This window comes from Aestuariivivens marinum, from assembly GCF_022662175.1.
Classification (GTDB): Bacteria; Bacteroidota; Bacteroidia; order Flavobacteriales; family Flavobacteriaceae; genus Aestuariivivens; species Aestuariivivens marinum.
In genome coordinates this window covers 807,401-865,071 of sequence record NZ_JAKMCR010000001.1, presented here as the reverse complement: position 1 = coordinate 865,071, position 57,671 = coordinate 807,401, and the positions used below count along the sequence as shown (strand labels likewise).

The following is a 57,671-nucleotide window of genomic DNA, read 5'->3' as shown; positions in this document are numbered from 1 at the left end:
AGTAGCCAACCACTTTATTTGAACACTATTTAATAAATCGGTTACTTGTGGTGGCAATGCTCCAAATCGATCCGTCAAAGACGCTTCAAAAGTATGCAATTCTTCTTCGGTTTTAATATTATTAAGCTGAGTGTACAGATTTAATCGTTCAGTTATGTTATTCACGTAACTATCTGGAAATAACAACTCAAAATCGGAATCGATAGTAACATCCTTTACAAAAACTTTATCTTCTTTTTGGTCTTGATATAGGTCTTTAAATTCATTTTCCTTAAGTTCTTCAATGGCTTCATTTAATATTTTCTGATAAGTATCAAAACCTATTTCATTGATAAAACCACTTTGCTCGCCTCCCAACAAATCCCCTGCCCCACGTATTTCCAAATCCTTCATGGCTATATTGAAGCCACTGCCCAATTCTGTAAACTGCTCTAAGGCCGTAATACGTTTTCTGGCATCTTCGGTCATCGCCGAATACTCTGGTGTGATGAAATAGCAAAACGCTTTTTTGTTGCTTCGCCCAACCCGACCTCGCATTTGGTGCAGATCACTCAACCCAAAATTATTAGCATTATTAATAAAAATGGTATTAGCGTTGGGGACATCAAGTCCACTTTCCACTATAGTTGTGCTTACCAGCACATCGAAGACACCATCCATAAACGCCAGCATCAACTGTTCCAATTTTTTGCCTTCCATTTGTCCATGACCAATACCAATTTTGGCATCTGGAACTAAACGCTGAATCATCCCAGCGACCTCCTTTATGTTTTCAATCCGGTTATGGATGAAAAAAATCTGTCCGCCACGCTGAATTTCATAACTTATTGCATCCCTAATGGTTTCTTCATTAAAGCGAACAACATGGCTTTCTATGGGATAACGGTTTGGTGGTGGTGTAGTAATCACCGATAAATCACGAGCCGCCATTAAGCTAAACTGAAGTGTTCTTGGTATAGGCGTTGCTGTTAAGGTTAATACATCTACATTTTCCTTTAAGGTTTTTAACTTCTCTTTTACAGCGACACCAAACTTTTGCTCTTCGTCCACAATTAATAATCCCAGATCCTTAAAATTCACATTTTTATTCACCAGTTGGTGTGTGCCAATAATAATGTCTACACCGCCTTTTTCAAGGCCCTCTAAAGTCAATCTTTTTTCTTTAGCCGTTCTAAATCGATTAAGATAGTCTACATTTACAGGAAAATCTTTTAACCGCTGTGAAAAGGTTCGGTAATGTTGATACGCCAAAATAGTTGTGGGGACTAAAACGGCAACTTGTTTGCCATTATCAACTGCTTTAAATGCCGCCCGAATGGCCACTTCTGTTTTACCAAAACCTACATCGCCACATACCAACCGATCCATTGGGCGTTCACTTTCCATATCAGCTTTAATATCGGCTGTCGCCGTACTTTGGTCGGGCGTGTCTTCATAAATAAACGAGGCTTCCAACTCGTGTTGCATATAGCTGTCTGGATGGTATTGAAATCCTTTTTCGGTCTTACGTTTAGCATACAGCTTAATTAAATTGAATGCAATATGTTTGACTCGTGTCTTGGTCTTTTCTTTTAGGGTTTTCCAAGCATTGCTTCCCAACTTGTAAATTTTGGGAGGTTTGCCATCCTTGCCATTAAACTTCGTGATTTTATGTAGTGAATGGATGCTTAAATACAAAATATCACGCTCTCCATAAATAAGTTTTATAGCTTCTTGTTTTTTCCCTTCTACGTCAATTTTTTGAAGCCCTCCAAAACGGCCAATCCCGTGATCGATATGGGTTACATAATCGCCTATATCTAAATTGGTAAGTTCCTTTAATGTAATGGCCTGCTTTTTGGCATAACTGTTTTTTATATGAAACTTATGGTAACGCTCAAAGATTTCATGATCGGTATAACACACTATTTTATTATCGTGGTCTATAAACCCTTGGTGTAAGGATAAAATAACGGTTTTGTATTGCTTGACATCTAAATGAGCATCGTCAAAAATATCATGAAATCGCTTGGCTTGTTGTTCGCTTATACAAGCAATATAATTGGTATAGCCTTTATCGTTATTAGCATTTAAGTCCTCAATAAGTAAATTAAACTGTTTGTTGAAGGACGGTTGGGGGGTGCTGTTGAATACTATTATATTCTCATTACGAGGAGCTTGCGACGTGGTAATCCCATCTTTTGACAAAGATTGCTTCATTTCATTCGCAATGACGCTCCTGCTAAAAAAAGAAGTGCCCCCAAACTCAATAATCGAAAAACCCAATAACTGTTTCTTAAGTTCCTGAGAATCGCAAAACAGTTCATGGGGTTCTACATGTTTTATATAAGAAGTCAACTTTTTAAAGGCCTTTTCGGCTTTGGTATAAAAATCGTCTATTCTCGAAAAGAGTAAATCGGCATTTTTTAGACCTATTACCGTTTTTTGGGCAATGTAGCTTAAAAAACTTTGTCGTTTTTCCTCCAAAAATTTGTTGGCCACATTGGGAATAATATTAATCTTTTTAATCTGGTTTAAGGAAAGCTGTGTTTCCACATTAAAAGTCCTTATACTATCAACCTCATCACCAAAAAACTCAATGCGATAGGGTTCATCATGTGAAAACGAAAAGACATCAACAATACCTCCCCTAACGGAAAACTCGCCAGGTTCGGTTACAAAATCCACACGCTTAAACCGATATTCAAACAGGACTTCATTAATAAAATCGATGGACAAGCTTTCTCCAACCGAAATATTTAAGGTATTACGTTCCAACTCTCTTCGGGTTACTACTTTTTCAAAAAGAGCATCGGGATAGGTAACAATTATAGCTGGTTTTTTTTGGGAGTTGATGCGGTTTAACACCTCAGCACGTAATAGCACATTGGCATTATCGGTTTCCTCTATTTCGTAAGGCCTGCGGTAACTCCCAGGATAAAACAACACATCCTTATCATTAAGCAGTTGTTCTAGATCATTCAGGTAGTGGGCCGCTTCTTCCTTATCGTTGAAAATGAGCAGAAAAGGCTTTTGAGCATCCTTAAAAACACTTGATATTACGAAAGAAAATAACGAACCAACTAAGCCTTTTGCATGTGTTTTTTGTTTGGGATGGACAATAGCAGTCTGCAGATTTTGCGTTTGCAAAGCCTGTGCAAAAGTTTGGGAGAGGGTAATTTTACTCACCTAATGTTGTTTTGGGTTGCAAAGATAATATTTCAAACCGATTATATAATGCTTAAAAAGAACCCTATCAACCTAGAAACAAAATTTATTAAAAAAGCGAACCTTTTGAGTTCGCTTTTTTATGCTACTTTTTTTAGCAAATCGAAACACGGACATTTTTTACAACGCTTCATGTCACACTTCTTATATTTTTTACAGCAACTCGTTTTTACATTACATGAAGTAATAAGCCCCAATTGCTGCAGTTTTTTAATCTTTTTCTTTTGCTTCTTTTTTCCCAAACCTTATAGGTAATAAGAGACTGTCCAAATTTCAAAACAGCTTCTAGAGATTTATTACAAAAGTATGTTATTTTTATTAAATCTAAATAAGATTACGTGTTAAATTTATTCTGGATTATCCATTGAAGCAGAATTCACTGTTAGATTCACAATATCCCTGTCAAATAAGTATAAACCTCCTTTATCGTTTCCAATAAGGTTTATTTTATCCAAAATGGTTCTAGCCATGGCTTCTTCTTCAATTTGTTCAGACACATACCATTGCAAGAAATTATGTGTGGCATAATCTTTTTCCTGAAGGGTAATATGTACCAAATTGTTAATACTTTCGGAAACAAAAACTTCATGCTCGAAAAGCTTTTCAAACATTTCCTTAAAGGATTCGAACGTAACATTAGGAGCCTTTAATTCCGAAATATGGGCATGTCCACCACGTTCGTTCACGAACTTAACCAATTTAAGCATGTGATCACGTTCTTCATTGGACTGATCGTACATAAATCCTGCAACGCCTTCCAAACCTTTTACCTCGGCCCAACATGCCATAGCTAAATAAATTTGCGAAGATTCTGCCTCAATACGAATTTGATCGTTTAGTGCCTTTTCTATAGATTTTGATAACATGATATTGTTTTTTTCAAAGTTACGGAAATATTTAGCTTATGTAAAATCTTTCGGTCATTACCTTTACCTAAAAATGTGTTAAAATTCTAGTTGTTTTTTAATCTATTAATTTCAAAAAAACAATGAAAAAAGCCTTGGAGTATCGACCAAAAAATTAAAAATTCAGCTTAGTTTGTTAAAAAAAATATGTAGGTTTGCAGCATTAATAAAGAATAAAAATATGTCTATTTCAGATTTATTTGATAGTGGATTTAAAAAGCGTAATGAGGATCATTTTGCTGCAATTGTGCGTGTAGCTATGGACGATGGTGTGATTACCGATGAAGAAAAAGCGTTTTTGGATCGTTTGGCTCGCAATTTAGATATTAGTGATACAGAATATAAAACTATCTTAAAGGATTATCAATCGCATCCCATCAATCCGCCTGTATCTTACGACAGTCGTTTGGAACGCTTATATGATTTAGCTCGAATGGTATATGCTGACCATATTAGGGATGAGCATGAAGAAGCCTTACTTAGAAAGATTGCAGTTGGGCTAGGGTTTCATGCAGTAAATGCAAAATACATAGTGGATAAGGCACTAACATTAGTGCATAATGGTGCAGACCTAGATACTTTTATGGACCAAATAAAAAATATGAATAGATAATAATAGTAGAACTATCATACAATTAAAAGCGTCCAACACCATTGGACGCTTTTTTTATGGGAAAATTTGAATGTTTTTTGAGAACCAATTTTAAAAAGTAAAGATAGAGCCGTTGAAAAGTAAAAAATTGATTAAAAGATTTTTGACATAACACTCGAAGTATCCTTAAGGCGGAGAAGATTTCTTTTTGAATTAATTTTTGAGCTAAAACAGTTGTATTATATAATGAATAGGTTCAAATTCTGCAATTTCAGCAATGAATGTGTCACTGTTTTGAAACCTATTTATGCAACTTCAACTGAATTCTCTTTCGTGGCACATCGATTTCCAATACTTTTGCAATAATTTGTTGGTGTAAATGTACATGGTCGTTCACATCTTTTACAAAGCTATCCGAGAGGTTGGACACATGGATCAAACCACTTTCTTTAATACCAATATCGACAAAAGCACCAAAATTGGTAATGTTGTTTACAATACCGGGCAGTAATTGGCCTGCATGTAAATCGGTAATCGTCTTGATGTTTTGATTAAAGGTAAACACCTTGACCTGCTCCCGAATGTCCAATCCGGGTTTTTCAAGTTCCTTGGCAATATCTTCCAATGTAAGTAGACCAATGGTTTTGGCACAATAGGCTTTTAAATCGATTTGTTTGATGAGGCTTGCGTTACCGATTAAGTCCTTTACTGTTTTACCCAAATCCTTGGCCATTTGCGCAACTAAACCATAACTTTCGGGATGTACCGCCGAATCATCCAACGGATTGTCGGCCTCCTTAATTCGTAAAAAGGCTGCACCCTGTTCAAAGGCTTTATCGCCCAAACGGGGCACTTGTTTGATTGCTTCACGGGATGCAAATGCTCCATGTTCGCTTCTATAGTTTACGATATTTTCAGCCAGTTTAGGCCCTATTCCCGAAACATAACTTAATAAGCTTTTGCTAGCAGTATTAAGGTTTACGCCAACGGCATTTACACAGTGCTCTACGACGGTATCTAGCGATTTTTGCAGCTTGGTTTGGTCGACATCGTGTTGGTATTGCCCCACCCCAATGGATTTGGGGTCTATTTTCACCAATTCGGCCAAAGGGTCTTGTAAGCGCCTTCCAATGGACACCGAACCACGAACAGTAACATCATAGTTGGGAAACTCCTCACGGGCTATTTTTGAAGCAGAATAAATACTCGCTCCAGCCTCTCTCACCACAAACACCTGGATATCATTTTTAAATCTAATCTTTCTAATGAGTGCTTCGGTTTCCCGTGATGCTGTACCATTACCAATGGCAATGGCTTCTATTTTATAGGCATCACTAAGCGAACTGATTTTTTTCATCGCCCCCACACTATCATTCTTTGGTGGATGTGGATAAATGGTTTCATTATACAACAATCCGCCTTGGGCATCTAAACACACCACTTTACAGCCCGTGCGATACCCTGGATCGATAGCCAATACCCGCTTTTCTCCTAAAGGGGAACCCAACAGTAATTGTTTTAAGTTTTTCGCAAATACGGCAATGGCTTCATCATCGGCTTTAGTTTTGGAATTTTGGAGGGCTTCATTACCCAGAGATGGCAATAACAAGCGTTTATAGGCATCTTTAATGGCTAATTGAATCTGTTCTGCACAAGCGTTATTCGAGCGTATTAATCGGCTTTCCATGTTGTCCAACACCCGCTCATCATCAATTTCAATTTTGGTCTTGATGAACCCTTCGGTTTCGGCTCGTAAAATAGCCAACAAACGGTGTGAAGAGATGCGGCTTAAGGATTCGTTCCGATCGAAATAATCCTTAAACTTTTGAGCCTCCACCAAAGACTCCTTAACTTTAACAACCTTGGTGGAAATGCTTGCAAAACGTTCCAGTTGGTAACGGATGTTGTTCCTTATATCGGTACGCTCGTTAATCCATTCGGAAATGATATGGCGTGCACCTTCTAAAGCATCACCAGCAGAACTTACTTCGCCTTTTACATATCTATATGCCGCCGACTCCAAATCGTTAGCATTCTGCGCCATAATGATTTTTGCCAAAGGTTCTAACCCATTTTGTCGTGCCTTTTCAGCTTTGGTCTTGCGGCTTTTTTTATAAGGTAGATAGAGATCTTCCAGTGCTGTTAAATCTGTTGTCGCTTTAATTTTTTGCTCCAATTCTGGAGTCAATACCTCTTGTTCAGTCAAAGCTTTCAATATGGTGTCCTTGCGCTTTTCTAAAGCTTCAAATTGCTCCTTGAATTTTACAATTTCACCAATTTGAACCTCATCTAAATTGCCTGTGCGTTCTTTTCGGTAACGGGAAATAAACGGAATGGTACAAGCTTCATCAAGTAAGTCAACAGTATTTTTAACCGACTTTTCTGGAAGTTGGCTATGGGAAACGATATAAGAAATAAGGGCTGTCATGGGTATAAACTAATAAAGAGCGAAAATAACAAAAACCAAAAAGGCTATCCAAAAACAGATAACCTTTCTTTCATCATCAATCAAACAATCTACTCGCCTGCTTGTTTTTTAGCGTCTTCAATCATTTTTTCGTTTGGCAAAATGGCCACATTAACACGTCTGTTTTTTGCCCTTCCTTCAACGGTTGCGTTATCGTGCATAGGTTGTGTTTCTCCAAACCAATTGGTAACCAAACGATCTGAACTCACACCATTATTTTTGAAATAATTCGTTACGGCATAGGCCCTGTTTTTAGACAAGGTCATGTTGTAATCGGCATCACCTGTACTATCGGTGTGTCCAACAACCAATATGTTGGTATCTGGAAATTCCTTAAACACGCCTGTTAGTTTATTCAATGTGGTTTGTGAGGCACTATTAATATTATATTTATTGGTGTCAAAATACACCCCACTACCTTCATCGAAGGTCACGACTATACCATCATCGACACGTTCCACTTGAGCACCAGGTATTTCTTCTTCAATTTTTTGAGCCTGTTTATCCATTTTAGCACCAATGAGCACACCAGCCGTACCACCAACAACACCACCTATTACAGCGCCTAATTCGCCATTACCACCTTTACCTACATTATTTCCTATAATGGCTCCGATCACAGCACCTCCTGTAGCACCAATAACCGCTCCTTTTTGTTTATTATTGGCATTTTGTACTGCCTTACAATTGGTAAAACTAATAGCTAAAACGACTGCAAGCATCAAGATTTCTATTTTTTTTATAATTGTTCCCATATTTTAAGTCTTATTGTTTAGTGAAATTCATGTTGATCATAAATGGCTTGTCATCTATATAGACAGTTTGCTGCCATTGCATTTTTGCATCGGACAAACTGGTGAGTTTTAAACGAAAGCCTTGATTGGTTTCGGACTTGCCTTTTTCATTTGTTGGCTTCAACAAGAAATCGTAAAGTCCAGTTTGCTCATCTATTTCTTGAATTGTAAAATTGAAATAGCGTATTCCTGTTGAGCAGCCAGCATTAACAATATTATAAGTACCTGTATTGTTATTAGGCACAAAGCTCCACGAACTACCCTCAAAACAATCTTTTGAAACATCATTTAACAAGGTCACATTATAAGTTCCTAAAAGACTATAATTTATAGTATTTAGCACCCAATCACCTTTTATTACTTTTTTAGATTCACGTACCGTTTTTGATGTTCCGCAAGAAAACAATCCCACAGAAATTATGAGTATCAATAATTTTTTCATAAAGTTGATTTTAATATCAAGAATAACCTTATTGGTATTCTACAATGGTTAATCATACATATTTACGAAGACGAGAAATTCTATAGATGTTAAAAAAGTTATAAATATTTTAAAATATTCATAATCAATTAATTGAAGTATTAAAAACTTTAATACAAACTATTATACTAAAGCTACAGAAGACTTAATCAAAATAAATTCGGTAGATAAATTCAACTTTAGCAAATAAAGTGCCATTCATTTTTGGATTCAATCGTGTCCTATCATCTCCAAAGGCAAAAGCTATAAATTTAAAATTAACTTTATCTCCATTTTCAAAGACTTTATGTTCGTTGTGTGCATATCCCAGTTTAAGTCTAAGTAAAACATTTTTATATAATTTATTGAATTGAAGATAACCAGCAAACTCCCAGCGGTTTTGTTCTACATAGGTATTTAAACTGTTTTCAGGTTCCAAATTGTAACTTCTTTCAATCCCAAAGTAGTCAAAACCCAAAGAAACCTTGCCATAATTATAATTTAAATTGGCTGCCACTGGCAAGGATATATCTGCTTCAAATTTGTCATTAGGCGAAACAAAATAAAATCCCAATATGGGCGTAAAAGTCATCCCAAATGCTTCACTGGAAGTATAAAGTCCATATCGGTAAAATAGATTATTGCTTTTTTTCTTTTTAAGAATTGCAAATCCTCCAATGTAAAAGTCATCAGAGGTTATGGAGGAATAATCTGAAGCTACTTTTGGCAACAAAACTATGGTACAACTCCATTTTTCAGAAAAATTGCTAACAATTCCTACCCTTAAAGTCGTACTGTAAAGATTCGTTCTAACAGTATCAGAATAAAGCATTAAATTGTTGAAATCAAAATTTAAACCACTAATGAATGTGTATTTTTGATTAATCACTTTTGGAAATATTAATCCTGCTTCCAACGTATTTACAGTAGTACTTTCTGAAGTATTTTCAAACTTAGAATCAAAAGAATAAGCATAGCTTAGCTTGACTAAATCAGCATAGTTTTGAGAGCATGCTGCGATAGGTAATAATAGAAATAATAAAACCTTCATCAATATTATTTTACTTTTAAAGGTAAAATAATTAATTGAAAATCAGCTTATTTTCAATCCATTAGATGCAGTAGTATCATCAGGATTAACAAAAATGAGTTTTCCTTCTGGTGTTTCGGTCATTAAAATCATCCCTTGGCTTTCCACACCTCGTAACGCTCTTGGGGCAAGGTTAACTAAAACCGTCACCCTTTTTCCAATAACTTCTTCGGCAGTAAAGCTTTCTGCTATTCCAGACACTATGGTACGGACATCAATACCTGTATCGACTTTAAGTTTGAGTAACTTTTTGGTTTTCGGCATTTTTTCGGCTTCCAAAATGGTCCCTACTCGAATATCCAACTTGGTAAAGTCCTCAAAAGTAATGGTGTCTTTTTGAGGCTCTACCGTTTTATTAGCAGCCTCGTTAGCTTTTTTACTAGCTTCTAATTTATCGAGCTGCTTTTGGATGGTTTCGTCTTCAATTTTAGAGAACAATAATTCTGCTTTGCCTATTTGGTGTCCTGCAGATAATAGTACTTCTTTGGTTGAAATATCGTTCCAAGTTAAACCGTCATTGCGAAACTCATTTTTATGAGTTGAAGCAATCTCTTTACTTGATGAGATAACTACGTCGCTTTGCTCCTCATTATGATGCATTCTTAATATTGCTTTTAATTTTTCGGAAGTGAACGGTAAAAATGGTTCGCTTAAGGTTGCCAAGGCCGAAGCAATTTGAAGGGCAACATACATAATAGTCTTGGTACGCACCTCATCTTCTTTAATCTTTTTCCAAGGCTCTTCGTCGGCTAAATATTTGTTCCCCAAACGCGCCAAGTTCATCAATTCCTGCCCTGCTTCCCTAAAACGGTAACGCTCAATGGAACTTTCTATTACATCGGGATACGCCCTTACGGCTGCCAAGGTTTCTTCATCAATCTGAGAAAACGCAGCTGGTTCTGGCACCACACCATTATAATATTTATTGGTCAATACCACCACACGATTTATAAAGTTTCCAAATATAGCTACCAATTCGTTATTGTTCCTTGCTTGAAAATCTTTCCAAGTAAAATCGTTATCCTTAGTTTCTGGTGCATTTGCATTTAAGGCATAACGTAATACATCTTGTTGTCCAGGAAATTCTTCCAAATATTCTGGTAACCAAACCGCCCAATTTTTAGAGGTTGATAACTTATTGCCTTCTAAGTTTAAAAATTCATTCGCTGGAACATTATCTGGTAATATGTAACTACCTTCAGCTTTTAACATCGCTGGAAAAATAATGCAATGAAATACAATGTTATCCTTTCCTATAAAATGTACTAGTTTGGTGTTTTTGTCTTTCCAATACGGTTCCCAATCCTTACCTTCTCGTTCTGCCCATTCTATGGTTGACGAGATATAGCCTATTGGTGCATCGAACCACACATACAACACCTTACCCTCACCTCCTTTTACGGGGACTGGAATGCCCCAATCAAGGTCACGTGTCACAGCACGAGGGCGCAAACCGTCATCAATCCACGATTTTACTTGTCCATATACATTAGGTTTCCAATCTTTTTTATGGCCCTCTAAAATCCACTCTTTTAAAAAATCTTCATGCTTATCTAAAGGTAAAAACCAGTGTTTGGTTTGTTTTAAAGTTGGTGTATTACCTGTTAATGTCGATTTCGGATTAATTAAATCGGTAGCATTATGGCTGGTACCACAGTTCTCACATTGGTCGCCATAACTTTCTTCGTTTCCGCATTTTGGACAGGTACCAATAACAAATCGATCTGCCAAAAACTGATTGGCCTGTTCATCGTATAACTGTTCGGTAGTTTCCTCGATAAATTCACCTTTATCATATAATGTCTTAAAAAAATCTGATGCTGTTTTATGATGAATCGGTGCAGATGTACGGGAATAATTGTCGTATGTAATGCCAAAATCCTCGAACGATTTTTTAATAATGGCATGATATTTATCGACAATATCCTGTGGTGATACGCCTTCATTTTTGGCCTTAATGGTAATAGGGACACCATGTTCATCACTACCTCCAATAAAAGCTACATCATGGCCTGTTAAACGCAAATAGCGTGCATAAATATCAGCAGGTACATATACTCCTGCCAAATGTCCTATATGAATGGGGCCATTGGTATAAGGCAATGCGGTGGTAATGGTATATCGTTTTGGTTGACTCATCAATACTAAATTTTCAAGCCGTAAAAGTACACATTTTAAGAGCCATTTAGAAAAAAAATGTACATTTACAATATGTCTAAAATCTCATTAACAATCCTGCTGTGTTGCACGTTCTTTTTATTCAAAAAAGAATCTGTTGTAGCACAAGAACTGCTAAATAAAACAACAACCTTGAAACGACCACCATATCTTAAAATAGGAGATACAGTTGCTATTGTAGCTCCTTCTGGGATTTTAAAAAATCGAAATAATGAAATTGAACAAGCTAAACAACTGCTTAAAAGCTGGGGGTTGAATGTGGTTGTAGGAAAACATTTGTTTAACCAAGCTAATCACTTTGCAGGTACTGATGATGAACGTTGTGATGATCTACAAAAGGCCATGGATGATCCAAAAACCAAAGCCATTTGGTGTGCTCGCGGAGGTTATGGTACTGTTAGGATTTTAGATAAGCTCAACTGGACCAAATTTAAAGAAACCCCAAAATGGGTTATTGGATATTCCGATATTACAGTACTGCACAACCAAATCCATAATGAGGGTATCGAAAGTATTCACGCTATAATGTGTGCCAGTTTACAAGATGATTTAACGGAAATTGAACAATCTATTTCAACCTTCAAGGAGGCTGTTTTTGGAAAACCATTAAGCTATACCTTAGAAGGTTCGAAATACAATAAATCAGGCTCTAGTTCTGGACAATTAGTTGGTGGCAACCTAACCTTGTTACATACTATGTTAGGTTCTAAAACCAGTATTGATACATCAGGAAAAGTTCTGTTTATTGAAGAACTAGGGGAATATAAATACCATATCGACCGCATGCTACAAAGTTTAAAGCGTGCGGGATATTTTGATAATTGCAACGGACTTATTGTAGGTGATATGACTAAGCTTCGAAGAAACACCACCCTTTGGGGAACTTCCATCCAACAGCTTATTTTAGATACTTTGTCCAGTTTTAACTTCCCAATAGCTTTTAACATGCCTGCTGGACATGAAAAAGATAACAGAGCACTAATTTTAGGAAGAACAGTTAAGTTAACAGTAAGTGATCAACAGGCTACTGTGACTTTTGAAGAATAAAATTGCTCTCGCCAGATACAACCCCTTAATTTACAGCGTTTTTCGTCCTTTAAAAGTTACACTTCGTAGAATAATCGTTGATTGAACGGTAAAATACTGAAAATCAACTATTTTTTTTAGGACTTAAATCGTTATGCCATAATCTTGTAGTGTAATAATTTTATAAAACCCCAAATTATCATGAAAACATTACAATCTTTATTCGCAGCTATTTTGCTTTTATTGTCATTTAACGTAAAAGCAGATGACATGACTTTAAATACCAACTTAAACCTTTTTAATCCAGATGTTCGTAAATGTTTAGTAGAAGCCTCAAAAGCTGAAGGTTGGGAATTAAAATCTGTTTACCTTAATGCAAACCATGAAATCGTTATGATTTTTGACAAAGGAGAAGAAACTAAAATTTATAAAAGCAGGTAATTACTAAAGTATTTCAAGGAACCGGATACAGATAGGTGTAAAAATGAAGCTGTTAACTTAAAATCTGATTTTTCTAGATTTCGGTTGAGTATAATCTGGGCTTCATGACACATATTGGAAGCATCTTGTTTACTTCCTCCTTGAGACAGGATAAGAGTTTCTATTTTGGAAAAAAGATTATAAAGCTTGCTGATTTATCGTCACTCATGATTAAAAGTTTCAGGATTTTTTGTAATGTTCCTAAAACGGGTTTATTTCTTAATGATCAAAACCTTAATAGGTTCTCCATACTAAGCAACAAAATTTATGCCTGATAAAATTTTAAGATAATAATAAGTCTGTTCTTATTCCTAAAAAATGGATTCCCACCTTCGCGGGAATGACAAAAACTAAAATTCCCGCTCCTTCTGCAACTGCTCGTAGGCGTCTTGGACTTGCCTAAATTTTTCTTCGGCACCTTTGCGGTGTTCTTCTCCAAGGTGGATTATCCTATCTGGATGGTACTTTTTAGCCATCTTACGATACGCTTTTTTAATATCTTCGTTCGTGGCGGTTTTATCGATTTCCAAAATCTTATAGGCATTGTCACTACTGTTATAGAACATCGCTTTAATACTTTCATAATCTGCAGGGCTAATCCCCAAATACCCAGACATGACGTGGATTTGTTGCTCTTCGCCTTGGGTAACCACCCCATCGGCTTTGGCTATACCAAATAAAAAATGGACCAATTGCAATCGCGATGGATGTTGCATCATTTGACGAATTTGCATGCATACCTGTCGCGTAGAAATATTTTGTTGTCTATTAATTTCCTTAAATAATCGAAACGCATGGTTTGCTCGTTCCTTTCCATACATACTTACAAACTGCTGACGCACAAAATCCAATTCGCGTTGGTCTTGCTTACCATCGGCCTTAATAATTATAGAGGCTAAAATAAGTAAACTCACTTCAAAGTCCCCTGGTTGTGTTACTGGTTGCTGTCTGTAAATGCGTTTTGGTTGTTGCTCAAAACCCATTTCCTTCCCCAGGGAGTCTACCATACCGCCTACAGCCAATCCAATAATAGCACCTATAGGGCCTCCAAATGACCACCCCAAAGCGGCACCAATCCATTTTGAAAAACTCATGTAATTATCAATTTTATTTATCGTCAAACCTACATATAAATTAACAATCCAAAAAGTAAATCAATCAATTTGGTAGGTTCACTCAGACCTATATTGACAAAATGTTAAATGTCTGAGTAAATATAATATTAGTTAGTAGATTACCTCCTGTTTTTGTTACACAATTGGTATCTTTGCACACCTAAAACGTTTTTTATTAAAATTTAAAAATATGTACCCAGCAGAATTAGTAAAACCAATGCGTGAAGACTTAACACGTGTTGGATTTGAAGAATTACAAACCGCCGATCAAGTTGATGTGGCTTTGGCAAAAGAAGGTACCACGCTTGTGGTTGTAAACTCAGTATGCGGTTGTGCCGCTGCCAATGCGCGCCCTGGAGCTAGAATGAGCCTACAAAACGCCAAACGTCCAGACCATATTGTTACCGTTTTTGCCGGTGTTGATAAGGAAGCCGTGGAAAAAGCACGAGAATATATGATCCCGTTTCCACCTAGCTCACCTAGTATGGCCTTGTTTAAAGATGGTGAGTTGGTGCACATGTTGGAGCGTCATCATATTGAAGGACGTCCTGCAGAATTGATTGCCGAAAATTTAATGGATGCTTATAACGAACATTGTTAGAAGCCTCTCTCCCTATCCCTCTCTCCAAAAGACAAAGGGAATACTCAATTGAAAAAGTTAAACCACATTGGTTCACGAGCGTAGTCGAAGGACAATGTGGTTTTTTTATATCCTTACGCAACCTTTTCTTTATATGAACATCTATTAGGTAAAAAATTGCTATGAAAAATTCTTTTTTTGCTGCTATTTTGCTTCTTCTTTGTTTAAGTTTTACTGCTTTTCAATGCGATGATGATGCTCCGTTAACCCAAGAACAAGAACTTGCCCAATTACAAGATTTTAAATCTGAGATTGAAGCTATGGTCAACTTATCGATTTGTAATGAAACTACAGAATGTAAATTTATTGCCTTTGGAAGTAAACCTTGTGGTGGACCTTGGTCCTATCTTATTTATTCAACATCAATTGATGTGAGTGCTCTAGAAGCTATGGTGCAAGATTATAATGCTAAGGAACAAGCCTATAATCAAAGATGGAACGTTGCTTCAGACTGTGCTTTAGTTCAACAACCTTCTAGTATAACTTGCGAAAACAACACCTGTGTTGCTGTGTACTAATATTTAGTTTACTTTTGGGACATGTTAAAACTTTTATCATATCCCTTAACCAGTATTTATTATCTATTATTTGGGTTGACCCTTGTTTTTTTTCATCCTATTCAATGGTTTTGTTTTAACATTTTTGGTTACAAAGCCCACAAAGTTAGTGTCGATATTTTACAATTTTGTCTCTTAAAATGCACTCATATATTAGGTACACGGTTTACGTTTAATAATCCTCATAAGATTAGCACAGGGCAACCACTTATTATTGTGGCCAACCACCAAAGTTTATACGATATATCACCAATTATGTGGTATATGCGAAAGCACCATACCAAATTTATAAGCAAAGAGGAATTAGGTAAAGGCATCCCCAGTGTATCCTACAACTTGCGTCACGGGGGGTCGGTGTTGATCGATAGACAAAACCCAAGACAATCCCTTCCTGCTATAATGAAATTTGCCGAATATATTGAAACCACCAAACGTGCAGCCGTTATTTTTCCCGAAGGTACCCGAAGTAAAAATGGTATTCCCAAACCCTTTCAAACTAAAGGACTGGAAATGTTGTTTAAAAAAGTACCATCGGCCTTGGTTGTGCCTATTTCAATTAATAACTCTTGGAAAATGCAACGTTACGGATGGTTTCCTATGGGATTGGGAACACACATCAAGCATACGGCACACAAACCATTAAAGGTATCGGATTTTGAAAATAAATTAGATTTAATTTCCCAAATAGAAACCACCATCAAAGACCATATCTACATTGAGCACTAATAAAGAACACCATAAAACCCTTATTAGCAAAACTAAAACCTTTGTAAAACAAACTCTGGCCAATGCCGAAGGTGGACACGATTGGTTTCATACGTTGCGGGTGTACCATAATGCCTTGCTCATTTCAAAAACAGAAACAGTGGATATTTTCGTTGTTGAATTGGCTGCCTTATTACATGATATTGCCGATAGTAAATTTCACGAAGGTGATGATACCATCGGCCCTAAAATGGCACGAGAATTTTTATTTCAATTGAATGTGGATTCCCAAACCATTGAACATGTGGTAAAGATTATCGAAAATATATCATTCAATAAATCTCTCGGTAACGACATGTTATTTGTTTCCGAAGAACTAAAAGTAGTTCAAGATGCAGACAGGCTTGATGCGATTGGTGCGATTGGTATTGCTCGCGCCTTTAATTATGGTGGGTTTAAAAACAGGCCACTTTTTAACCCAGAGACCAAGCCCAATCTTAATATGAGCGAAGCTGAATACAAAACCTCAACAGCGCCCACCATTAATCATTTTTATGAAAAATTGTTACTTCTTAAGGACAAAATGAACACCAAAACGGGCAAGCAAATTGCTAAAAAACGGCATGCTTATATGGAACAGTTTTTAGAGCAGTTTTACGATGAATGGGGTGGTATAAAGTAGGTTTTTCTAAAAGCTTACCTGTTAAATAGCTTCACAACATCCTTAGCAAAATACGAAGCGATAATGTCGGCTCCCGCACGTTTAATGGCAGTAACCTGCTCCAACATAACAGCATCGTGATCTAACCAACCTCTTTCGGCAGCAGCTTTAAGCATGGCATACTCACCAGACACCTGATAAACAGCTACCGGCACATCCACTTCGTTTCTAATTTCTCTAACAATATCCAAATAACACAGCCCGGGTTTTACCATAACAATATCGGCGCCTTCGTCAATATCCATTTCAGTTTCCCGAATGGCCTCAAACCGATTGGCAGGATCCATCTGGTATGTTTTTTTGTCCTTTGGAACATCAACTAAATCTACAGGCGCGGAGTCCAAAGCATCACGAAATGGCCCATAAAAAGCTGAAGCATATTTGGCAGAATAGCTCATAATACCAGTATTGATAAAGCCTTCGTCATCTAACGCCTCACGGATGGTTAAAATACGTCCGTCCATCATATCACTTGGAGCTACAAAATTGGCTCCGGCTTGCGCATGTGATATGCTCATTTCTGCTAACACTTCAGTAGTTTCGTCATTTAGTACTTGTCCGTTTTCAATAATGCCATCATGACCGTAAGCAGAATAGGGGTCTAGAGCGACATCAGTCATCACCAACATATCAGGGCAAGCGTTTTTTACTGTTTTAATGGCGCGTTGCATCAATCCGTTTGGATTTAAGGCTTCTTTACCAGCATTGTCTTTTAAATTGTCAGGAACTTTTACGAATAGTAATACCGATTTTAACCCTAATTTCCATAGTTCTTTTACTTCGTTTTCAAGCAAATCTAAACTATAACGAAAATAATTAGGCATCGATGGAATTTCGTCTTTTACACCTTTACCCTCGACAACAAATAATGGTACTAAAAAGTCGTTTGGAGTTATAATTGTTTCTCGAACTAAAGAACGAATGGCTTGGTTGGTTCTTAATCTGCGATTTCTTCTAAGTGGATACATCCTATTAAGTTAAAGTTATAAGTACAAAGTTAAAAGTTTACACCCAGTCTATAGGTGTTTTTAAAACGTTAATTAGTTTTTCCTCTTCACTACCAGCTTTTGGGTGATGGTTATAAACCCATTGCACATGTGGCGGTAAGCTCATTAAAATGCTTTCTATGCGTCCGTTAGTTTTTAGCCCGAACAAGGTCCCTTTATCATGGACCAAATTAAATTCTACGTAACGCCCTCTACGAATTTCCTGCCAATCCCGATTGGCTTTTGTATAAGGTAACTCCTTACGTCTTTCTACAATAGGCACATAAGCCGCCAAAAAACTGTTGCCTACTTCGGTTACAAAATCATACCAATGACTCATTGACATGGTTTCCGAAGCCTTACAGTAATCGAAAAACAAACCTCCTATGCCACGGGCCTCATCACGGTGATTATTAAAAAAGTACTCATCACAACGTGCTTTATAATTAGGATAAAATTCTGGATTATGCTTATCACAAGCCATTTTACAAACTTTATGAAAATGCTTGGCATCAGCTTCAAATAAATAATAAGGCGTTAAATCCTGTCCGCCACCAAACCATTGATCAACAATATTTCCATCTTCATCGTACATCTCAAAATAACGCCAGTTCGCATGCACTGTAGGCACCATAGGGCTTTTAGGATGGATAACCAAACTTAGCCCACATGCAAAAAAATCGACATCGCCCACTTTAAAATAGGCCTGCATAGATTTAGGTAATTTACCATGTACGGCCGATATGTTAACCCCGCCTTTTTCAAACAGCTCTCCATTTTCAATCACACGGGTTCGTCCACCACCACCTTCTTTTCTCTCCCAGATATCCTCTATGAATTTTGCTTTACCATCAACTGCTTCCAACTTTGAGGTTATGCTTTCTTGTAAATCCTGTATGTATTGGTAGAATTTAGTTTTCATTTTTAATGTTGAATGGTTTTATAAAGCTCATATAATTCCATATCGAGAGGTTTTTCTCCTGGCGGTGTATGCTCATTTTTTAATGTTTTAATCCAAGTAAAATGACAGTTTTTAGCAACTAGTATACTCGGTAAATTTGTTTTATGGACTATAATCTTAAGGGTTCTTAAATCGAATTTTGAAAATATATAATTAGTTAAAACCGTTATTGCTTTTGTTGTAATACCTTTACCTTCAAATTGATGACCAATACAGTAGGCCAGTTCACCATGTTTATTCTTCCAATCTAGTGCTTTTAAATAAATTAGCCCTAACAATTCTTTGATGTTATTTTCATTTATGGTAAATAAAAACTCCTTGTTTTTCTGAAACTTCCTTACTTTTTTTTTAACAAAAATCTTTGATAGTTCAGGTGTTAAATTTTTCTTTAATGTTAAAGGGAAATACCTTTTTAGTCGGTCTTCATTATCTATAACAAAATCATAAATGGGATATGCATCCTTAATTTGAATAGGTACTATATAGTAGTTTTCAAAACGAAGTAGCATTGGGATTGTGTTTTAGTTCTAATGCCTCAACTGTTTTTAACGAAGCTGCTGTAACCGAAAGGGGCAATACCAAAATAACCCCAATTAAAGGTATTATTAATAGTGATATAAATACAATGCCATTGCCTATGGCTAGACCTCTATGCTGTCGAACAAATTTCAAACTTTCTCCATACCTAAAATGACGTTCTAAAGTGTAATCCATATTACCAAAACCAGCATAATAGGACTGCACCAAAAACAAGAGAACCGTTGAAAAAATATTAACCACAGGAATAAACTTCAATAATAAAATAGGAATGGTTAACAGCAACTCCATGAACAAATTCCTGCCGTTAATACGAATACCTCGCCATAACTGTTGCAAAAACGTCGTATTTCTGTGTGAAAGTGATGTGCTTCCTGTTAAATAAGCTTCTATTTTTTCAGATACCGGGCTCATAAATGGTGCTGATAATGCCATAATAATGTGTTTAAAGAGGATTAAGCCAATAACAATTATGATCAATGCCCCAAGAATATTACTAATGGTTATAAAAGTGTTTTTTCCCCATTCCCATATCCAAATTTTTGAAATTAAAATGCCCATATTATCGGATAGTCCATAGGCCACTCCAAAAATAGCTACTGCCGTTACAAAACTTATTAGCATAGGAACTGCAAAATATTTCCAGAGCTTGAGTTTCGAAATCAACCCAAAGACACCAAAATAGGCTTTAATTCCTATAACTATGTTTTTAAGCATGGTATTCTTTTACAGCATCAATAAAGGCTTTGGCGTTTTCCAATGGTACATTGGGTAAAATCCCGTGACCTAAATTCACAATGTATTTATCCTTTCCAAACTCATTTATCATTTGATGTACCATACGCTTTATTTCAGAAGGCGGGGACAATAACCGAGCTGGATCAAAATTACCTTGTAACGTAATCTTTCCTCCTGTTAAATAACGTGCATTACGTGCAGAGCATGTCCAATCAATGCCCAATGCCGAAGCGTTGGATTTAGCCATATCGTTCAAAGCAAACCAACACCCTTTACCAAAGGCAATTACGGGTGCCTCATCTTTTAAGGCTTCAATAATTTGATTAATGTATTGCCAAGAAAACTCTTGATAATCTGCAGGGCTTAGCATACCTCCCCATGAATCGAAAACCTGAACGGCATTACAGCCAGCTTTTACTTTCTCCTTTAAATAAGCGATGGTGGTGTCAGTTATTTTTTGAAGCAATTGATGGGCAGCTATGGGATTAGTAAAACAAAACTCCTTAGCTTTATCGAAGGTCTTACTACCCTGTCCTTGCACACAATAGCATAGGATGGTCCACGGTGAACCAGCAAAACCAATCAATGGAATTTCATCTTTTAATAATTCCTTGGTTGCTTTTATAGCTTGGTAAACATAATCCAATTCTTCGGTTACGTCTGGAACAATAACCTCATTTACATCTTTAGAAGTACGTATAGGATTTGGTAAATAAGGACCAAAGTTAGGTTTCATTTGTACCTCAATATTCATCGCTTGGGGAATGACCAAAATATCACTAAACAATATGGCAGCATCCATACCATAACGACGAATAGGTTGTACCGTAATTTCACTAGCTAATTCTGGTGTTCGACATCTAGTAAAAAAGTCGTATTTTTCACGAATAGCCATAAATTCAGGTAAATATCGTCCTGCTTGACGCATCATCCAAACAGGAGGGCGATTGACAGTTTCTCCTTTTAATGCTCTTAAAAATAAATCGTTTTTTATCATATTTTATTTTAAAGTCATTGCAAAGCAAAAAAAATTTGCTTTGGCAATCGGTTTATTTGTATAGTTTAGCTTGTCGCTATGTTACTAGTAATGATAATTATATATAATGTTCGTTCACTAACTCAATCACACTTTCTACAGTAGGAACTTTAGCAATCCTTACATCACTGAAATGTTTTTGTGCTTCTTTGGCGGTTGTTTCCCCTATGCAAAACGCAATAATCTCTTTAGGGTTTTTTTTCACATAACTTTCAACTGTAGATGGGCTATAAAACATAACGCCTTCAACAGTATCATCTACTTTAGCACCATCATATTTGGTCTGGTAGGCTTCAACTTCGTTAACCTTAATATGGTTTTGTTCCAGAATATTGGGCAAATCATCCAACCTTAAATCACTACAGAAATAGGTTACTTCGGTACCATCTATAAACTCAACCAAATATTCGGCTAGCTTTTTGGCATTTTTTTCTGCATGTTTTACTGCGCCTATTCTATTTTCAACTAATCTTTTCGTCCTACGACCCACACAATAAATATTTTTGAACTGCAATTCGGTAACAGAAAAATTGTTCAATAGTGCTTCTACAGCATTTTTACTCGTAATGATAACATTTTGTATTTCATTTTTTATTACCTGTGGATGAATGCGGTTTAAGCTTATTTTTATGAAATCACTACTTTCGACCACCACTTTTTCATGCAGTAACACCCTTTGTTCTTCACTAAGCGATTTTGTAGAATATAAATTTACGGTTTTATTGGATTGCTTTATTGAATCCATTAAACGCTTGCCCCCACGTTCTATAATATAATTGGCACAAAAGGAGGCCAAATCTTTATGTTTACCCAATTTTTCAACTCGTGAGACTTCTATTTTCTTAGAACCATCGATACTTAGTAGAACGCCTTTAAAGGACACTTCATCATTTTTTATTTGTGCCAAGGCTCCAATGGGTGCTGTACAACCACCTTCCAATTTGTTTAAAAACTCACGTTCAATAGTGGTACAAATTTCGGTTTCCTCATGATTTAATTCCGCACAAGCAGATCTTACAAATTCATCTTCTGCCAAAGCCGTTATCATAATAGCGCCTTGTGCAGGTGCTGGTACCATCCAGTTAAGGTTAATAGATTGCTCTGGACGAATACCTATTCTACCAATACCCGCTGCAGCAAAAATAGCAGCGTCCCAGTGGGTATTTTTCTTTAGTTTTTGCAATCTGGAGTTTACATTCCCCCTTAAGTCTTCAACAGTATGTGTAGGGTATCGGTTAAGCCATTGGGCTCTACGACGTAAACTTCCTGTAGCAATAACCGCATGTTTGGCACCTAAAAATTCTTCATTGGTTTTAAAAACCAAAGTGTCGTTAACATTTCCTCGTTTCAAAACAGCCACCTGAGCAATACCCTTTGGTAAAACAGTAGGAACATCTTTAAGGGAATGTACTGCAATATCAATATCGTGGTTGAGCATTGCGATATCTAAAGTACGTGTAAAAATACCTGTAATACCTAAGTCGTAAAGAGGCTTATCCAAAACAATATCTCCGGTAGACTTTACAGGAACTAATTTAGTTTTATATCCTAAATGCTCGAGTTGTTGCTGTACAGTTTTGGCTTGCCATAATGCCAATTCACTATCGCGTGTGCCGATTCTTATAATTTTAGACATTGGTTTTTGAAAGTTCTTCTAACTGAAACACTTTTTTAATAAGTTCGAGACTTTCGTCTGTAGAAACACCATCTTCCTTTAAATGATGGGCAAAGTGATTGGTTATTTTTTGAATAATATTGTTACTGATCAATTCAGCTTGAGTCTCATTAAAATCATTAAGTTTTTTACGCTGTATCTCCAACTCTGCAGCAGCAAAATCGCTTAACTTATGCTTTAATGCTTTAATGGTAGGTACAAATTTTCGTGTTTCCAACCAACAGTTAAATTCTGCTTTAACCTCTTCTATGATAGACTCTGCTAAAGGAATATGTTCACGACGCTTTTCCAAGGTTTCATCTGTAATTTGTGATAAATGATCGAGATGAACTAGTGAAACATGTTCTAGTTCCTTTACATTTTCATTAACGTTTTTTGGTATTGATAAATCTAAAATCAACAAAGGCTTTTTTAATTGAAGGAGATGTTTGTCAATGGTAGGGCGTTGAGCTCCAGTAGCCACAATTAAAATATCAGCATAACTTATTTCCTCCTGTAAATTAGCATAATCCTTAACCAATAAGTTGAATTTACCAGCAATTTTTTCGGCTTTATCCTTAGTACGGTTAATAAGGGTAATGTGTTCATTTTTGGTGTGCTTTACCAAATTTTCACAGGTGTTTCTTCCAATTTTACCAGTACCAAACAAAAGTATATTTTTATTGGTAACATCTTCCATGGTATTAAAGATGTATTGTACCGAAGCAAAAGACACCGATGTAGCTCCAGAAGAAATATCAGTTTCTGTTTTAATGCGTTTACTGGCTTGTATCACTGCATTCACCAAACGCTCAGTAAAATGGTTTAATAAACTAAATTTTTTTGATATACGGGCACTTGTCTTTAACTGACTTATAATTTCGAAATCACCCAATATTTGGCTATCTAAACCTGAACCTACACGAAACATATGAGCAATAGCTTCTTGGTTTTTATGGATGTAGGCAACCCTTTGAAATTCCTCTACAGTTCCTTCTGTGTTATCGCAAAGCAATTTTATAAGTTGATAGGGGTGTTGCGCAAATCCGTAAATTTCAGTACGGTTACATGTGGAAGTTACTATAAGACTTTCGATACCATTCTCATTAGCTTGGTGAAGTAATTTTTCTTTGCCATCTTCGTTTAAACTAAAACGACCTCTTATATGTGCATCGGCCTTTTTGTAACTTAATCCAATGGCATAAAAGTAATTACTACGTGAAATATTGTACTTATCCATGATATAATACCTGATAATCAAAAACAAATGTAGAATGATAGTTTAAAAAAAAATAACGATGAAAGAACTTTTAATGTCGCTTGTTGTTTTTTAAACATTTTTTTTAAAATAATATGATAAATGTCATACTTTTGTAGTGAATTCAATGGTTTTGAAGTCTTATATTTAGAATCAATCTAAATAAATTTCGAAAATGGATAAAAAAATTAACTTAGAAAATATCGCTGAAAGTTCTTTTGAAGAGACTAAAGTAGATGTTGGCTTTTTAATTTTAACTCATAAAAACGAAAAAAATGTCGCTCAAAATCTTACAAAAGAAATAGATAGCGATTTTATTCAGTTTCACTTTTGTATAAAAGGCACAACCAAGTTTGTTTTTAACCAAGGAAGTTATGTTTTGGATATTCCTGAAGAAAACTCCTTATTATTATACAATCCGCAACGAAATTTACCCATTGACCTACAATTGGATCCCAATTCATGGATTGTTTCCATCCTAATTACCATTAAAAAATTTCATAGTTTGTTCTCAGAAGAAGCCGATTATATTTCATTTTTAAATGCTGATAATAAGGACAAAAAATATTATAAGGACGGTATTATTTCACCATCAATGTCCATAGTATTAAACCAAATGATTAACTACAGCCTTAATTCATCAATTAAAAGCCTATATTTTAAAGGAAAAGCATACGAATTACTAAGTCTGTATTTTAACAGAAGCGAAGAGGCTGATGTGGAGCAGTGTCCGTTTTTGGTCGATGAGACTAATGTTATTAAAATAAGGAAAGCCAAGGATATAATTGTAGCGCGAATGGCCGAACCTCCTACATTACAGGATTTGGCTGATGAAATTGGTTTAAACATTAAAAAATTAAAAGAAGGATTCAAACAGATTTATGGGGATTCAGTATTTAGTTTTTTGTTTGATTATAAAATGGAAGTTGCCCGTAAGTTACTGGAGTCTGGTGAGCACAACGTTAATGAAGTAGGACATAAAGTGGGCTATAGTACAGCGAGCCATTTTATAGCTGCTTTTAAAAAGAAATATGGTACAACACCAAAAAAATATTTGCAATCTATAAGTTAATCTATGAGAATACTAATGTTGAGCTTACTTGTTGTTTTAACGAGTTTTACAGAAGTTCCAAAAGACACACAGGTTTTAGTGTTCACAAAAACAGCAGGTTTCAGACATAAATCTATAGAAACGGGTGTTCAGACATTAAAAGAATTAGGAAGTAAAAATCATTTTAAAATCACACAAACCGAAGATACCGACAACTTTACCTATAAAAAGTTAAAGCATTACGATTTGGTGATTTTTTTAAATACAACCGGAGATATTTTAAACACCGAACAAGAGCAGGCCTTTAAAAAGTACATTAATAAAGGCGGAAGTTTTATGGGTATACATGCAGCAACCGATACCGAGTTTGATTGGCCTTGGTACAATAAATTGGTTGGAGCTTATTTTTTAAATCACCCAAAACCCGCTCAAGCAACAGTAAACCGAATTATTAGGTCGCATGAGTCTACAAAACATTTGCCCGATAAATGGGTTCATTTTGATGAATGGTATAATTTTAAGTCGATAAATAAAAAGGTAAATGTGCTTTTAATGCTAGATGAAACAACATATGAAGGCGGAAAAAATGGGGCGTTTCATCCTATCGCCTGGTATCATGAATTCGACGGTGGAAAATCGTTTTACACCGCTATGGGGCATACGGTAGAATCGTATAGTGAGCCAGAATTTCAAAATCATTTATTAGGGGGTATTTTATATTGTTTAAAGCGGTAGTTTTAGTGTTTTAGTTTAATCAAAATTCTGAAAATGAAATATTTAACACCTAAAATAGAAGCCCTTACTAAAAGAGTGATTACTAAATCGTTAGTGCGCCCTTCGGTATCATTCGGAATCTTTCAAGATTGCGATTACAATGAAGAGCGACCAAAGTTGTATCATCGCAAAAAAATATGAAGCGGAATAGTTGTAGTGTTTTTAAAATATGAGATATCAATTTGATTTAATTCTTAATAATAAAATACTATAATAGCAAAGTATTGTTATTATAATTACTATTGTATTTTTACACTATGAAGAAAGGAATTTTACTCGTAAACCTAGGTTCACCCGATAGCCCTGAACCAAAGGATGTAAAAAAATATTTGGGCGAATTTTTAATGGACGAACGGGTTATAGATATCCCCTACACTGCCAGAGCTTTACTGGTAAGGGGCATTATTTTAAAAACAAGACCTAAAGCCTCTGCTGCAGCCTATAAAAAAATATGGTGGGAAGAAGGGAGTCCGCTTATAGTCATCTCTGAAAGACTTAAAAAGAAAGTACAAAAAGAAGTTGATGTACCAGTAGCTTTGGCGATGCGTTATGGCAGTATGACCATTGAAAAAGGGTTCCGGGAGTTGGTCGATAAAGGGGTAGATGAAGTGTTGTTGTTTCCTCTTTATCCGCAATTTGCAATGGCGACTACCGAAACCATCCTAGTTTTAGCTGAAAAAATAAGGCAAACTCATTTCCCGCAGTTAAAAATAGAAACTGTTCCTGCATTTTACAACAATCCCGATTACATTAAAGTACTCTCAAACTCCATTAAGACACATTTAGAAAATAAACCATACGAGCATTTACTCTTTTCTTACCATGGTGTTCCAGAACGCCATATTCGAAAAAGTGATATCACCAAATCACATTGCAGAATTGATGGCAAATGCTGTGTTACTCCAAGTAATGCCCATGAGTTTTGTTATAGACACCAATGTTTGGAAGTTACCAGATTGGTCGCAAAAAAGCTTGATTTAAAAGAAGGTTCTTACTCAACCTCATTTCAATCGCGATTAGGCTTCGATCCGTGGTTGCAACCTTATACAGATCGCACCATTGAGCGCTTGGCAAAACAAGGTGTTAAAAACATGGCCATTGTTACTCCTGCTTTTGTTAGTGATTGTTTAGAAACTCTAGAAGAAATTGCTATGGAAGGTCAGGAGATTTTTCATGAAATGGGAGGCAATACATATACCACAATCCCTTGTCTAAATGACGACCAAGAGTTTGTTGATTTATTGGCTAATTGGATAAACAAATGGTCCAATATCAATGTTTAAACTATATGATTTATGGATGAATTTTTAGAATATTACCAATACATCAAAGCCTTTCATCTCATTTTTGTTATTACTTGGTTTGCAGGTTTATTTTATATTCCAAGATTGTTTGTGTATCAAATTGAAGCCTATTACAAACCTTTACCAGAAAAGGAAATCCTTGGAAAACAATTGAAACTCATGGCCAAACGTTTATGGTATATTATCACTTGGCCTTCAGCTATTTTGGCTACTTTTTTTGCAGTTATATTGCTCATTTTAAATCATCCACTATTATACAGTGGTTGGATGAAAGTTAAGCTAGTCTTTGTGGTAATGCTCTTTATTTATCACTTAAAAACGCATCAGTATTTTAAGCAACTACAGCAAGATGTAATAAATAAATCATCTAGCTTTATGCGTATTTGGAATGAAGGTGCCACCTTTATCTTATTTGCCGTAGTGTTTTTGGCGATTTTAAAAAGTACAATAAATTGGATTTGGGGCATTATTGGCCTTATGGTTTTAGGCGTTCTTATTATGTTAGGTTTTAAAGTTTATAAAAATATCAGGGAACGAAACCCTGAAGCCTAGGGGGAATTTTAAATTCCATATCCTAAACAAATAAATTGTTGGTTTTTGGTTTTATCTTTTTAGAATTTCTTGGAAAAGAGTTGGTGTGATTATTGTTATATTTATGCCAATGAAACTTAAAAGCCTGTCTTTACGTACCCGCATTTTTATTGCTATGATTTTATTAGTGCTTGTGGCATCAATAATTATAGCGCTTGTGGCTATTTATCAATATAACGAAGAGACCAAAGACTACCACAAACAACGTTTACAGCGTAAGGAAAGAGCCATACAAAGGCATTTAGGAAATGTTATCAAGGAAACTTCATATCCAGTTTTAACAGAAAAAATACCTCTTATCTTTAAAGATGAACTTAATAAAATAGCCGACATCCACTCCTTACAGATTAATCTTTACGATTTAGAAGGCACACTTTTGAAATCCTCAAAGGCCATATTAGCACAGGACACATTGCACCATTGCTTAAGAGCCGAAATTTTAAATGCTGTTTCCAATACTGCTGACCATAGGTTTGTAGATAAACATGAAGAAAATGGAGAAGCTTATCTGTCGTCCTACACCTATATCACCGATAGAAAATTTAAACCCTTAGCTATTTTAAATCTTCCTTATTTAGAGCGAGACGACTTTTTAGCAAGAGAACTTAACGAATTTCTAACACGTTTAAGCTTTGTCTATTTGTTTGTATTAATTATGGCCATAGTAATTTCCTTTTGGTTGTCTAGATACATTACAAAATCCTTAAAGGCCATTAGTGACAAAATAAATGCTACCCGACTGGAAAAAAGGAATGAAAAGATTGTTATAGACGATACCAGCGAAGAAATATCCACTTTGGTAAACTCCTATAATAGTATGATTGACGAGTTGGAGGAGAGCGCTGTTAAGTTGGCGACCAGTGAGCGTGAACAGGCCTGGCGAGAAATGGCCAAACAGGTGGCACACGAGATTAAAAATCCGTTAACTCCCATGCGCTTGACCGTTCAAAACTTTCAACGAAAATTTGATCCAAAAGACTCAACTATCATCTCTAAAGTAGATGAATACAGCAAAACCTTAATCCAACAAATCGATACAATGAGCTCCATTGCATCGGCATTCTCTACTTTTGCCAAAATGCCCGCACAGCAAAACGAAACCTTAAACGTGGTTAATATTGTTAAATTAGCATTAGATATATTTAACGAAGAATATATTATATTTACTAGGGATGCCGAAGAAATTATTGCTAAGTTCGACAGAACTCAGCTCATCCGAGTGGTTACTAATTTGGTTAAAAATGCAATACAAGCCATTTCAAAAATTGACACTCCACAAATTATAGTCCACGTAAGCGAACTGGACAACAATGTGATTATAACTGTTACCGATAATGGTTCTGGTGTTCCAGAAGAAAACAAGGACAAGGTATTTGAACCTAAGTTTACTACAAAATCAAGCGGTATGGGGCTTGGCTTGGCAATGGTTAAAAACATTGTTGAAACCTATAACGGTTCCATTTCTTTTGAATCTCAGAAAGACAAAGGCACTATGTTTAAAGTAGTATTCCCAAAAGCTTAACATCATGAACTACCAAAATATTATTTCCAAAAACCATAACAGCACCTCTATTATCACCGTTAACCGTCCCAATAAATTAAACGCTTTAAACAAGGATACGATACAAGAACTACATGATGCGTTTGATACAGCCAATAAGGATAAAAATATCAAGGTCATAATTGTTACTGGCGGTGGCGACAAGGCTTTTGTTGCTGGTGCTGATATTAGTGAATTTGCCCATTTTAATGCTGAAGAAGGTAAGCTATTAGCTGCTAATGGGCAACAACTTTTATTCGATTTTGTTGAAAATTTAAGCACCCCTGTTATTGCAGCAATTAATGGATTTGCATTAGGTGGTGGACTTGAATTGGCAATGGCCTGTCATTTTAGGGTAGCTAGCGATAATGCTAAAATGGGCTTACCTGAGGTGTCTTTAGGGGTTATCCCAGGTTATGGTGGTACACAGCGCTTACCACAACTCATTGGCAAAGGTCGTGCTATGGAACTTATAATGACTGCTGGAATGATTGATGCCAACCAAGCGCTAAGTTATGGCTTGGTAAACCATGTTGCATCTCAAGAAGATCTTTTACCTCTATGCGAAAAACTCGCTATTAAAATTTCCCGAAACTCACCAGTTGCTATTGCAGCAGCCATTAAATCCATTAATGCCAATTATAAAGATGGTGTTGATGGCTACAATGTCGAAATCAATGCCTTTGGAAATGCATTTGGTACTAAAGATTTTAAGGAAGGTACCTCTGCTTTTTTAGAAAAACGAAAGGCTGATTTTAGTGGTGAATAATACTTAACTCCTGTTCCAGTTATAAAAATCAAAAATCTAAAAATTAAATAACCAATGTTAGATAATTAGGCCATTAATATGAAACCCTTTCTTAAGAGATGTATAATCCATCTCCGAGTGAACGATTCATCAACATTAACAAATATCTACAGTTATAACCCAAAAATAACCTCCGATCCCGTTTCTTTCGCAAAAACCTTCATTTTTGATTTTAACTTTAGCACTTTATCTGGAAATGAAGCAGCACGATTGTATTGTTCACTTGGGTCTTCATTTAAGTTAAAGAGTTGTACACTATCGGTTTCGGTGATTCGTAGTTTCCATTCCTGCTCACGAATGGCTTCAATGGTCTTGCCCGAGCAATACATCAATGCCGTACGCGGTGAATGCTGTTGTTCCTTAATCAACCCCAATAGATTTTCCCCATCTATAGGATATTGATTGGGTATTTCGCCTTCCGCCAAGGCTACAAATGTTGGGAACAAATCCAACCCCGATACGATATCTCTATTCACTTGATTTTCTTTAATGGTATTGGGCCAATACATAATGGCAGGTACTCTGGAGCCACCTTCATAAGTTGTCATTTTGGCGCCCCTAAAAAACCCTGCTGATCCTGTATGCCAGCGTTCCACGCCATCGGCCAACATACGGTCGGGCAAGTTATGCCAAGGGCCATTATCGCTAGTAAATACAACAAGGGTATTTTCTTCTAAATTATTTTCCTTTAAGGTTTTAAGAAGCTCGCCAATAGTCCAATCTATAGTTTCAATAACATCGCCGTACAAGCCTGCTTGCGAAGTACTTTTAAATTCTTCCGGTGCACTAATGGGCAAATGGGGCATGGCATGGGCCAAATACAGGAAAAAAGGTTCGTTTTTGTGTTCTTTAATAAAGTTTATTGCCTTTTCGGAATAATCGAGCATCAAACGATCCTGCTGCTTTCCAATTTCCTTAATCGGTTTATCATTTTCATACATATACAACCTGTCATCTTCGGTTAGCCAAGGGCACCAAGGTAAAATCATGTCGTTACTATAGGGCAGACCATAAAAATAATCGAACCCGCGAGCAGTGGGAAGGTATTGTGGCAAGTGTCCCAAGTGCCATTTGCCAATCGCTCCCGTTACATATCCCGCTTCTTTTAAAACATTGGCAATAGTGACCTCGGTTAGAGGCAAACCCGTGGTAGATTCTGGACCAAAATTGTTGGGTGCATTCCTAATAGGATATCTCCCAGTAAGCAACCCTGCACGGGAGGGTGTACACACCGAACTAGGCGCATAAAACGAGGTAAACTTTAGGCCTTCCTGAGCCATTTTGTTGATGTTAGGGGTCTTTATAAGTGGATTTCCATAGCATTCCAAATCGCCATAACCCATATCGTCCATGTACACCAAAATAATATTTGGCCGTTTTACTTCTTTGGGGCTTTCCTCTGACTTCGTTTTATTACAGGATAAAAAAACAAAAGCAAAAAGTATTAAAAAAATGGATGGTTTATTCATAACAGAAACTATTTCAAAATTTGTAAAATACACTACATATCTGGTGCAGACTAAGTTCGACATTTTTTACGGCAACACAAAACCACATTTGTTGATAACCCGTTTTTGTTTTAACAGTTTACCATTCAAATTATATCTAATTTTAAAGTGTTCGCCATTAAGTATTCAACCCATAATTTTACTACAATGAACCAAAAAAATGCCATAAAAGGACGTGGTGCACAACTTAACGTCCCTAATCGTTTCTTCGAACTGAACCATGAAATACGTAGCGACTTTTTGGAATTTTGTAGAAAGGAAAGCGAACCGACCGATAAAAACAAAACACTTTATCTGCCAGTTTTCCCAAAGACTATAGTGAACAAGGTTAAAAGTCCAGATTTGGGTTTAATGTACAGTATGAATCCTTACCAAGGCTGCGAACATGGCTGTATTTATTGCTACGCCAGAAACAGTCATGAATATTGGGGTTATAGTGCCGGATTGGATTTTGAGCGACGTATTTTAGTTAAAAAAGAAGCTCCAAAATTATTAGAAACTTTACTTAAAAAGAAAAGCTGGAAAGTCCATCCTATTGTTTTATCGGGCAACACCGATTGTTATCAGCCTGCTGAACAGAAATTTGAAATCACCAGACAATGTTTGGAAGTATTTTTAAAGTACAGACACCCTGTAGCCATTATTACAAAAAACGCATTGATATTAAGGGATTTGGATGTTTTAAAAGCCCTTAATGAAGACCTGTTGATAGCGGTTAATGTATCCATTACCTCTCTTTCCGAGGACACAAGGCGTGTTCTTGAACCTAGAACGGCAACCATTAATAAACGTTTGGAAACGGTTAAAACATTAAGCGACCATGGCATTCCTGTAAATGTCATGCTAGCACCACTAATCCCCTCCATTAACAGCCATGAGGTTTTACCCTTGGCTAAAGCTGCTTCAGAACACGGCGCATCATCTATTGCTCATACTATAGTACGATTGAATGGTGGTATTGGCGAGATTTTTACAGATTGGGTAAAAAAGACCATGCCCGATCGATCTGAAAAAATACTGAACCAAATTAAAAGTTGCCACGGTGGCTCGTTAAATGACAGTCGTTACGGTAAACGAATGCGTGGTGAAGGTCAAATAGCAGAACAGATAAACAATCTGGTGAAATTGGCTAGGCAGAAATATTTTAATGATAAAGGGATGCCCAAGCTCAACACTACACTTCATAACAGTTACAAACATGGGCAACTAAAGTTGTTTTAGACATTGATTAATACAATCAAAACAAAATACTTTTGTAGCTTCAAAACCTTATTTGTTAATTTATGTGATTTATTGTTCTACTTTTTTAATCAGCTTCTGGTTTACCCAACTTTACAACAAGTGTTCTAAACAGCCAATACAATTAAAAATAATTAGTATTTTAGTCCTTTAAAACAAGCTATGAGCGCATTAATTTTTTGGGCAACTATTTCCATTTTCTTTTCGTTTTTATGTTCCATTCTCGAAGCCGTTTTACTTAGTGTAACTCCTACCTTTATAAACATTAAAAAACAGGAAGGCAAAGATTATGCTTTAATGTTGGAAACCTTAAAAAAAGATGTCGACAAACCTTTAATTGCCATTCTTACCCTAAACACCATTGCTCATACATTGGGTGCCATGATGGTGGGTATTCAAGCCGAAAGCCTACATAATATTGAATTTTTAGGAATTAACACTGTAGGCATTGTTTCGGCTATTATGACCTTTTTAATTTTAGTGGCTTCCGAAATTATTCCGAAAACCATTGGTGCCACTTACTGGAAAGGCCTAGCTAATTTTACCTCAAAAACCCTTACCGTTTTAATCTTCCCTTTAAAATGGACCGGATTACTTTGGTTGCTTCAACTCACTACAAAACTAATTGGAGGAAAGGGACACCATGGTAGTGTACTGAGCAGGGAAAGTTTTATGGCAATGACCGATATGGCACATAAAGAAGGGGTATTTCAGGAAAACGAAAGCCTTATTATTAAAAACCTGCTCAACTTTAAACAAGTTTTTGCTAAGGATGTGATGACTCCTAGAACAGTAATGAAAACGGAAGACGAAACCTCAACTGTTGAAGTATTTTTTAATAAAAATCTAAACCTGAGATTCTCTAGAATTCCTGTTTACAGGGACAATTCGGATAACATTACCGGACTTGTTTTAAAAGACGACGTGTTCAAGGAAATGGCTCTGGATAATAGCTCCAAAAAACTATCTGATATCAAACGGGATATTATTGTAGTAAACAGAAATTTGCCTATTCCTACTCTTTTTGAAAAGTTGGTGGAAAGCAGAAACCATATGGCTTTAGTAGTCGATGAATATGGTAGTGTTAGCGGCTTGGTAACCATGGAAGATGTTATTGAAACTCTATTGGGTCTTGAGATTATGGACGAAAGCGACAATGTGTCCGATTTGCAGCTTTTAGCTCGAAAAAGCTGGGAAACCCGAGCCAAAAAATTGGGTATCTATATAGATAATACTTCAGAAAACTAATGGAAAGCTGCATTATAACATCGCCTTTGGGATTTACCAAAATTATTGGCAGCGAAGATGGTATTACTGAAATAACAGTGCTTAATTCAGTAGAAGAAGTAACTGATGTTATTCCAGAGACATTAGAAGATTGTGTTATGCAACTTAACGAATATTTTGAGGGTACAAGACATGAATTTAACCTAAAACTAAATCCACAAGGCTCCGATTTCCAAAAACAGGTCTGGAAACAATTGGAGTGTATTCCCTATGGTAAAACCACATCTTATTTTGAGCTGTCCAAACAACTGGGTGATATAAAGGCCATTCGTGCTGTGGCCAATGCCAATGCTAAAAACCGACTTTGGATTGTCGTTCCCTGCCATCGGGTAATTGGGAGCGATGGCAGTTTAACAGGGTATGCTGGAGGACTTCATAGAAAACAGTGGCTGCTAGAGCATGAAAGCCCCTATAAACAGCAAAGCTTGTTTTAATTTAAGAATGTTGTACACGTATAGGGTAAATTAATTTTTCTATATTTATTACAATATAAAACCTCATATGAAACCAATAAAAAAAGCTCTAAAATGGTTGGCTGTTCTATTAGTATTGCTTGTAATTGCTCTCTATGTAACCGATACCGATTACCTTATAAAAGCCGTTAAGAACATTTATTTAAATGGCCATACCACTGCATTTTTGGAAGACTACAAAAATTTCGATAATCAAGTTATTAAAAACGGAACACCCCAACCTTGGCCTAATCACAAAAACTATAATAAAGTTAAAGAAACAGATATCCTTACTCATGCCAATAACACTTATAGCACTATTGCTTTTGTTATTATAAAAAATGACAGCATTTGGTTTGAAAAGTATTATGATGGTTTTAATGAAAACTCCAAATCCAATTCCTTTTCCATGGCCAAGAGTTATGTAACTGGTCTTTTAGGCAAGGCCATTATGGATGGTTACATTAAAAGTTTAAACCAACCCGTTTGTGATTTTTTACCAGAATACTGTGATGGTTTGGCTGCAACATTAACGGTAGGGGATTTATCGAGTATGGCCTCCGGTTCTAATTGGGATGAAGCTTATTATTCTCCATTTTCCATTACCACAAGAGCATATTTTGATGACGATTTAAACACCATGATATTGGATAAAGTAAAAGTTGTTGAACAGCCTGGACAATACTTTAAATACGCTAGTGGTGATACGCAAATGCTGGGCATGGTTATAGAAAAGGCGACTGGCAAAAAATTATATGAGTATTTAGAGGATAGTTTCTGGAAACCGTTGGGTTGTGAAAATGAAACCTTATGGCAGGTAGATAGCAAAGCTAACGATATGGTAAAAGCCTATTGTTGTATTGCCAGCAATGCCAAGGATTTTGCCAGATTTGGCAAACTTTACAAAGACTATGGCAAATGGAATGGTAAGCAAATTTTGGATTCTACGTTTGTTTCCAAAGCGATTACACCTCGCTTTGCTGAAAGTCCACAGTACGGTTATGGTTGGTGGCTTTATGAAAAAGACAGCAAATCATTTTTTATTATGCGAGGTCATTTAGGTCAAATGGTTATTGTAGATAGGCTCAACAACATCATTGTCGTTAGACTGGGACATAAACGCACGCCTCAAACATTTATTGGTGAATTTGCCGAAGATGTAGATGTATATATTGAAGAAGCTTATAATATGTTAGCCCATGATCAATAAACTCAACCTCGAAAACATTCTGTTTCTAGATATAGAAACTGTTCCCGAAACCCAAGACTTTTCAGAGTTGGATGATACAAAAAAGGTACTTTGGGAAGCAAAATCACAATACCAACGTAAAGACGACTTTACCGCCGAAGAGTTTTACGAACGTGCCGGTATTTGGGCAGAGTTTGGGAAAATAGTTTGTATTTCGGTGGGATATTTTACGTTCCAAAGTGAACATAGACGATTTCGTGTTACCTCATTTTATGGTGATGAAGTCATTATATTAAAAGATTTTAAAACCCTACTCATTTCACATTTCAGTCAAGCAAAACATTTATTGTGCGCCCACAATGGCAAGGAATTCGACTTTCCCTATATTGCACGCCGTATGATTATTCATAACATAGAGTTGCCTTATAAATTAAATCTATTTGGCAAAAAGCCTTGGGAAGTACCACACTTGGACACCTTAGAGCTTTGGAAATTTGGGGATTATAAAACCTACACCTCCCTTAAACTGTTAACCAATGTTTTAGGTATCCCATCGCCAAAAGATGACATTGATGGTAGTGAAGTGTACCGTGTTTATTATGAAGACAAGAATATAGATCGTATTATTACCTATTGCGAAAAAGATACCATAGCCGTAGCCCAAATCTTTTTAAGGTTACGAGGAGAGGACCTTTTAAGTGATGATGAAGTTATACATGTTTAAAAAGACGCAATTACAATAATTTATAATGACCACTAAAGATATTGAAATTGGTTTTTGGAGATTTAATGATGGCTTTTGGCCACAAAGTTTGCCAGTTGAAGATACAGGTATTTTCGAAACAGACCGATTGATTGTTGCTTTATCAACTTTAAATCAAGATGTCAGAAATCTTTCAGCTTCAAAAAGAAAAGAACTTAGAAGAGTTTGGTCTGAAACCCTTCCAAAATTGGATAACGTGAAATATCTTATGACAACTCACCAAATTGACCAGTCTTTCTTTGAATCAATTTGCTGTATGCAAAACCTTGAAGGATTATATGTGAAATGGGGGAAGGTTGAATCTTTAGACAGTATTTCTCAATTAACTAACCTTAAACACCTTTATTTTGGAAGCAATCCGAGATTACAGTCTATTGAAGGAATATCTAAATTGATAAAATTAGAAACTTTAGAATTAGAGAACTTTCAAAAGGTAGGTGATTTTAATAAATTATCTAGCCTAATAAATCTTCAAAGTTTAGTCATCTCAACATCCATTGATGGTCCAAGAATTAAAATTAATGATTTGGAGTTTTTAAAAGGATTAACCGGCCTTAAAGTCTTATGTTTAGGAATTACTTTAAAAAGTAAAGATATTAATCCAATACTACATCTGGAAAAACTAGTAAAACTATGGATACCTGAGAACTTAATTAAACCCTATGATAAAAAAGATTTGAGGAAAATTTTAAAAAACATAAAATATGGAAGCCTAATAAATTCATAATCAAGTTGTTATAAAATAGAAAATGTAACTACTTGCATGTCGAGCACAGTTGAAGCCTTACCGAATAACCTCAAAAGCAAACCTCTCGACTTAAACCTTTATAAAGCTTTACTAGATACTTAAGATGACATTTAAATAAAATTGAATTTTAAAAATTCGTGAATTCGTGGCAACAAAAAAACCTTTATTACAAATAGAAAACCTTTCCATCACCTTTGGAGAGAATAAGGTCATCCATAATATCTCATATCAATTATACGGTAATGAAATACTTGGTATTGTTGGTGAATCGGGTTCGGGGAAGTCAGTGTCGTCCTTGGCTATTTTAGGCTTGCTTCCCAAGCGTATTTCAAATATAACTTCAGGTTCTATTATTTATAACAATAAAGATTTAACGCAACTTTCAAACAAAGATTTTCAACATATTAGGGGTAAAAAGATAGCTATGATCTTTCAGGAACCCATGAGTTCCTTAAATCAGTCCATGTCCTGTGGAAAACAAGTTCAGGAGATATTGTTACAACATACCAACTTATCAAAATCAGCTTCAAAGGAAAAAACCATTGCACTATTCGAAAAAGTAAAGTTGCCAACGCCTTCCCGTATTTTTGATGCTTATCCACATGAAATTTCTGGCGGACAAAAACAACGGGTCATGATAGCCATGTCCATTGCATGTAAACCCGATATTTTAATAGCAGACGAACCTACTACAGCACTAGATGTAACAGTACAAAAGGAAATTATAAATCTTTTAAAAGCCTTACAAGAAGATACTAAAATGAGCATCATTTTCATTACCCACGATTTGGCTTTAATTTCCGAAATCGCGAATCGGGTGTTAGTGATGTACAAAGGCGATATTGTTGAACAGGGTGACGTAACATCCATATTTAAAAATCCGCAGCACAATTACACCAAAGCCCTAATAAACTCAAGGCCTTCATTAGATGCTCGGTTTAAAACACTACCTACCATACAGGATTATCTAAATAATACCTTTTCAAAAGATATTATAACGCCTCAACAGCGTAAAGCCTTTCACAAAAAGTTGTACAGCAAACCGCCATTATTGGAAGTTGTTAATGTTGAAAAGGAATATATCTCAAAATCGGGGTGGTTTACCAAACCATCGGCATTCAAGGCCGTAAATCAAGTGAGCTTCAAACTCTACAAAGGAGAAACTTTAGGCTTGGTAGGTGAATCGGGATGTGGAAAATCAACTTTGGGTAATGCCATTTTACAACTCGATAAGGCAACGGCAGGTACTATTTTGTATAAGGGAACAGACATTACCAAACTATCAAGAGCCAACATTCGAACCCTGAGAAAGGAAATCCAAATCATCTTTCAAGACCCTTTTTCATCCTTAAATCCCAGAATTCCAGTAGGCGAAGCGATAATGGAGCCTATGAAAGTACATGGTATAGGCACTACCGATGCAGAGCGTAAAGCAAAAGTATTGGATATTTTAAATCGGGTTGGTTTGTTAGAAGGTTATTTTAACCGTTATCCGCATGAATTTTCGGGAGGACAACGCCAACGTATAGGTATTGCCAGAACCATTGCATTACAACCCAAATTAATCGTATGTGACGAATCGGTTTCGGCATTAGACATATCAGTACAAGCACAAGTACTAAATCTGTTGAATGAACTAAAAGAAGATTTTGGCTTTACCTATATTTTTATTTCACACGATTTAGCCGTAGTAAAGTATATGAGCGACCAACTGTTAGTGATGAATAAAGGTAAAATCGAAGAGTTGGATGATGCCGATGTAATTTACAACAACCCTAAAACGGAGTACACAAAAAAGTTAATTCATGCTATACCAAAAGGATTATAGCATGAATACTTTTTTTGTAATATACAGTAAACCTTTTAAAAATTGTAAATGTTCTTGAAGTGTTTCCTTCAATTTACTGTCTTTAATTTCTATTTGCTCAGGTAGATTTGGTTCCATCGATAAGTAGGTTAAAATTTATGGTAGACTTGAGACAAATCTAAAAATTGATTAGGTTTATTTGGGGACTGTAAATATGAAACTTTTTTTAATAAAAATAGATTAAAAACATAATAAATCGTTGAAATGCATAAATTTTTAACACTTTAGCTATAACAGCTTTAATTTCTGCGGTATCTTAACCTGTTTTTTTCTTTGAATTATCATTATCTTTAAACCTCTTAAAAAAGGATAAATGCATCATAAAAAATTATGGGAAGGTTCAATTACCTTCAAAGAAAACAGTCATTTATATAAATATAAAACATGGTTAGCCAATAACAAGAAGTTACAACTTAATACCTATAACGAGCTATGGCAATGGTCTGTAAACCATATTGAAGATTTCTGGATAAGCATTTGGGATTATTTTGGTGTTATTTCACATCAACCCTACTACTCTGTTTTAACAAAAGGAACTATGCCCGATGTTGAATGGTTTTTAGGTGCAACATTAAACTATTCCGAACATATTTTTAGACATTCCCATTTAAGTGAAGAAACGGCCATAATATTTAACAATGAACAAGGCGTTTACCTTGAGATATCTTGGAATGAATTACGGGAAAAGGTCGCATCTATGGTTACTTATTTAAAATCTATCGGCCTTACCAAAGGTGATAGAGTGGTTGCCTTTCTACCCAATGTCCCCGAAGCGACAATTTCATTTTTAGCAGCTAATTCCATAGGAGCTATTTGGTCCAGTACATCACCAGACTTTGGTAGCGAAAGTGTTATAGACCGATTTGCACAAATTAAACCTAAGGTTTTTATAACGGTTGATGGATATTACTATAATGGAAAACCTTATGATAAAACTGGGGCTTCTATAGCCATCGCCAATGCTCTACCTTCTTTAGAAAAGGTTGTTGTATTGCCATACCTCAACAAAAATGCTATTGAAAATTTCCCAAAGGATTTTATAGACATTAACGACATATTTAAAAAACAAGGTGAACCATTGACGTTCGAACCTGTAGATTTTAATCACCCTATCTGGGTATTGTATTCTTCAGGAACAACTGGCTTACCTAAAGCCATAGTACATTCTCATGGCGGCATTTTATTGGAACACTTAAAATATTTAGCATTTCAAAATGACGTACATGAGGGTGAGCGCTATTTTTGGTTTACCACTACGGGCTGGATGATGTGGAACTTCCTTCAATCTCCTTTATTACTGGGTGCAACTATTGTATTATATGATGGGTCCCCAACTTCCCCAGATTTCTACAAGCTATGGGAGTTTTCGGAAGACGTTAAAATTAACCACTTTGGCACAAGCGCACCATTTTTAGTGGCAAGTATGAAAAGAAATATTTCTCTAAAAGAAAAATACAGTTTAGCATCAATCCGTTCCATTAGTTCTACAGGGGCACCATTGCCCTATGAAGCTTTTGAATATGTCTACGAAAACATTAAACAAAACGTTTGGCTATGTTCAATGGCTGGAGGCACCGATGTATGTACAGCCTTTGTGGGTGGTACACCCTTTTATGCCGTTCATGCTGGTGAAATTCAATGTCGTGCCCTAGGTGTCTCTCTATATGCTTATGATGATAATGGGCATCCCATAGAAGATGAACTAGGTGAAATGACAATAGACCAACCTATGCCTTCCATGCCCATATATTTTTGGAACGATCCTAATAAAGCAAACTACAAAGCCAGTTATTTTGAACATTATCCAGGGAAATGGCGACACGGTGATTTTATAAAGATAAATTCCCAAACCCACGGACTCGTTATTTATGGACGATCGGATGCTACCTTAAACCGACATGGCATTCGTATTGGCACAAGTGAAATTTACAGAAGTATTAATAAAATAGAAACTATAGAAGATGCCCTCATTGTGAATTTAGAATTAAATGGTGGTAAACATTTTATGCCATTGTTTGTAAAAATGAAATCTGGTTTTGATTTAACAGACGATACAAAAACCCAAATAAATGAACAGCTTAAAAAAGAATACTCGCCAAGGCACGTTCCTGACACTATTATTGAAGTCCTAGACATTCCCTATACTATAAGTGGCAAAAAAATGGAAGCTCCGGTCAAAAAAATCTTGTTAAAAATGCCTTTGGAAAAATCCATTAATATAGATTCTATGAAAAACCCAGAATCGATAGGTTTTTTTATAGCCTTTGCTAAAACCATATAGACTTCCTCGCCTTAACAAGAGAAAGATTTAAAATAAAATACAAACCTAATTCCTTCCCTGAAATGGGAAAGGACTGTAGGACGGAAGACTTAATTAAAATCCAATCCCTCGGGAACAGCCTCTTCTTGGATATCATCAATAATAGTGCTCTTCCCTTCCTCTGAACAATCTACAATTATAGAAAGGGCTGCAGGTGGTTCAAATTCATCCTTAGAGATGTTTAGCTCCTCATCGGCATAACAACTTTTCATATACAAACCCCATATTGGTAAGGCCATAGCTGCTCCTTGACCATAAGTAATAGATGAAAAATGAACAGCTCGATCTTCTCCTCCTACCCATACACCAGTTACTAAATTAGGTACCATACCCATAAACCAACCATCACTTTGGTTTTGTGTGGTTCCCGTCTTTCCAGCTATAGGATTGGTAAATTCATAAGGATATCCGGTTGCAATTTCCTTATAATCTGGCCTATAAGCATCTGCTCCTTTGGTTCTTAAACGAACCCCTGATCCATATTGTGTAACCCCCTCTAACAGCTTTACGGTTACATAGGCTGTTTCCTCACTTAACACGTCACGGGTATTGGGTTTAAATTGATACAAAATGGTTCCGTTTTTATCTTCAATCTGCATGACCATAACAGGTTTGGTGTACACACCTTTATTGGCAAAAGCAGCATAAGCCCCTACCATTTCGTAAACACTTAAATCTGGAGTTCCTAGCGCAATGGATGGCACAGGTGGAATATTAGATTCGACACCCAACTTTTCTGCTAATTCTTTTACTGGCAATGGACCTACTTTATCTATCAATCGAGCAGTAACCGTATTTACAGAATTCGCCAAAGCATTTTTTAAAGTGCGTACCCCACCATAATCGTCATCAGAATTTTTAGGACACCATTCTTCTGGGTTTCCATACTTGTTCTTTTCTATACAAAACGGCGTATCAGGTATTTCATCGCAAGGTGACAAATGCAATTGATCTATCGCCGCTGTATATACAAACGGTTTAAAAGTTGATCCTATTTGGCGTTTCCCTTGCTTGACCATATCGTATTGAAAGTGTCTGTAATTAATGCCTCCAACCCAAGCTTTTACATGGCCTGTTTGCGGATCCATGGACATCATACCTGTTCTTAAAAACGATTTATAATAACGCATGGAGTCAATGGGTTTCATAATGGTGTCTTTTTCTGAAGCTTTTCCATCCTTCCATTCAAAAACCGTCATCTGTACAGGCTTAAAAAAAGATTGTTCTATTTCTTCATTGCTCTTTTTTAAATCGTATTTCATCCTATTCCAACGCTTGGTTTGTCGCATAGCACGCAACAATAAAGTATCTATAGCTCCTGTCGTCAACTCTAAAAATGGTGCTGTGGGGTTACGCTTTGGTGTGTTTTGGTGGAAAAATTCGGCCTGTAACCTTGGCATGTGTTGTTGAACTGCATCTTCGGCATGTTGCTGCATACGTGAATCGATAGTAGTATATATTTTTAATCCATCATTGTACAAACTCCATTTAGTTCCATCGGGCTTAGGATTTTTTTCAATCCAATCTTTCATAAAGGTTTTTAAGTACTCCCTAAAATAAGTCGCTATACCTTCTCTATGTGATTCTGGTGTATAGTTTAAATCCAACTCCGTTTTCTGTAAAGAATCTTTTACCTGTACAGTAATGTACCCATACTTTTCCATTTGGGCCAATACCACATTGCGTCTATCCTTTGTAATTTCAGGTCTAACACGAGGATTATAAAGTGCCGAGTTTTTAAACATCCCTACCAACATAGCAGATTCTTTTAACTCCAAATCCCAAGGTTCCTTGCCAAAATAGATACGGGCTGCACTGCGAATACCATCTGCATTATTAAGAAAATCGTAAATATTAAAGTATTGAGCGATGATTTCCTCTTTGGTGTATTGACGTTCCAAACGGGTAGCGATAACCCATTCCCTTACTTTTTGAAAAGCACGCTCCAGTTTACTTTTTGAAACTTGTTTGGTAAATAACTGTTTTGCCAATTGTTGAGATATAGTACTAGCTCCACCACCACTGCCCAACATAACAGCCGCACGTAAGGTACCTCGAGCATCTATTCCAGAATGGTCATGAAACCGAGCGTCTTCGGTAGCTATTAAGGCTTCAACTAAATGTTTGGGCAACTCATCAAAACCTACAGGTGTTCTATTATCATCATAATAAAATTTTCCAAGTGTTTCTCCATCTGAAGAAATAATTTCTGTCGCCAAATTAGTTTTAGGGTTTTCTAAAACAGTATGGTCTGGCAGTTCCCCTAACCATCCCCATGAAGCAACCAAGAATAATACTACTATTGAAACTATTCCAGCTAAAAACAACATCCAAAACCAACGAATGTATTTTGAAAAGTCCTGGTTCTTTGAGGTTTGTTTTTTTATTTTCGCCATAACTAAAGTGCCTAAAATTATAAGTGCCTTAAGTATTTTAAAGTTAATTGGTGTTTTATGGCTTTTCTATTCTAAAACCTACATCTGTAACACCTTCCAGTTCTACAACACCATTTACTTTTCCATTTTCGCGCATGGCGTGCTGTATGTTAACGGTATACTCACCAACTTCTTTAAACACCACCCCTTCCTTATACCACAATTTATTTTCTTTAATATCGGTTAATCCTGTTCCCAATAATTTACCGCTTGGGTCTGCCATTTTGTATTCCAACGTATCTGCTATGGTCTTACCGTGTGGGAATACCATCTCAACAATTAAGAACAAATTATTGTATTTATAGACATTGGTATTTCTTAAATTAACAAACAGATTATATGGGTTTATTGAATCTGGCGGGTTTATTTTAAAACTGGCTATAGAATCCTTATGCCAGACGTTGGGTACTGATTTATACTCATCAAAAACACGATTGGAATCGCAAGAAACCATCATTAAAGCAAAAGAAAACAAAATAAGGTATACTCTACTTAGACGCATCTTTACTGTTTAGGGGTTTCTTTCTTCTATTTTTATTTCTATTGTTTCTGTTCCTACTATTTTTACGTTTTCTATTCCGTTTTGGATTATCAAAACGCGTTAAACTATCTTGACCTACAACGTTTTCAAATTCGGTTTTAGTATCTTCAATAACATCTGAAACATATTCTTCCAGACTAGTAACGGTTTTGCCCTTTTTATTGAATCCTATTATCTCATTAGCCTGTTCTACAGTAATTCTATGCCAGTTCATCCATTCGCCTTCATAAGCATACCACATATAGCCCTTAAAAATGTCAATCTTTTGACAAATAGCTATACCTTTTTCAGTCTGTAACTTAATATCGGTTTTAGGAAATTCCTTCAGGGCATCCAAATAGGTATCCAACTCATAATTTAAGCAACATTTTAATTTACCGCATTGTCCAGCCAATTTAAGTGGATTTAACGACAACTGCTGATATCTTGCTGCCGATGTGCTTACCGAACGGAAATCGGTTAACCAAGTAGAACAGCATAATTCACGACCACAGGATCCAATCCCACCCAATCTTGATGCTTCCTGGCGAAATCCTACCTGTTTCATTTCAATACGGATTCTAAACTCACGGGCAAACACCTTGATAAGCTCACGAAAATCGACGCGCTCTTCTGCAGTGTAGTAAAATGTAGCTTTACTGGCATCGCCTTGAAATTCGATATCGGAAATCTTCATTTGCAATTTTAAATCTATTGCAAACTGTCTAGCCTTAACCTTCATGGATTCTTCCTTATCGCGGGCGGCTGACCAAATATCAATATCCTTTTGAGAGGCCTTTCGGTAAATCTTTAAGGCACCGTCATTACTAACACTTATGTTCTTGCGTTTCATTTGAATACGCACCAGTTCTCCCGTAAGGGTAACCATTCCCACATCATGTCCTGATTGAGCCTGAGTAGCCACAATATCACCAATACAAAGGGATAAATTCTCTGTATTTTTGTAGTATTCCTTTCTACCGTTTTTGTAACGTACCTCTACCCAATCAAATGGTTTTTCACCATTAGGCAGCGACATATTAGACAGCCAATCGAATACCGTTAGTTTATTACAACTATCCGTGCCACAAGTGCCATTGTTTTTACATCCTTTGGGTTGACCGTCTTTTCCAGTTGAACAACTGTTACAAGCCATATAGTTTATATGTTGAATTCGATAATAATTAACTTATATCGAACTGAAGGTTCATAATTTATTTTCCTTTGTAAATATATGATTATTCTCAGTACTTAAAAAAGAACAAACCATATACTTAAACATGTTTTACCGAAATGATTTTTACTGGACAAGCTTTTGATGCATTCTCACAAGAATCCAATATGGTTTCATCATTCGATTTTAAAGTAAAAAAGCCTTTTTTTTCGGCTGAATGTAATAACACTGATTTTCCATCTTTCTTGGACATTTGAAACTGCTGTGGTGCCAATTCCACACAATAGTTACAGCCAATACACTTTTGCCTTTGGAGCGTAATAACGACCATTAAAATTCTACTTTATTTTCAACCACTTTATACAACTTATCAGAAGGGCGAATTCTAAACGGCAGTTTTATGGTCACCGAATCACCTTTAGTGGCTTTCTCCAAGCGTTGGTCATTTACAAACATTTCCTTTAGCTCAACTTCTTTGGCTCCTGTTGTTGGCCCAGTTATTAAAATGGTATCACCAAGGGCAATATCGTAAGCTTCAATCTTAAATTCGCCTATTTCCGATTTTGGAAAATAGTGCACTCCTTTACCCAAATACACTTTCTTCTGTGTGGCATGAGAACCAGAACCCTTACTCCATTCACCTAGTTTCTGCCCTAGATAATACCCGCTCCAAAATCCTCGGTTATACACTTTTTCCAAATTCTGCATCCAAGCTATGACCTTAGCTTTGTCGTATGTACCATCATATAAACTGTCAATCGCCTCTCGATAACACTTTATCACTTTAGCTACATATTCTGGTGCCCTACCACGGCCTTCAATTTTTAAGACCTTAATACCTGCTTCTATAACTTCATTTAAAAAATCAATTGTACACAAATCCTTTGGAGACATAATATATTCATTATCCAACTCCATTTCAAATCCCGTTTCCTGATCGATGACTGTATATTTTTTTCGACAATTTTGTTTACATGCGCCTCGGTTGGCAGATGAATTTTGAGAGTGTAAACTCATGTAACATTTGCCAGATACCGCCATGCATAATGCGCCATGTCCAAAAATTTCAATCTCAACCAATTTCCCAGACGGGCCTTTTATTTGGTCTTTTTCAATCTGTTCGGTAATCTTTTTTACTTGGCGTAAACTTAACTCCCGACTCAATACCATGGTATCGGCAAATAGCGCATAAAACTTTACTGTTTCTATATTGGTAATATTGATTTGTGTTGAAATATGCACCTCCATGCCTGCTTCACGAGCTGCCATAATCACTGCTTGATCCATAGCAATAACAGCAGTAATATCAGCCTCTTTCGCTTTTGCAATCAAGGTTTTTATAATGGATAGATCGTGATCGTATATAATTGTGTTTAAGGTTAAATATGTCCTTACGTTTTTTTCTTTACATCGGTCTGAAATCTCCTGAAGGTCATCTAAAGTAAAGTTGATGGAGGCTCTGGCACGCATGTTTAGTTGTTCTACTCCAAAGTACACTGAATTTGCTCCATTATCCAAGGCGGCTTGCAGGGATTCAAAATTGCCTGCCGGAGCCATTAATTCTATCTGCTGCATAATTCTATTTCTTATTGGTTTTTAAAACTTCAAAAATGTTCCTTAAATCTTTTTTATATAACAAATGCCCAGCACGTCCTTTTTTGAAAATATCATTACTATTGCCCTGCCCTTTGCGTAATGCCTTTTGTTCTTCGTAAGGCAAGGCGTTTATCTCCTTACAAGTAGTAGAACAACAATTGTTCATTTCCTTCTTGCATTGATCACATTGAATAAAGAGCAAGTGGCACGCATCGTTGGCACAATTGGTGTGCACATCGAAAGGCTCCCCGCATTGATGGCAATTGGCAATGACATCATTACTAATACGTTCAGCACGACGGTCGTCGAACACAAAATTCTGTCCCAAAAACTTATTTTCAAGTCCTTGCTCTTTTACTTGCCTAGTATATTCAATAATACCTCCTTGTAATTGATATACATTTTTAAAACCCTTATGCTTGAAGTAAGCACTGGCTTTTTCACAGCGAATCCCTCCCGTACAGTACATCACCAATTTTTTGGATTCTTTATGCTCCTTTAAATCTGCTTCAATAATGTCTAACGATTCCCTAAAGGTGTCCACATCGGGTGTTAGGGCATTTTTAAAATGACCTATCTCACTTTCGTAATGGTTACGCATATCTACCAACACAGTGCTTTCATCTTCAATAAGTTCATTAAAGGCTTTTGCTCCCAAATGAATACCCTTGTTGGTTACATCAAATGTGTCATCATTTAAACCATCAGCAACAATTTTTTTCCTGACCTTTACCTTAAGCTTTAAAAATGATTTATTATTCTGTTCAACAGCAATGTTTAACCGAACATCTTTTAAAAAACCTATAGAATCTAAATGATTTTTAAACTCATTAAACCGATCTGCAGGAAGCGATAATTGGGCATTAACGCCTTCGTAAGCTACATAAATCCTACCTAAAACATCCAATGCCTGCCATGTAATAAATAGATGATCCCTAAAAACTTGGGGATTGCCAATTTTGGCATATTTATAAAAAGAAAGTGTTAACCGATGCTGCCCCGCATTATCGATTAATGTTGCCCTTTCTTTTGCACTTAATGTATTGTACAGTTGCATGCTATACTAATATTTTAAGATTAAAGAAATTATATATACCAATCCTTATTTGGTATTAAATCGCAAAAGTACAATTTTAAATGGAACCCATAAAAAAAGCACCTTAGTACCTTAAAGTGCTTTTCTTTAACTATTTTTAGTTAGTCACTGCGGTTTTACAGTTGCCATTAACCAGATAGCTCCTGAAACACCAAATATGTTCATAGCAAATTTTTCCCTTTTTTAGTTAGTAGATGTAAATTGTGTAAAAAGGTTGCGTGATAAAATTGTATTCTGAAAAAAGTTATATTACTTTAGCATGTATAACTAGAGAACAACAAATAAATGAGTGAAAAAGAAGCAAAATTAAAAGCCCTAAAGCTTACCTTGGATAAGTTGGATAAAGCTTATGGGAAAGGAACTGTTATGAAAATGAGCGATGCTGCAGTTGTAGATGTAGAGGCCATTTCATCAGGTTCTTTAGGATTGGATATTGCATTAGGTGTGGGTGGCTACCCAAGAGGCCGAGTTATAGAAATTTATGGCCCGGAATCCTCAGGTAAAACCACCTTAACATTGCATGCTATAGCTGAGGCTCAAAAAAATGGTGGTATTGCCGCTTTTATTGATGCCGAACATGCCTTTGATAGATTTTATGCTGAAAAGTTAGGAGTGGATATCGATAATTTAATCATTTCCCAACCCGATAATGGTGAACAGGCACTCGAGATTGCCGATAACCTTATACGTTCTGGAGCCATAGATATTGTTATCGTTGATTCTGTTGCTGCATTAACTCCCAAAAGTGAAATTGAAGGTGAAATGGGCGACTCTAAAATGGGACTTCATGCGCGTTTAATGTCTCAAGCTTTAAGAAAGCTTACTGCATCTATTAGTAAAACCAATTGTACCGTGATTTTCATTAATCAATTACGTGAAAAAATTGGTGTTATGTTTGGTAACCCTGAGACCACTACTGGAGGGAATGCACTAAAATTCTATGCTTCGGTTCGATTGGATATTAGAAGATCTACCCAAATTAAAGATAGTAACGGAGATGTATTGGGGAACAAAACGCGTGTAAAAGTGGTTAAAAACAAGGTTGCACCACCTTTTAAAGCTGCTGAATTCGACATCATGTATGGTGAAGGCATCTCTAAGGTAGGTGAAGTATTGGATGTTGCGGTAGAACATGAAATCATTAAGAAAAGTGGATCGTGGTTTAGCTATGGTGAAACTAAACTTGGCCAAGGCAGGGATGCTGTAAAAGCTATAATAAAAGACAATCCAGAACTTTTAGATGAGTTGGAAGACAAAATAAAGGAACTCCTTAAAAAAGAATAGCATTAAAAAATCTCGAAATATTTCGAGATTTTTTTGATTTTGGCGCAACCTTTTATTTACAATAGCATCTAAAGGAAAAAGATTGTTGAAAATTATACTATGAAAAAAATTTTTGCCCTTAGTTGTTTGTTTATTTTTTTTCTGTCTTGTAGTACAGATCATGATTCCACAAGTTATACTTTAGAAATAATGCCTGTGGAAAGTGTTGATATCCCTAATGAATTTGAATTGGGAAAAACGTATCCAATAACCGTAAAATATTACAGGCCAACTACCTGTTATGCATTTAGGAATTTTTATTATGTCAAGGAAAATAATATGCGTACCGTAGCACCAATTAACTATGTGTTTGACCATGAAATGGAAAACAATAGCTGTACTGGCCTTCAGGACGAATTGGTTGAAGCCACTTTTAATTTTATTGTAACTAGTAATGGGTCTTACATCTTTAAATTTTGGCAAGGTGAAGATAATACGGGTGAAGACCAATATTTAACCATAGAGGTACCCGTTATAGATTAATAAAAAATAACTGTTAATGCGTTTTTAATTTGAGTTTAGAGCAACTCATAGCACATTGTAAAAACCATGATACTAAAGCACAAGAAGAATTATATAAGCTCTTTTCGAGCAAGTTGTTCTCAATTTGCTTAAAGTATTCAGCTAATTATGCGCAAGCCGAAGATAACTTGCAAGATGCCTTTTTATCTATTTTCAATAAAATTGAACAGTACAAAGGCAAAGGCTCTTTCGAGGGTTGGCTAAAACGCATTACTATAAATACCGCTTTACAACGGTATCGGGCCGAGAAGGTGTTTAACATTGTTAATGAAAATGAAGTCGAAGATTTTGAAATAGAGGTTAACGAGGATTCCATTTCTTTGGACTATCTTTTAAAAGCCATTCAAAATTTGCCCGATAGGTATCGTTTGGTTTTTAACCTCTATGTATTGGATGGCTATTCACATAAAGATATAGCCAACATGCTGAAGATAAGTGTCGGCACTTCAAAGTCCAACCTGTCACGGGCTAGGCAAATTTTGAAGCAGACTATTGAAAATCATAGCCTAAGCGAACATATTCAGTCATTATAATGAGTGAAAAAAAACATATAGATAGATTATTTCAAGAAAAGTTCAAGGACTTTGAGGCAACACCGAGCAATGCTGTTTGGACTAATATTGAAGCACAGCTCGAAAAGAAGAAAAAGCGTCGCGTTATTCCTATTTGGTGGCGTTATGCTGGTGTAGCTGCTCTATTAGTGTTGTTACTTGCCTTAGGTAGTTTATATTTTAATTCTGGGAATAAAATAGAGCTTCCAACCAATCAAGTTGTTGAAACTGAATCGCCCAACGCAATAGAAAAGGCAACTGAAGATTCTTCCAAGAATGAAAATAACGAAAACAATCTAGCTCCTTCAGATTCTGAAGCTGTTATAGCTAATTCTAAAGAAAATCAGATTGAGGAACGCAATGATGACTTTAATGATAATTCCTTTTTAAATAATAATCCTGCTAAGTTAATCAAGCCTGTAGTATCACAAAATCAAAGTGCAATTGCTTCAGAACATGTTGAAGAACAAGGTCATAATAAGCTTTCAAAACGCAACAATAATAGTAAAGATGCAGAAACCAATACACCCAACGTTGTAAAGGATAATGTATTACAAAACCAGGACACCAAAATTGCCGATAACAATTCAGCCTTAAACAATCCGCGAAAAAATACTGTTAATGATAAAGTTTCTCCTTTCAAGTTTAGAGAAACTGATCTTGGTTTTAATGTACAAAATACTGACACTTCTGCTTTAGCACAAACTAATACAGATGACAAAACAGAACCTTCTATTGAAGATTTAATAGACAAGGACATTAAAGAGCTTATTGAAGAAGAGAAATTTAGCAGGTGGAGTGTTGCCCCAAACGCTGCGCCTGTTTATTTTAACAGTTTGGGTGAAGGTTCTTCCATAGATCCACAGTTTAACAGTAACGCTAAAACGAGCGAACTAAATATGAGTTATGGTATTAAAGCCAGTTATGCTGTCAATAAAAGATTGCGCATCCGTTCGGGTGTCAACAAAGTTCGTTTAGGATATAACACGAACGATGTAGTTGTTTTTCAGTCTATTGGAGCTCCTGAAAACACGATAAGTGCTGCATTGCCTAATATAAAATCGGAATCCAGTAACTACACTTTAAATTCCGTAAACACTTCAGATAATATGTCATTTGCTAGTGCAGATAACTTCAATCCTAAGGTTAGTAGCGGGCTACTTTCTTCCGCAACCAATACGTCTCTTAATCAAGAGTTTGGTTTTATTGAAGTTCCTCTTGAAATTCAATATACCCTGTTAGATAAAAAATTTGGCGTTAATGTTATCGGTGGCTTTAGTTCGTTTTTCTTGAATGAAAACAAAATCTACTCTGAAACCAGTAGCTCCCGAACACTTATTGGTGAAGCCAATAATATTAACAAAGTAAGTTATAGTGCCAATTTAGGTCTTGGTCTTAATTACAAAATAACAAAACAATTGGACTTAAATTTAGAGCCCCTATTTAAATATCAAATAAACACATTTAGCAATACCTCTGGTAATTTTAAACCTTATTTTATAGGGGTTTATACTGGATTTGCTATTAAATTTTAGGTTTTTGGTTAGATCTGGATATTGGTTTTTTAAGACTTTAAATGCCAATATCAAATTAAACTGCCCATTATAAGGGCAGTTTTTTTATGCATCATTTTTAAGTTGACTCAAAATAACGGCTCTTGCCTGTTTATTTAAAGTTTTAGTGTCTTCAATAGTTAAATTGTTGGTTTGCAAAAACTCATGGATTTTAACACGCATAGCGCCTGGGCCACCACTAAAAAAGGTATAGGAAAACCTTTTTTTATTATCAAAGAATGTTAATGGCACTACTGGTATTTTATGGTTAATCGCCAATCTAAATGCACCGTCTTTAAAATCATCTAAATCAATATGTTCTTGCGGTACACCTCCTTCTGGAAATATACAAATACTCAAGCCTTGTTCCAAACGGCGTTGGGCTCTTAAAAAAACCGCTTTCCTACTTCTTTCTGAACTTCTATCTACCATGATACAGGTACGCTTATAAAAAAAACCAAATAAGGGTATTTTAGCCAATTCCTTCTTCCCTACAAACACAAATGGATTTTTAACCGAAACTAGCATCAACATAATATCGGCCATAGACGTATGATTTGCAATAAACATATAGCTTTTGCCCTGTTCTGGATTTTGTTCTCGCTCAATTTTAATCTCAAAGCCCATACCGATTAAAATAATACGGGCCCAAATACGGGCCAACTTAAAAAAGAAAGGATACCAAGAGTCCTTGGAAATAGAAATCAACAAAACGGGGAACAAAATGATTATGGGCAATGCCACCAATACATAAAACCATATGCGGTAAAGCACCCAAAACAGATATTTCAATAAAGTCATAGATACCAAAAATACATAATTGTATTGAGCATTTCTATTAAAAAAATTACCTTTGCTTCTTTCGTTTAACCCTTAAAAAGATATCTGCTTTTGCAGGTCATAATATGGCAAGGATACTTACAGGTATACAAAGTACTGGCACTCCGCACTTAGGCAATATTTTAGGCGCAATTATACCAGCAATTAAAATGGCTGAAGACCCCAAAAACGATTCGTATTTGTTTATTGCCAATTTGCACACCCTAACACAAATAAAAGATGCTGAAACCCTTAGAATGAACACTTATTCGACAGCTGCAGTTTGGTTGGCTTTTGGTTTGGATGTTGAAAAAACAGTATTTTATAGACAAAGTGACATCCCACAAGTCACTGAATTGTCATGGTACCTTAGTTGTTTTTTTCCGTATCAACGCCTTACTTTAGCGCATAGCTTTAAAGATAAAGCGGACCGCTTGGAAGACGTGAATTCGGGTTTGTTTAACTACCCTATGCTTATGGCTGCCGACATATTGTTGTACGATTCTGATATTATTCCAGTTGGCAAAGATCAATTACAGCATATAGAAATGACTCGCGATGTAGCATCCCGTTTTCATGCCAAAATGGGTGGTGAAACCTTTGTGTTGCCTGATGCCAAAATTCAAGAAAACACAATGCTCATTCCCGGTACCGATGGTGAAAAGATGAGCAAGAGCAGGGACAATACCATCAATATCTTTTTGGACGACAAAAAATTGCGCAAGCAAATCATGTCCATAAAAACAGATAGTACACCACTTGAAGACCCAAAAGATTGGACAACTTGTAATTGTTTTGCATTGTACCAATTATTGGCTTCTGAAGAAGAAACTGCTTATATGAAAACTAATTACGAAAAGGGTGGTTACGGTTATGGACATGCCAAGCAAGCCTTGTTTGAACTCCTCATCACACATTTTGCAGAGCCTCGTGAAAAATATAATTACTATATGAACAACCTCAACGAAATAGATAAGGCATTAGCTGTTGGTGCCGAAAAAGCTAAACGAATTGCCAATGAGGTATTGCATAGGGTTCGTGAGAAAGTTGGGTATTAACAATTAGACCTGTCAAGTTTTTGAAACTTATAGGCCTATTATATAACCTCAAATAATTTCCCTGGCAAAGGACGAATAACGCCTTTTAGTTCCATATTCAATAATGTACTGCTTACCTTAAATATGGGCATATTACAATCTAAAGCAATTGTATCCAATAATTGCTTCTCGTTTGCCTTTAGATAGTTGTATATGATTTTCTCTTCTTTGCTCAACTCAACAAACAACTGCTTTTGGATAACAGGTTTAATTTCTTCTTCCAATTTCCAATTCAATATATAAGGCACATCCAAAGGTGTGGTAAGCATGTGTGCTTTTTGGTATTTAATTAAATTATTACATCCTGCACTTTGGCTATCGATGGTTCTACCCGGTACCGCAAAGACCTCTCGGTTATAGGAATTGGCAATATCGGCAGTAACTAAACTTCCCCCCTTTTCAGCAGATTCTATTACAATAGTTGCTTCACTTAATCCAGCTATAATGCGGTTACGCTTTAAAAAGTTATTTCTATCGAACGGGGCATTACTCCAAAAATCGGTATAGAAGCCACCATGCTTCTCTACATCAGCAACATAGCGTTTATGGGTTTTAGGGTAAATTTGATTCATCCCATGTGCCAAACAAGCAATGGTTTGCAGACCATTTTTAATGGCGGCTTTATGTGCAGTAATATCGGTGCCATAAGCAAATCCCGAAATAATAATAGGGTTATACGGGTTTAAGGTTTCTATAAGTTTTTCACAAAATGCCATACCATTATTTGTAATCTTACGTGTACCAACAATGCTGATAACAGGATAGTTATCAAAATTAATATTACCTTTTTCAAACAGCAAAATAGGGGCATCAATACAATGCTTTAACTTTGTTGGGTAGAAACCATCTTCAAAATAGGACACCTTAATATCATTATCTTTTATAAACCTTAACTCTGCTTCAGCTGCTTTTAAATGATCTGTTTTGAAAAAATCGTAAAGTGTAACTTGTCCTATACCATTAATCTTAAGCAGTTTTTGCTTTTTCTCTTTAAATACCGCTTCAGCAGAACCGCAATTGGCAATAAGCCGTTTGGCCAAAATATCACCAATATTGGGTACATGCTGTAAAGCTAATGCATAAATCAAGTTATCTTCTGCCATACAAAATTCATTGTTTTACAACCTGCAAGTAAAGAAATTTTCTAAACTGTTAATAAATACTATATTCTAAATTTCTTAAATATGCATAATTTTTTAACTTTGTTTTCATGCAACTTGAAACCTACATTAGTGATTTACTTTACAGATACGAATGTGTTACCATCCCAGGATTTGGTGCGTTTTTAACACACCGAGTATCTGCTAGCATAGAAGAATCTACACATGCTTTTTTTCCTCCTAAAAAAGTGTTATCCTTTAATGAACAAATCCAAAAAAATGATGGGTTATTGGCCCATTATATTGCTGAAGTAGAGAAAATCCCTTTTGAAGTTGCCAATAAAAAAATAGATAAACGCGTAAAACTTTTAAAGTCTTACTTAACTCAAGGTGAGACACTTACTTTTAAAAACATAGGTGAAATAGTTTTTAATACGGAAGGTAAAATTTTATTTGAGCCAACCTACCAACTAAACTATCTAACCGATGCTTTTGGCCTATCCAAGTTTGAATCGCCAGCTGTAACTCGAGAAGTCTATAAAGAAACTGCTGAGGCTATTGAGCGTGTTATCCCTATTGGAGTTACTCCAGAAAAGCGCAAAAACAAGTCTTATTTAAGATATGCTGCTGTAGCTATAATTGCTTTGACCTTAGGTGGATATGTAGCTTCAAATTATTATGTAAATAAAATTGAAACCCATAACCAAGTTGCCCAAGAAGAAGCTAATCACCAACTTGAAACTAAGATCCAAGAGGCCACTTTTAGTTTAAATACGCTTCCTGCCATTACACTTAATGCCATTAAACAAGCAGGAAACTATCATATTGTTGCTGGTGCTTTTAGAATTGAGGAAAACGCCGTGAAGATGGTCCATCAACTTAAAAGCTTAGGCTATCCCGCAAGATATAAAGGTGTTAATAAATATGGATTACACGAAGTTGTTTATGCCAGCTACGAAACTGGACCGGATGCCCTAAAAGCTGTTAGGGAGATACGAAAAACCCATAATAAAGATGCCTGGATTGATGTGGACAGAATATCTAATGAAAAATCTTTTTACAATAACTTTAGTCCTGTTGATACTCACCAACCAGAAAAAAATGATATAGATGAAATTTCCTCTGAATTAGCACATACGAATACGGGAGATGATTTTGACTTTAGAAAAAGCCCCAACATTATTCACATTGCAAAAAGTATAGATAATATTAATAGCGGATTTTATCTAGTTTTAGATGCTTTTAAAGAAGCTTCTAAAAGAGATGATTTTATAAAAAGTTTAGGATCTTATGGATATCCAAACATTCGCTTTTTCTTTGATTCCAAAAGTAATTATTACTTTATTTACAATGAATCTTTTAACGATTTAAAATTAGCTACCAAGGCACTGCAATTGAAAGCTAATAGCCCATCCCATGACAGAATGTTTATTGTAAAGGTGGAGAAATAACAAGATTTTTCATTTACCTTTTGTTTAGACTGGAGACAATAAAAATTTAAGTTTGTTTTTATATCTTAAAACTTAAAAGCATATTACCTTTGTAGCATTAAAACAATAGGAATAATGCAAGTAAAAACACCCGAACAGTCCAAAACTGTACTTACCGATATGGTTTTGCCAGGTGAGACTAACCCCTTAAACAATTTATTTGGTGGCGAGTTATTGGCCCGTATGGATCGTGCTGCCAGCATTGCTGCCCGACGCCATAGCAGACGGATTACAGTGACCGCTTCGGTTAATCACGTGGCCTTCACAAAAGCAGTGCCTTTGGGTAGTGTAGTAACTGTTGAGGCTAAAGTATCTCGGGCCTTTAAAACCTCTATGGAAGTGTTCATTGATGTATGGATTGAAGATCGTGAATCAGGCGAAAAAACTAAAGCTAATGAAGCCATTTACACCTTTGTTGCTGTTGATGATATTGGTCATCCCGTTGCTGTTCCTCAGATTAAACCTGAAACTACTTTGGAAAAAGAACGTTTTGATGCCGCTCTTCGCCGCAAACAATTAAGCCTTTTGTTAGCTGGTAAAATAAAACCTTCTGATGCTAGTGAATTAAAAGCTTTGTTCAAATAATAGTGTTTTCAAATATTCATTTAATTTTGGTCAAATAAATAAAATTTCTGCCTTTCCTTTGACTGTTCTAAGGTTGAATCGCAGTTTTTTTTACATCTTATAAATCCAAGTTGATGGATCTTGAGTAGTACTTTCTTTAGAGACCACAAAACTAAGTATAGTTTCCCCTGAAGCCTTATTGGTAGCCACTTCACCTATCAGTTGTTTAGTAGTCACCTTATCTCCTTCCTTTACATAAACTTTGGAAAGGTTTTTATAGGTA

The 57,671-nt window shown here is 35.9% G+C and carries 53 protein-coding genes (2 of these 53 running past the window's edge); 28 read left to right on the top strand and 25 right to left on the bottom strand.

Annotated elements, in window-relative coordinates; genetic code table 11:
- Positions 1 to 3,168, bottom strand: the 5' portion of a protein-coding gene (gene mfd / locus MR053_RS03690) for a transcription-repair coupling factor (RefSeq protein ID WP_242131110.1). 246 nt of this gene lie to the left of the window's left edge; the window shows 3,168 of its 3,414 coding nt (coding positions 1-3,168); the start codon lies at positions 3,166 to 3,168; its stop codon lies off the left edge, out of view.
- Positions 3,169 to 3,554: 386 nt separating this feature from the next.
- On the bottom strand, positions 3,555 to 4,073 hold the full coding sequence (locus tag MR053_RS03685) for a ferritin (protein WP_242131109.1): 519 nt from the start codon (positions 4,071 to 4,073) through the stop codon (positions 3,555 to 3,557).
- Positions 4,074 to 4,293: 220 nt separating this feature from the next.
- On the opposite strand from MR053_RS03685, the gene MR053_RS03680 reads away from it, so the two are divergent.
- On the top strand, positions 4,294 to 4,725 hold the full coding sequence (locus MR053_RS03680; protein ID WP_223551937.1) for a tellurite resistance TerB family protein: 432 nt from the start codon (positions 4,294 to 4,296) through the stop codon (positions 4,723 to 4,725).
- Between the two features lie 280 nt (positions 4,726 to 5,005).
- Here the strand turns inward: MR053_RS03680 and MR053_RS03675 are convergent, their stop codons facing one another.
- The 5 genes from MR053_RS03675 to metG form a co-directional block, all read right to left on the bottom strand.
- Entirely contained in the window at positions 5,006 to 7,132 is a 2,127-nt protein-coding gene (locus MR053_RS03675; protein WP_242131108.1) for a Tex family protein, read from the bottom strand.
- Between the two features lie 89 nt (positions 7,133 to 7,221).
- The gene (locus tag MR053_RS03670) at positions 7,222 to 7,926 is read right to left on the bottom strand and encodes an OmpA family protein (protein WP_242131107.1); all 705 of its coding nucleotides are present in this window, start codon (positions 7,924 to 7,926) and stop codon (positions 7,222 to 7,224) included.
- Positions 7,927 to 7,936: 10 nt separating this feature from the next.
- Positions 7,937 to 8,407 carry a lipocalin family protein gene (locus MR053_RS03665; protein WP_242131106.1) on the bottom strand — a complete coding sequence of 157 codons (471 nt, stop codon included), beginning with the start codon at positions 8,405 to 8,407 and terminating at the stop codon, positions 7,937 to 7,939.
- Between the two features lie 184 nt (positions 8,408 to 8,591).
- Complete coding sequence (locus MR053_RS03660; RefSeq protein ID WP_242131105.1) at positions 8,592 to 9,476, bottom strand: DUF6268 family outer membrane beta-barrel protein; 885 nt, start codon at positions 9,474 to 9,476, stop codon at positions 8,592 to 8,594.
- A gap of 42 nt (positions 9,477 to 9,518) precedes the next feature.
- Positions 9,519 to 11,654 carry a methionine--tRNA ligase gene (metG, locus tag MR053_RS03655; RefSeq protein WP_242131104.1) on the bottom strand — a complete coding sequence of 712 codons (2,136 nt, stop codon included), beginning with the start codon at positions 11,652 to 11,654 and terminating at the stop codon, positions 9,519 to 9,521.
- 57 nt (positions 11,655 to 11,711) lie between these two features.
- Here metG and MR053_RS03650 point away from each other — a divergent pair, with 57 nt between their 5' ends.
- Both MR053_RS03650 and MR053_RS03645 read left to right on the top strand, forming a co-directional pair.
- On the top strand, positions 11,712 to 12,740 hold the full coding sequence (locus MR053_RS03650; RefSeq protein WP_242131103.1) for a S66 peptidase family protein: 1,029 nt from the start codon (positions 11,712 to 11,714) through the stop codon (positions 12,738 to 12,740).
- Positions 12,741 to 12,920: 180 nt separating this feature from the next.
- Positions 12,921 to 13,160 (top strand): hypothetical protein, encoded by a 240-nt coding sequence (locus MR053_RS03645; RefSeq protein WP_242131102.1) that lies wholly within the window; start codon positions 12,921 to 12,923, stop codon positions 13,158 to 13,160.
- A 389-nt stretch (positions 13,161 to 13,549) separates the two neighbouring features.
- On the opposite strand, the gene MR053_RS03640 is transcribed toward MR053_RS03645, so the two are convergent.
- On the bottom strand, positions 13,550 to 14,293 hold the full coding sequence (locus tag MR053_RS03640) for a TerB family tellurite resistance protein (protein WP_242131101.1): 744 nt from the start codon (positions 14,291 to 14,293) through the stop codon (positions 13,550 to 13,552).
- A gap of 211 nt (positions 14,294 to 14,504) precedes the next feature.
- Between MR053_RS03640 and MR053_RS03635 the strand changes: the two genes are divergently transcribed.
- The 4 genes from MR053_RS03635 (at position 14,505) to MR053_RS03620 (ending at position 16,898) form a co-directional block, all read left to right on the top strand.
- Entirely contained in the window at positions 14,505 to 14,915 is a 411-nt protein-coding gene (locus MR053_RS03635; protein WP_242131100.1) for a BrxA/BrxB family bacilliredoxin, read from the top strand.
- A 161-nt stretch (positions 14,916 to 15,076) separates the two neighbouring features.
- Positions 15,077 to 15,472: a hypothetical protein gene (locus MR053_RS03630; RefSeq protein WP_242131099.1), complete on the top strand. Its 396-nt coding sequence runs from the start codon at positions 15,077 to 15,079 to the stop codon at positions 15,470 to 15,472.
- Between the two features lie 21 nt (positions 15,473 to 15,493).
- Positions 15,494 to 16,237 carry a lysophospholipid acyltransferase family protein gene (locus MR053_RS03625; RefSeq protein ID WP_242131098.1) on the top strand — a complete coding sequence of 248 codons (744 nt, stop codon included), beginning with the start codon at positions 15,494 to 15,496 and terminating at the stop codon, positions 16,235 to 16,237.
- Complete coding sequence (locus MR053_RS03620; protein WP_242131097.1) at positions 16,227 to 16,898, top strand: HD domain-containing protein; 672 nt, start codon at positions 16,227 to 16,229, stop codon at positions 16,896 to 16,898. The genes MR053_RS03625 and MR053_RS03620 overlap by 11 nt, the downstream gene beginning before the upstream one ends.
- Positions 16,899 to 16,912: 14 nt before the next feature.
- Here MR053_RS03620 and hemB read toward each other — a convergent pair whose 3' ends face one another.
- The 7 genes from hemB to hemA all read right to left on the bottom strand — a co-directional run bounded on the left by hemB (position 16,913) and on the right by hemA (position 24,089).
- Positions 16,913 to 17,905: a porphobilinogen synthase gene (gene hemB / locus MR053_RS03615; RefSeq protein WP_242131096.1), complete on the bottom strand. Its 993-nt coding sequence runs from the start codon at positions 17,903 to 17,905 to the stop codon at positions 16,913 to 16,915.
- Positions 17,906 to 17,942: 37 nt separating this feature from the next.
- Positions 17,943 to 18,845: an oxygen-dependent coproporphyrinogen oxidase gene (gene hemF, locus MR053_RS03610; RefSeq protein WP_242131095.1), complete on the bottom strand. Its 903-nt coding sequence runs from the start codon at positions 18,843 to 18,845 to the stop codon at positions 17,943 to 17,945.
- Between the two features lie 2 nt (positions 18,846 to 18,847).
- Entirely contained in the window at positions 18,848 to 19,393 is a 546-nt protein-coding gene (locus MR053_RS03605) for a GNAT family N-acetyltransferase (RefSeq protein ID WP_242131094.1), read from the bottom strand.
- Positions 19,377 to 20,138: an EI24 domain-containing protein gene (locus MR053_RS03600; RefSeq protein WP_242131093.1), complete on the bottom strand. Its 762-nt coding sequence runs from the start codon at positions 20,136 to 20,138 to the stop codon at positions 19,377 to 19,379. The genes MR053_RS03605 and MR053_RS03600 overlap by 17 nt, the downstream gene beginning before the upstream one ends.
- Positions 20,131 to 21,156, bottom strand: a complete 1,026-nt coding sequence (gene hemE, locus MR053_RS03595) for a uroporphyrinogen decarboxylase (RefSeq protein WP_242131092.1) — start codon at positions 21,154 to 21,156, stop codon at positions 20,131 to 20,133. The genes MR053_RS03600 and hemE overlap by 8 nt, the downstream gene beginning before the upstream one ends.
- A gap of 97 nt (positions 21,157 to 21,253) precedes the next feature.
- On the bottom strand, positions 21,254 to 22,831 hold the full coding sequence (gene hemC, locus MR053_RS03590) for a hydroxymethylbilane synthase (RefSeq protein ID WP_242131091.1): 1,578 nt from the start codon (positions 22,829 to 22,831) through the stop codon (positions 21,254 to 21,256).
- Positions 22,824 to 24,089, bottom strand: coding sequence for a glutamyl-tRNA reductase (hemA, locus tag MR053_RS03585; RefSeq protein WP_242131090.1), 1,266 nt, complete (start codon positions 24,087 to 24,089; stop codon positions 22,824 to 22,826). The genes hemC and hemA overlap by 8 nt, the downstream gene beginning before the upstream one ends.
- Positions 24,090 to 24,282: 193 nt before the next feature.
- Here hemA and MR053_RS03580 point away from each other — a divergent pair, with 193 nt between their 5' ends.
- The 6 genes from MR053_RS03580 (at position 24,283) to MR053_RS03555 (ending at position 30,136) form a co-directional block, all read left to right on the top strand.
- A complete protein-coding gene (locus MR053_RS03580; RefSeq protein WP_242131089.1) occupies positions 24,283 to 25,179 on the top strand; it encodes a helix-turn-helix transcriptional regulator in 897 nt (298 codons plus the stop codon).
- Positions 25,180 to 25,182: 3 nt separating this feature from the next.
- The gene (locus MR053_RS03575; protein ID WP_242131088.1) at positions 25,183 to 25,893 is read left to right on the top strand and encodes a ThuA domain-containing protein; all 711 of its coding nucleotides are present in this window, start codon (positions 25,183 to 25,185) and stop codon (positions 25,891 to 25,893) included.
- A gap of 296 nt (positions 25,894 to 26,189) precedes the next feature.
- Positions 26,190 to 27,215 carry a ferrochelatase gene (gene hemH, locus MR053_RS03570; protein ID WP_242131087.1) on the top strand — a complete coding sequence of 342 codons (1,026 nt, stop codon included), beginning with the start codon at positions 26,190 to 26,192 and terminating at the stop codon, positions 27,213 to 27,215.
- A 12-nt stretch (positions 27,216 to 27,227) separates the two neighbouring features.
- Positions 27,228 to 27,788, top strand: a complete 561-nt coding sequence (locus MR053_RS03565; RefSeq protein WP_242131086.1) for a CopD family protein — start codon at positions 27,228 to 27,230, stop codon at positions 27,786 to 27,788.
- A gap of 109 nt (positions 27,789 to 27,897) precedes the next feature.
- Positions 27,898 to 29,349 carry a sensor histidine kinase gene (locus tag MR053_RS03560; RefSeq protein WP_242131085.1) on the top strand — a complete coding sequence of 484 codons (1,452 nt, stop codon included), beginning with the start codon at positions 27,898 to 27,900 and terminating at the stop codon, positions 29,347 to 29,349.
- Positions 29,350 to 29,353: 4 nt separating this feature from the next.
- Positions 29,354 to 30,136, top strand: a complete 783-nt coding sequence (locus MR053_RS03555; protein ID WP_242131084.1) for an enoyl-CoA hydratase/isomerase family protein — start codon at positions 29,354 to 29,356, stop codon at positions 30,134 to 30,136.
- A 152-nt stretch (positions 30,137 to 30,288) separates the two neighbouring features.
- Here MR053_RS03555 and MR053_RS03550 read toward each other — a convergent pair whose 3' ends face one another.
- Positions 30,289 to 31,644 (bottom strand): sulfatase family protein, encoded by a 1,356-nt coding sequence (locus MR053_RS03550; RefSeq protein ID WP_242131083.1) that lies wholly within the window; start codon positions 31,642 to 31,644, stop codon positions 30,289 to 30,291.
- A 186-nt stretch (positions 31,645 to 31,830) separates the two neighbouring features.
- Between MR053_RS03550 and MR053_RS03545 the strand changes: the two genes are divergently transcribed.
- The 8 genes from MR053_RS03545 to MR053_RS03510 all read left to right on the top strand — a co-directional run bounded on the left by MR053_RS03545 (position 31,831) and on the right by MR053_RS03510 (position 41,509).
- Entirely contained in the window at positions 31,831 to 32,904 is a 1,074-nt protein-coding gene (locus MR053_RS03545; RefSeq protein WP_242131082.1) for a PA0069 family radical SAM protein, read from the top strand.
- 180 nt (positions 32,905 to 33,084) lie between these two features.
- A complete protein-coding gene (locus MR053_RS03540) occupies positions 33,085 to 34,170 on the top strand; it encodes a CNNM domain-containing protein (RefSeq protein WP_242131081.1) in 1,086 nt (361 codons plus the stop codon).
- The gene (locus MR053_RS03535) at positions 34,170 to 34,643 is read left to right on the top strand and encodes a methylated-DNA--[protein]-cysteine S-methyltransferase (protein ID WP_242131080.1); all 474 of its coding nucleotides are present in this window, start codon (positions 34,170 to 34,172) and stop codon (positions 34,641 to 34,643) included. The genes MR053_RS03540 and MR053_RS03535 overlap by 1 nt, the downstream gene beginning before the upstream one ends.
- 67 nt (positions 34,644 to 34,710) lie before the next feature.
- Positions 34,711 to 35,871, top strand: a complete 1,161-nt coding sequence (locus tag MR053_RS03530; RefSeq protein ID WP_242131079.1) for a serine hydrolase domain-containing protein — start codon at positions 34,711 to 34,713, stop codon at positions 35,869 to 35,871.
- Complete coding sequence (locus tag MR053_RS03525; RefSeq protein ID WP_242131078.1) at positions 35,861 to 36,574, top strand: 3'-5' exonuclease; 714 nt, start codon at positions 35,861 to 35,863, stop codon at positions 36,572 to 36,574. Before MR053_RS03530 ends, MR053_RS03525 begins: the two co-directional genes overlap by 11 nt.
- A 25-nt stretch (positions 36,575 to 36,599) precedes the next feature.
- The gene (locus MR053_RS03520) at positions 36,600 to 37,340 is read left to right on the top strand and encodes a leucine-rich repeat domain-containing protein (RefSeq protein WP_242131077.1); all 741 of its coding nucleotides are present in this window, start codon (positions 36,600 to 36,602) and stop codon (positions 37,338 to 37,340) included.
- A 166-nt stretch (positions 37,341 to 37,506) separates the two neighbouring features.
- The gene (locus MR053_RS03515; RefSeq protein WP_242131076.1) at positions 37,507 to 39,189 is read left to right on the top strand and encodes an ABC transporter ATP-binding protein; all 1,683 of its coding nucleotides are present in this window, start codon (positions 37,507 to 37,509) and stop codon (positions 39,187 to 39,189) included.
- 352 nt (positions 39,190 to 39,541) lie between these two features.
- Positions 39,542 to 41,509, top strand: coding sequence for an acetoacetate--CoA ligase (locus MR053_RS03510; RefSeq protein ID WP_242131075.1), 1,968 nt, complete (start codon positions 39,542 to 39,544; stop codon positions 41,507 to 41,509).
- An 89-nt stretch (positions 41,510 to 41,598) separates the two neighbouring features.
- On the opposite strand, the gene MR053_RS03505 is transcribed toward MR053_RS03510, so the two are convergent.
- The 6 genes from MR053_RS03505 to trhO form a co-directional block, all read right to left on the bottom strand.
- Positions 41,599 to 43,944: a penicillin-binding protein 1A gene (locus tag MR053_RS03505; protein WP_242131074.1), complete on the bottom strand. Its 2,346-nt coding sequence runs from the start codon at positions 43,942 to 43,944 to the stop codon at positions 41,599 to 41,601.
- Between the two features lie 55 nt (positions 43,945 to 43,999).
- Positions 44,000 to 44,485: a gliding motility lipoprotein GldH gene (locus tag MR053_RS03500; protein WP_242131073.1), complete on the bottom strand. Its 486-nt coding sequence runs from the start codon at positions 44,483 to 44,485 to the stop codon at positions 44,000 to 44,002.
- A complete protein-coding gene (locus MR053_RS03495) occupies positions 44,472 to 45,659 on the bottom strand; it encodes a PSP1 domain-containing protein (protein WP_242131072.1) in 1,188 nt (395 codons plus the stop codon). Before MR053_RS03495 ends, MR053_RS03500 begins: the two co-directional genes overlap by 14 nt.
- 118 nt (positions 45,660 to 45,777) lie before the next feature.
- Positions 45,778 to 46,008: a ferredoxin gene (locus MR053_RS03490; protein ID WP_223550204.1), complete on the bottom strand. Its 231-nt coding sequence runs from the start codon at positions 46,006 to 46,008 to the stop codon at positions 45,778 to 45,780.
- Positions 46,008 to 47,252, bottom strand: a complete 1,245-nt coding sequence (locus MR053_RS03485; RefSeq protein WP_242131071.1) for a peptidase U32 family protein — start codon at positions 47,250 to 47,252, stop codon at positions 46,008 to 46,010. Before MR053_RS03485 ends, MR053_RS03490 begins: the two co-directional genes overlap by 1 nt.
- Positions 47,253 to 47,256: 4 nt before the next feature.
- Complete coding sequence (trhO, locus tag MR053_RS03480; protein ID WP_242131070.1) at positions 47,257 to 48,330, bottom strand: oxygen-dependent tRNA uridine(34) hydroxylase TrhO; 1,074 nt, start codon at positions 48,328 to 48,330, stop codon at positions 47,257 to 47,259.
- Between the two features lie 324 nt (positions 48,331 to 48,654).
- Here trhO and recA point away from each other — a divergent pair, with 324 nt between their 5' ends.
- From recA to MR053_RS03460, 4 genes are all read left to right on the top strand, one after another.
- Entirely contained in the window at positions 48,655 to 49,653 is a 999-nt protein-coding gene (gene recA / locus MR053_RS03475; RefSeq protein WP_242131069.1) for a recombinase RecA, read from the top strand.
- Between the two features lie 99 nt (positions 49,654 to 49,752).
- Entirely contained in the window at positions 49,753 to 50,175 is a 423-nt protein-coding gene (locus MR053_RS03470; RefSeq protein ID WP_242131068.1) for a hypothetical protein, read from the top strand.
- 29 nt (positions 50,176 to 50,204) lie between these two features.
- Positions 50,205 to 50,747 (top strand): RNA polymerase sigma factor, encoded by a 543-nt coding sequence (locus tag MR053_RS03465; RefSeq protein ID WP_242131067.1) that lies wholly within the window; start codon positions 50,205 to 50,207, stop codon positions 50,745 to 50,747.
- Positions 50,747 to 52,300 (top strand): hypothetical protein, encoded by a 1,554-nt coding sequence (locus MR053_RS03460; protein ID WP_242131066.1) that lies wholly within the window; start codon positions 50,747 to 50,749, stop codon positions 52,298 to 52,300. The genes MR053_RS03465 and MR053_RS03460 overlap by 1 nt, the downstream gene beginning before the upstream one ends.
- Positions 52,301 to 52,384: 84 nt before the next feature.
- Here the strand turns inward: MR053_RS03460 and MR053_RS03455 are convergent, their stop codons facing one another.
- Positions 52,385 to 53,119 carry a lysophospholipid acyltransferase family protein gene (locus tag MR053_RS03455; RefSeq protein WP_242131065.1) on the bottom strand — a complete coding sequence of 245 codons (735 nt, stop codon included), beginning with the start codon at positions 53,117 to 53,119 and terminating at the stop codon, positions 52,385 to 52,387.
- A gap of 104 nt (positions 53,120 to 53,223) precedes the next feature.
- Between MR053_RS03455 and trpS the strand changes: the two genes are divergently transcribed.
- The gene (gene trpS / locus MR053_RS03450; RefSeq protein WP_242131064.1) at positions 53,224 to 54,195 is read left to right on the top strand and encodes a tryptophan--tRNA ligase; all 972 of its coding nucleotides are present in this window, start codon (positions 53,224 to 53,226) and stop codon (positions 54,193 to 54,195) included.
- Positions 54,196 to 54,233: 38 nt separating this feature from the next.
- Here trpS and dprA read toward each other — a convergent pair whose 3' ends face one another.
- A complete protein-coding gene (gene dprA, locus MR053_RS03445) occupies positions 54,234 to 55,337 on the bottom strand; it encodes a DNA-processing protein DprA (RefSeq protein WP_242131063.1) in 1,104 nt (367 codons plus the stop codon).
- A 107-nt stretch (positions 55,338 to 55,444) separates the two neighbouring features.
- On the opposite strand from dprA, the gene MR053_RS03440 reads away from it, so the two are divergent.
- Positions 55,445 to 56,785, top strand: coding sequence for an HU domain-containing protein (locus MR053_RS03440; protein WP_317221702.1), 1,341 nt, complete (start codon positions 55,445 to 55,447; stop codon positions 56,783 to 56,785).
- Positions 56,786 to 56,899: 114 nt separating this feature from the next.
- A complete protein-coding gene (locus MR053_RS03435; protein WP_242131062.1) occupies positions 56,900 to 57,409 on the top strand; it encodes an acyl-CoA thioesterase in 510 nt (169 codons plus the stop codon).
- Between the two features lie 90 nt (positions 57,410 to 57,499).
- Here the strand turns inward: MR053_RS03435 and MR053_RS03430 are convergent, their stop codons facing one another.
- On the bottom strand, positions 57,500 to 57,671 hold the end of the coding sequence (locus MR053_RS03430; protein WP_242131061.1) for a murein hydrolase activator EnvC family protein. Its footprint extends 1,052 nt past the window's final position; 172 of the gene's 1,224 nt are visible here — the last part of the coding sequence; the start codon falls outside the window, past its right edge — the gene reads right to left on this strand; its stop codon occupies positions 57,500 to 57,502.

Bases quoted from the DNA above. Each gene is read 5' to 3' on its own strand.
- MR053_RS03490 (WP_223550204.1), bottom strand. From the start codon at position 46,008: ATGGTCGTTATTACGCTCCAAAGGCAAAAGTGTATTGGCTGTAACTAT.
- MR053_RS03550 (WP_242131083.1), bottom strand. From the start codon at position 31,644: ATGAATAAACCATCCATTTTTTTAATACTTTTTGCTTTTGTTTTTTTA.
- MR053_RS03455 (WP_242131065.1), bottom strand. From the start codon at position 53,119: ATGACTTTATTGAAATATCTGTTTTGGGTGCTTTACCGCATATGGTTT.
- MR053_RS03460 (WP_242131066.1), top strand. From the start codon at position 50,747: ATGAGTGAAAAAAAACATATAGATAGATTATTTCAAGAAAAGTTCAAG.
- MR053_RS03660 (WP_242131105.1), bottom strand. From the start codon at position 9,476: ATGAAGGTTTTATTATTTCTATTATTACCTATCGCAGCATGCTCTCAA.
- MR053_RS03555 (WP_242131084.1), top strand. From the start codon at position 29,354: ATGAACTACCAAAATATTATTTCCAAAAACCATAACAGCACCTCTATT.
- MR053_RS03560 (WP_242131085.1), top strand. From the start codon at position 27,898: ATGAAACTTAAAAGCCTGTCTTTACGTACCCGCATTTTTATTGCTATG.
- trhO (WP_242131070.1), bottom strand. From the start codon at position 48,330: ATGCAACTGTACAATACATTAAGTGCAAAAGAAAGGGCAACATTAATC.
- MR053_RS03575 (WP_242131088.1), top strand. From the start codon at position 25,183: ATGAGAATACTAATGTTGAGCTTACTTGTTGTTTTAACGAGTTTTACA.
- MR053_RS03520 (WP_242131077.1), top strand. From the start codon at position 36,600: ATGACCACTAAAGATATTGAAATTGGTTTTTGGAGATTTAATGATGGC.
- trpS (WP_242131064.1), top strand. From the start codon at position 53,224: ATGGCAAGGATACTTACAGGTATACAAAGTACTGGCACTCCGCACTTA.
- MR053_RS03470 (WP_242131068.1), top strand. From the start codon at position 49,753: ATGAAAAAAATTTTTGCCCTTAGTTGTTTGTTTATTTTTTTTCTGTCT.
- MR053_RS03605 (WP_242131094.1), bottom strand. From the start codon at position 19,393: ATGCTACTTCGTTTTGAAAACTACTATATAGTACCTATTCAAATTAAG.
- hemC (WP_242131091.1), bottom strand. From the start codon at position 22,831: ATGTCTAAAATTATAAGAATCGGCACACGCGATAGTGAATTGGCATTA.
- hemE (WP_242131092.1), bottom strand. From the start codon at position 21,156: ATGATAAAAAACGATTTATTTTTAAGAGCATTAAAAGGAGAAACTGTC.
- MR053_RS03600 (WP_242131093.1), bottom strand. From the start codon at position 20,138: ATGCTTAAAAACATAGTTATAGGAATTAAAGCCTATTTTGGTGTCTTT.
- MR053_RS03530 (WP_242131079.1), top strand. From the start codon at position 34,711: ATGAAACCAATAAAAAAAGCTCTAAAATGGTTGGCTGTTCTATTAGTA.
- MR053_RS03685 (WP_242131109.1), bottom strand. From the start codon at position 4,073: ATGTTATCAAAATCTATAGAAAAGGCACTAAACGATCAAATTCGTATT.
- MR053_RS03665 (WP_242131106.1), bottom strand. From the start codon at position 8,407: ATGAAAAAATTATTGATACTCATAATTTCTGTGGGATTGTTTTCTTGC.
- hemB (WP_242131096.1), bottom strand. From the start codon at position 17,905: ATGTATCCACTTAGAAGAAATCGCAGATTAAGAACCAACCAAGCCATT.
- MR053_RS03435 (WP_242131062.1), top strand. From the start codon at position 56,900: ATGCAAGTAAAAACACCCGAACAGTCCAAAACTGTACTTACCGATATG.
- MR053_RS03545 (WP_242131082.1), top strand. From the start codon at position 31,831: ATGAACCAAAAAAATGCCATAAAAGGACGTGGTGCACAACTTAACGTC.
- MR053_RS03625 (WP_242131098.1), top strand. From the start codon at position 15,494: ATGTTAAAACTTTTATCATATCCCTTAACCAGTATTTATTATCTATTA.
- hemA (WP_242131090.1), bottom strand. From the start codon at position 24,089: ATGGATAAGTACAATATTTCACGTAGTAATTACTTTTATGCCATTGGA.
- MR053_RS03670 (WP_242131107.1), bottom strand. From the start codon at position 7,926: ATGGGAACAATTATAAAAAAAATAGAAATCTTGATGCTTGCAGTCGTT.
- MR053_RS03500 (WP_242131073.1), bottom strand. From the start codon at position 44,485: ATGCGTCTAAGTAGAGTATACCTTATTTTGTTTTCTTTTGCTTTAATG.
- MR053_RS03565 (WP_242131086.1), top strand. From the start codon at position 27,228: ATGGATGAATTTTTAGAATATTACCAATACATCAAAGCCTTTCATCTC.
- MR053_RS03630 (WP_242131099.1), top strand. From the start codon at position 15,077: ATGAAAAATTCTTTTTTTGCTGCTATTTTGCTTCTTCTTTGTTTAAGT.
- MR053_RS03535 (WP_242131080.1), top strand. From the start codon at position 34,170: ATGGAAAGCTGCATTATAACATCGCCTTTGGGATTTACCAAAATTATT.
- dprA (WP_242131063.1), bottom strand. From the start codon at position 55,337: ATGGCAGAAGATAACTTGATTTATGCATTAGCTTTACAGCATGTACCC.
- MR053_RS03680 (WP_223551937.1), top strand. From the start codon at position 4,294: ATGTCTATTTCAGATTTATTTGATAGTGGATTTAAAAAGCGTAATGAG.
- MR053_RS03640 (WP_242131101.1), bottom strand. From the start codon at position 14,293: ATGAGTTTTTCAAAATGGATTGGTGCCGCTTTGGGGTGGTCATTTGGA.
- MR053_RS03485 (WP_242131071.1), bottom strand. From the start codon at position 47,252: ATGCAGCAGATAGAATTAATGGCTCCGGCAGGCAATTTTGAATCCCTG.
- MR053_RS03505 (WP_242131074.1), bottom strand. From the start codon at position 43,944: ATGGCGAAAATAAAAAAACAAACCTCAAAGAACCAGGACTTTTCAAAA.
- MR053_RS03645 (WP_242131102.1), top strand. From the start codon at position 12,921: ATGAAAACATTACAATCTTTATTCGCAGCTATTTTGCTTTTATTGTCA.
- recA (WP_242131069.1), top strand. From the start codon at position 48,655: ATGAGTGAAAAAGAAGCAAAATTAAAAGCCCTAAAGCTTACCTTGGAT.
- MR053_RS03580 (WP_242131089.1), top strand. From the start codon at position 24,283: ATGGATAAAAAAATTAACTTAGAAAATATCGCTGAAAGTTCTTTTGAA.
- metG (WP_242131104.1), bottom strand. From the start codon at position 11,654: ATGAGTCAACCAAAACGATATACCATTACCACCGCATTGCCTTATACC.
- MR053_RS03635 (WP_242131100.1), top strand. From the start codon at position 14,505: ATGTACCCAGCAGAATTAGTAAAACCAATGCGTGAAGACTTAACACGT.
- MR053_RS03495 (WP_242131072.1), bottom strand. From the start codon at position 45,659: ATGGCTTGTAACAGTTGTTCAACTGGAAAAGACGGTCAACCCAAAGGA.
- hemH (WP_242131087.1), top strand. From the start codon at position 26,190: ATGAAGAAAGGAATTTTACTCGTAAACCTAGGTTCACCCGATAGCCCT.
- MR053_RS03650 (WP_242131103.1), top strand. From the start codon at position 11,712: ATGTACATTTACAATATGTCTAAAATCTCATTAACAATCCTGCTGTGT.
- MR053_RS03540 (WP_242131081.1), top strand. From the start codon at position 33,085: ATGAGCGCATTAATTTTTTGGGCAACTATTTCCATTTTCTTTTCGTTT.
- MR053_RS03525 (WP_242131078.1), top strand. From the start codon at position 35,861: ATGATCAATAAACTCAACCTCGAAAACATTCTGTTTCTAGATATAGAA.
- MR053_RS03675 (WP_242131108.1), bottom strand. From the start codon at position 7,132: ATGACAGCCCTTATTTCTTATATCGTTTCCCATAGCCAACTTCCAGAA.
- MR053_RS03440 (WP_317221702.1), top strand. From the start codon at position 55,445: ATGCAACTTGAAACCTACATTAGTGATTTACTTTACAGATACGAATGT.
- hemF (WP_242131095.1), bottom strand. From the start codon at position 18,845: ATGAAAACTAAATTCTACCAATACATACAGGATTTACAAGAAAGCATA.
- MR053_RS03510 (WP_242131075.1), top strand. From the start codon at position 39,542: ATGCATCATAAAAAATTATGGGAAGGTTCAATTACCTTCAAAGAAAAC.